The organism is uncultured Clostridium sp., assembly GCF_910588715.1.
Lineage (GTDB): Bacteria > Bacillota > Clostridia > Clostridiales > Clostridiaceae > Clostridium.
Genome location: NZ_CAJURG010000003.1, coordinates 1 through 57,671, shown reverse-complemented (window position 1 = coordinate 57,671; position 57,671 = coordinate 1). Strand labels below are relative to the sequence as shown.

Here is a 57,671-nt window from a genome sequence, read left to right as displayed (position 1 = left end):
AAGGATTCTCTATAAGGTCAAGAAAGGGAGTTGGTGTTGTTCCACCAGTTGACCCTAATAACCAAGATACTTCAATATTAACAGGTTCTATTGATATTTCTAAAATGGATATGTATCCAGAAGATGACCCTAGAATATTCTCATTAAATGGTGCATTTAATGTAGGTAATAGAGGATTAGTAGAATTTATAGAAGTATTTAAAAATGATGTTGAATACTTACACACAATTATAACAGCAACGCAAGAAAAGTCTATTCCATCACCAGGTAAAGGATCAATGATTTATTTTGATGGTTTAATAATAGCTCACTCTAATGAAGCTGAATGGAATAAGTTTAAGTCAGACCATACCAATGAAGCTATCTTAGACAGAATTGTAAAAATTGAAGTTCCTTATTGTTTAGAACTTGAAGAAGAAATTAAAATTTATGAAAAGATATTAAAGAAGAGTAATTTTAAAGCTCATATTGCACCTCATACAATTGAAGTTGCAGCAATGTTTGCTATTCTTTCAAGATTAACACCATCTGCAAAAGTTGATCCTATGACTAAGCTTAAGATTTATAATGGTGAAGATTTAGTTGAAAAGGGAACAACTAAGAAGATTGATATAACAGAGCTTAGAGAAGAGGCAGGCCCTTATGAAGGAATGAAAGGTATTAGTACAAGATTTATTATAAAATCAATCGATAATGCACTTTCAAATTCTGAATATGATTGTATAAATCCTTTAAGCATTATGGAAAGTATAATTAAGTCTATTAAGGATTTAGATATAGCTGCTGATGATAAAAAGAAATATTTAGCATTTATCCAAGATACTATTCGTAAAGAATATAATAAAATTTTAGAAAAGGAAATAACAAAAGCATTTATTCATTCATTTAGAGAACAAGCTGAAAGTCTTTTCAATAATTATATAGATAATGCAGAAGCTTTTGTTAATAAAACTAAGATTAAAGATGCTCAAACAGGTGAAGAATTAAAACCTGATGAAGAATTTATGAGAAGCATAGAAGAACAAATTGGTGTATCAGAAGCTTCAAGTAAGGGATTTAGAGCAGATGTAACATCTTATATGTTCTACTTAGTTAGAAATGGATCAAAGATAGATTATAAATCATATGAGCCATTAAAAGAAGCTATAGAAAAGAAACTTATAGCATCTGTAAGAGATTTATCAAGAATTGTTACTAAATCAAGAGTTAGAGATAAAGAACAAACAGAAAAATACAATGCAATGGTTGATGAAATGCAAAGAAACGGATATTGTCCACACTGCTGTGATGTAATTCTTAAATATGCAGCTAACAACTTGTGGAAGGATTGATAAGAATGGCTATATTTAGAGACAATACCATAAATCCGGTTGAGCATGACAGAAGTATTGAAGATAGAAGAAGACATAGGCAGTTAGTGGAAAAGTCTATTAAAGAAAATTTAGGAGACATACTATCAGAAGAAAGTATAGTAGGTGAAACTAAAAATAAGAAATTTAAAATTCCAATTAGAGGAATAAAAGAATATCAATTTGTATATGGTAGCAACAATAAAGGTGTTGCTACCGGTACAGGTGAAGAAAAGCGTGGAGATAAATTAGGATCATCTAATTCTAGTGGTAAAAAGGGAAATAAGGGTGCAGGTAATTCTGAAGGCGACGATGTATATGAAACAGAAATAACTTTAGAAGAATTGATGGATTATATAGTTGAAGATTTGGATTTACCAAATTTAGATAAAAAGAAATATTCAGAAGTAATAACAGAAAGCGCAAGCAGGAAAAGAGGATATCAAAGGCATGGTATTAATCCAAGGCTTGCTAAGAAAAAAACTGTTATGGCTAAAACAGCACGTAAGCAAGGAAAAAAACGTGCCCTTAGAGAAGCAGGTTTAGATGATGAATTAGAAAGATTCCCATTTAGAGAAGATGATATTAGATATTACAGAGTTAAAACTAAGCCTAAAAAGGAAAGTAATGCTGTAATGATTTTTATAATGGACGTATCAGGATCCATGGATAGTACAAAAAAATATTTAGCAAGATCATTTTTCTTTGTATTATCAACCTTCATAAAGAGAAAATATAACAATATTGCATTTGAGTTTATTTCTCATACAACAGTTGCAAAACAAGTTAATGAGTATGAATTTTTCCATAAGGCAGAGTCAGGGGGAACTTATATATCTAGTGGTTTGAATGTAGCATTAAAGCTAATTGAGGAAAAATATTCTCCAGATGTTTGGAATATATATCCTGTATACGCTAGTGATGGTGACAACTGGTCTGAAGATAATGAAAGAGCAATTGAATCTGTAAAGAAGCTTTGTGAAGTGAGCAATATGTTTGGTTATGCTGAGCTTTTACCATCAACTTATTCAACAACTATGTATTATAGATTTAATAAGGAAATTTCAGACAAGAAATTTGTTTCTGTTATTGTTAAGGAGAAAAAGAATTTATGGGATGCTCTTAAGCTCATGTTAAGTAAGGAGTTAAAGGAGGATGAATAATGGAGTACACACTAAAGGAATTAGAAGAGTGGAATGTAAAGATTGAAAAAAAAGCAACCGAATTTGGACTTGATTATTATCCTCAAGAGTTTGAAATAGTTGGATTTAATGAAATGTTAGCTTATGAATCCTATGTTGGTATGCCATCTAAATATCCTCATTGGAGTTATGGTAAGGCATATGAAAAAAATAAAACTTTATATTCATTAAATTTAACAGGTTTACCTTATGAGATGGTAATAAACTCAAATCCATCCCTTGCATATTTAATGAAAGAAAATACCTTGCTTTTACAAATATTAACCATGGCTCATGTTTATGGTCATAATGACTTCTTTAAAAATAATAGGCTTTTTAGAGAAGGGACTAAAGCTCATTACACTTTAGAGATGTTTAAATTAGACGCTGATATAATTAGAGGTTATATCAATGATCCAAGTATAGGATATAGTAGGGTTGAAAAGATTTTAGATGCAGCGCATGCGCTTAGATATCAAATACCAAGAGTAGTTGGTATGAAGGAATTAAGTGATGAAGAAATAAAGGCTAATTTAATAGAAGAATACAATAATAAAATTCAATGTAGAGATATATTAAATAGCGATGAAGAAATTGAGTTGCCGGACTTAAGTAAAACACCTATAGAACCTTGTGATGATATTATAGGTTTTATAATTAAATATGGGGCTTTAGAGGAATGGGAAAAAACAATTCTTAAAATAGTTAAGAGAGAAACTCAATATTTTATACCACAAATTGAAACTAAAATAATGAATGAAGGATGGGCAAGTTACTGCCATTATAATATTTTAAAGAGCTTAAATTTACCATCAGGGTTACATTTTGAGTTTATTAAGCGTCATAACGATGTTATAGCACCGGCATTAGGTGGATTAAATCCTTATTATGTTGGTTTTAAGGTATTTGAGGATATTGAAAGAAGATATGGAAGAGACAAATTATTTGAAGTTAGATATATAGAAAGAGATAATTCTTTTTTACGTAAGTATTTAACTCAAGATTTATGTAAAGATTTAGGTTTATTCCAATATGCAAAGAAGAGCTTTGAATTTGTAGTAGATGAGGTATCAGATGAAGATGGTTGGAAGGCTATAAGAGATACCATGTCAGATTCTTGTGGAGTTGGTTCTATTCCTTATATAAGAATTGTTGATTTGAATAAACGTGATGGTACTTTAACGTTAGAACATGTTTTTGATGGTAGAGAACTTGAATTACTTTATGCAAAGGAAACAATAAAGTATTTATTTGATCTTTGGGGGCATAAAGTTATATTAAATACACATACTAAAGAAGGTAGAAGTATCGAAATTGTATGTGATAATGATAGAAGAGTAACAGTAAATTAAACTTAAAGAGAAAATGATGAATTAAAAATGATTAGTAATTTGTTTACTATCATTTATGATTCATCATTTTTATCTTTTTGAATAGTTTAATATTAAGAGTATTTTAAGCTTTATTGTAAAATTAAAAATGTATAAGGAGTATAAGTAATGTTTATATCAATACCAAAAGAATTTTTTGTTCCTGTAATTTTTGGAGAAGGATTTACATTAAATGAAGAAAATAATAATTTAGAATTAGATTTAAGCATGAATAGAGAAAGTACTGGCAAAAAAAACGATAATACTAACTTAGAGGTAAATAAAGAACAAGCAGAAATTAGTAAAAGCGAAAAGGAAAAGAAGGATATTGTAAATGTTGAAGTAAGTATGGATGAAAATAAATGCAAAGATAAGGCTAATGTAGAAGAAATTATAGATAATAATAAAAAGAAAAATGAAACAAAAATATATGTATCTTCAGAAGAAATTGATCAATTTGAAAAAATTTGTGGTGATGAAGGAAAAATATTTGAAGAGATAGATTGTGAATTTATTGAAAATATTAATATAAATCTTAAGGGATGCAATAAAAATTGTGACTAATTAATTATATTGGAGGTATTTAAATGAAATATCAACAACTAATAAAAGAGTATTATGTTGATATTAATAATTTAAATCAATTATTAAAAACAATGGTAGATTCTTATAGGTTACTTATAGGGGGAGCAGCTGAGTTAAATAATATATATGAAGCAAAAAGTAGCTATGTTAAAGAAGCTGTTCATAGAGCAAATGAATTGGGAAAAATAATAGATGATGTTATTGAGCTGTTAGATGTATGTGGAGAAAGTTATTTTAAATATTGTGCTTTAGTTGGAGATTATATATTAAAGAAAAGTGATTCTAATAAAATTTTAACAGAAGTAGATAATGATTTACTTTTTCAAGACTCATCTGTTAGAGAGGAATATGAAAAATTAAAGACTTATAAGAATGAGCAAGAAAATAAATTAAATAATTAAAAGGAGCTATATCAAAGTGGAATTTTTTTCAAATAACTTTGATATAGCTTTTTTTAAAATTTTTTTAGTTGAAATCTACTTACCATTAAATAAGAACCTAATAATAATAATAATAACGGAATAATTGCGGATATATTTTTATTAATAGTAAATAAACAAAATAATGCTATAAGGCTACCTGTAACAGTAATTGGAACACCTGTAAAGACTCCATTAAATTCACTTGCATTGTATCTAGCCAATCTAAAGGCACCACATATTGGAAATGATAAAAGAGGAATTAATCCTAATATACCTAATGGGTCTAATGTGTGAAAGTCAAATAATAAAAACACTAATACAGAAGGTGCAACTCCAAATGAAACTAAATCAGCTAATGAATCAAGTTCTTTACCTAAATCACTTGTAACTTGTAAGTAACGAGCTATTCTACCATCATATCTATCAACTAATGCAGCAAGTAATATAAATATACACGCTAATGAATAGTTACTATCAAATGTAGAAAGCAATGATAATATTCCAAATGATAAATTAATAAAAGTAAAGGTGTTAGGAATACTGCTTTTTCTCATATAATCACTCCTAATTTTATCTTACATAAAAATAATTATAACATAACTTTTAAAAAAAATTAATATTTTGTACAACTAAGCATTTGAAAATATTGTAAAATAATAAAGTTTAATAAAGTGAAGAGGATATATTATAATATATATAAAGTAAATTATATATATTCTCTTTATATGTAATTAAAATATAGGTGGTAACTTAATTAAATATATATGGTATAATTTTATATAGATAATGTAGGAGGGATATTAATGAGGAAGGTAAAGTTAATTTATAACCCATATTCTGGAGAAAATGTTATTTTATCAAAATTAGATGAAATAATTAATATACATCAACAAGCGGGGCTTACAATAGTTCCATATAGAATAAGAAAAGAATGTGGAATAGAAAATGCACTCCTTGATATTAGGCCAGGTGAATATGAGTATATATTAGTGGCTGGTGGTGACGGGACTGTTGATTCAGTTGTAAACGCTATGGCTAAGCAAGGAATTGCATTACCCATAGGTATTTTACCAGTGGGTACAGCAAATGATTTTTCTAAGTTTTTAGGAATGCCATCTGATGTAGAGGCTGCTTGTAGACAAATAATTGGCTCAACAGCAACGGCAGTTGATTTGGGTAGTATTAATGATAAGTATTTTGTAAATGTTGCTAGTACAGGGCTTTTTACTGATGTATCTCAAAAAACTGATGTGAATTTAAAAAATACAATTGGAAAGCTAGCATATTATCTAAAAGGTATAGAAGAATTACCTAACTTTAGACCTTTAAAGGTAAAGATATCTTCAAAAGAAATAAATTTTGATGGAACTATGTATCTTATGTTAATTTTTAATGGAAAAACAGCAGGAAATTTTAATTTAGCAACTAGAGCTGATGCTACAGATGGAATGTTAGATGTAATAGTTTTTAAAGCTGTTCAAATATATGAATTAATTCCTTTATTTATAAAGGTGCTTAAGGGAGAACACCTAGATTCTGATAGGGTTATATATTTTAAAACAGATAATCTCCATATAGAATGTAGTGAAAATATAGTTACAGATATAGATGGAGAAAAAGGACCTGATTTTCCACTAGATATAAAATGTATAAAGGGTGGACTTAAAATTTTAGGTGTTAAATAGAAAAAAGAGAATAAATAAAATAAAAATTTAATAATTATAAATAATAGTACTTTTGTAAAGGAGATAAATAATGGTTGCCTTTATTTATTTATGCATATTATTATTTATGATTATTTTTTCATTATACTTAATTTATTTAAACTCTAGTAAATGTCCAATAAAAATAAGAAAATTTTATTTAGTAAGTCTATTAATTATAGTTGTGAGATATTTGTCATTATTATCCTTATGGTTAATACAAAGGCAAAGAGTTATTTATTCTATTAAAATATTAACACATTTAAACTTTGTAGCTATTCCACTTTTAATATTGGCAGCTATTTATATATTTTTAAGGGATGAAAAAAGAAAGTTTGATTATAACTATATTGTTATGATTATATTATTTTTAGGTTATTTTATAATAAATGTATTTTATAAGCTGGATATAAGAGTAGACACTGTATTTGGATTTATAGTAAACTATAGGGAAATTTTAATCCCAAATTTAATTTATTTAATAGTAATTTCATCATTTGTAATTATTACTATACTATTTGTTGATAAACAGTATAGCAATACTTGTGGAATGAGATTACTTTTAATATCTTTAATAATTACTGTTATAGAATTTATAATATTCCTTGGTGGATTTAGAATTTTTCCTTATCCGTTAGTTGGGGAGATGTGTATTATAGGATGTTCTTATAAAGCAATATCCACCTTTAAAATTAAAAAATAATAATTAAATTACAAATATTGTTTTTATAGTATTGCCTTTTATCAGGGTGTTAATATAATATTAATATATAATGCCCAATAAAGGGCATTTTTATTGCAATGTTTAAATAAAATCGCAATAAATAGTCATTGAAATAATGGTGGTGAGATTAAATGGAGGGTGTCCCTCAGAGTATTAATTTAAGAAAATTGAATATAAAAACTAATAGGGGGGAAACTAAAATTTAAAGCCAAACATCTCCTCTATTAATTGAGGAGGAATTTTTATGCAAAGATTATCTGTTTTTTTATTTACTAGCATATTGGGAAGAAAGATATATGATGAATTTGATGATGTGATTGGAGAATTAAAGGATATATATGTAACTACTGAGCAAGGTTATCCAAGAGTTATTGGATATAAGGTTAAAAAAGATGGAGTAACATTGCACTACGAGTTTAGAAGTATATTATTCTATAATGTTGATAATAAAGTTAAAATAATGATTCGTGGAAGTAAAGAAATACTTCCAAGAACTTATTCTTATTTATTATCAAGAAATTTATTAGATAAAAAGATTGTAGATATAAATGGAAAGCAAGTTGTTAGAGTTGATGATTTAAGAATTGCGGAAATTGCTGGTGAATATAGGGTAATTGCAGTTGAAACAGGTCCCCTTGCTAAGTTTAGAAGAATGAACTGTCAAGGGTTAGGAAAGTTTTTTTATAAAATGTTAAATAAAGATTTTGAAGATAAGGTTATTATGTGGGATGACGTTGAATCTTTAGAAATGGTCAATAAAAATTTACAAATAGCAGTTCCATATAAAAAGTTATCAACATTACATCCAGCTGACTTAGCAGATATATTAGAAAAGCTTGATGCAAGTTCAAGAAAACAAATTTTTGAATCATTAGATGAGGACTTAGCTGCAGATACTTTAGAAGAAATAGAACCAGAATACAAGAGTAGTATTATAAAGGATTTAAGTGAAGCAAAGGCTGTGGAAGTATTAGAAAATATGCCTAATGATGAAATTGCAGATATATTAGATGAATTAGATGATGATGAAAGAGAAAAAATACTTGTTAATTTAGAATCAGAGGATGCTAAGGAAGTAAAAGAGCTTCTTAAGTATGGAGATGAAACAATAGGAAGTATAATGAGTAAGGACTTTATTTCATTTAATTTAGATATTACTGTTGGAGAAATAATTGATATTTTAAGAGAAAGCAATCCTGAAGATGAAGAGTTAAATTCAATATTTATAAAAGATGAAGAAGAAAAGGTTATTGGAGTAATACAATTAAAAGATTTAATTTTAAATAATGGAAAAATAAAGGTAAAAGAAATAATGGATGAAAATATAAATATACTTAAGCATAATGAAGATATAGATAAAGCCGTTGAAATAGCAGCTAAGTATGATTTGTTATCCATACCTGTAGTTGATAATAATGATGTTTTAATAGGGGTTGTAAATACTCATGATTTAATTGATGAAGTTTTATACCCTATTTGGAAGAAGAAAAATAAGTAAAATATTTGAAATTCATTGTTGACTTTTTAGTTAATAGGCATATAATTAAAGTATAAAGTTTAGTTAAATACTCGGAATTAAAACTGTGAAAAAGTAAAGTAGTATAAAGGAAGGTTACAGAGAGAAAAGGAAGCTGAGAACTTTTCACTGATAATTTATATGAAGTGCCCTTTGGAGTTTATGCCTGAAATAATAGTAAGGTTTTACGGTGGCGCCCGTTATAGTGCTCAGGTATTATATTGTACTGTAGAAATAAGTGAAATCATTATTATGATTTAATTAGAGTGGAACCGCGAATATACTTCGTCTCTATATATTTAGAGGCGGAGTTTTTTTATACAAAAAATTTTAAATAATTAATTACTATGAGTATTTTAGGAGGGATATTTATGATTTATAATGGAGCAATTGAATTAATAGGAAAAACACCAATATTAAAGGTAAGAAATATGATAAGTGAGGATAGTGCTGATGTATATGTGAAATTAGAAAAATTTAATCTAGGTGGAAGCATAAAAGATAGGGCAGCTCTTGGGATGATTGAAAGAGCAGAAAAAGATGGGGTATTAAAAGAAGGTTCAGTAATTGTTGAGCCTACAAGTGGAAATACTGGAATTGCACTTGCAATGATAGGAAGAGTGAAGGGGTATAAAGTTATAATAGTTATGCCTGAAACTATGAGCAAGGAAAGAAGAGATTTAATTAAGGCATATGGAGCAGAATTAGTATTAACAGAAGGGGCTAAGGGAATGAGGGGAGCTATAGAAAGAGCTACTCAAATGGTAAATGAACATGGATATTTTATGCCACAACAATTTGAAAATATAGCTAATCCAGAAAAGCATTATGAAACAACAGCAGAGGAGATATATGAAGATATAAATGACTTAGATGTTTTTGTTGCTGGAGTTGGAACTGGAGGAACTATAACAGGAATAGGAAAAAAGTTAAAAGAAAAAATAAATGGTATAGAAATAGTTGCAGTTGAACCAAGTAATTCACAAGTTATAGCTGGAAATAAGCCGGGAGCACATAAGATTCAGGGAATTGGTGCTGGATTTGTGCCACAAAATTATAATGGAGAATATGTTGATAAGGTAATTGCTGTTAGTGATGATGATGCAATTAAAACAGCAGTAGATTTTTCAAAAAATGAAGGAGTATTAGTAGGAATTTCATCAGGAGCAGCTATTTATGCAGCTATGGAGATAGCTAAAAGAATTGGAAAAGGTAAAAAAGTATTAGCTATAGCTCCAGATGGAGGAGAAAAATATATTTCGATGGGAATCTATGAATAAATTTATTTAAAGGAGGATGAGTAACTTTGTTTAAAAATTTAAGATATGATTTAAGTAGAGTTATTGAAAATGACCCAGCAGCTAGAAGTAAAATTGAGGTGTTTTTGCTTTATCCTACAATTCATGCCTTAATTGCATATAGAATATCTCATTTTCTTTATACTAAAAAATTATTCTTTTTAGCAAGGCTCATTTCACAAATAGCTAGATTTATTACTGGAATAGAAATACATCCAGGAGCTAAGATTGGAAAGGGATTAGTTATAGATCATGGTATGGGAGTAGTAATTGGAGAAACAGCAGAAATTGGTGACAATGTGCTTTTATATCATGGAGTAACATTAGGTGGAACAGGGAAAGATAAGGGAAAGAGACATCCAACTGTAGGAGATAATGTTATAATAGGATCTGGTGCTAAGGTTCTTGGAGCTATATTTATTGGAAGCAACGCTAAAATAGGTGCAAATTCTGTAGTTTTAAAAGATGTTCCAGAAGGTGCTACAGCAGTTGGAATTCCTGCTAAAAATATAGTTAAGAAAAAAGAAGAAGCAAGATCAATAAGTAATGTAGAAAGTTATTGTGACAATGACAAAGAAAATTATAATGATATGGTGATTTAATTTATGTTGAAGGAAGAAATAATAAAATACTGTAATTCATTGAATCTTGATAATATTGGATTTATTAAATGTAGAAGATTCGATGAATTAGAAAATTTCTATAAAAATAGAAAAGAAAATAACTTAGAAAATGAATTTGAAGAAAGTGATATAGAAAAAAGAATAAATCCAATGTGGTATATGAAAGAGGGAAAAACTATTATTTCAATAGCTTTTCCCTATCTTTGGATAGAGAATAATATTGAAAATGGTTTTTCAAAATATACTAAGGGTTTAGATTATCATAGAGTTGTAAAAAGGTATTTAGATAAGATTTGTGATTTTATTAAATCAAGAGATGGAGAAGCTATTGCTTTTGTAGATAGCAATACATTACCAGAAAGATATATTGCATACTTAGCTAATATTGGCTTTGTTGGAAGAAATAATATGATTATAACAAATAAATATGGTTCATATGTTTTTTTAGGTGAAATAATTACTGACTTAGAATTAGAAAGTGATGAGATAAGAAAATTTCAAGAAATAAGGAAGTATAGAGAATGTGGGGAATGTATGAGGTGTTATAATAATTGCCCAACAAAATCTATTAATATAAGAAAAATAAATCCTAATATATGTTCTTCATATATCACACAAAAGAAAGAACTAACTGACATTGAAATAAAGCTCTTAAAAGATAAGATATTTGGATGTGATATATGTCAAAATGTATGTCCGTATAATAGTAAAATAAGTTTTTCTAAAATTGAAGAATTTAAGCCTTTAGAATTTATGTGTAATTTACAAAGTGATATTTATGCTGATATGAATAATAAGTTTTTTAAAGATAATATTTTAAAAACGTCTTGTGGATGGAGAGGGAAAAATGTTATTAAGAGAAATGCTATAATAAAGTTATATAATGAGGGAAAAAACATAAACGTGTTTAAGGGAGATTCACCTTATATAAATGAATACATAGAAAGATTAAAGTAAGTTAATTGTTTTAAATTACTATATAAAATATAATATTTATATTATTTAGTTAATTTAAGGGGGAATTTTGATATGATGTCTAAGACTACTGCAAATATTATAAAGCTTTTACCAGAAAGCTTAGTTATAAAGATAGCAAGAAATAAAGTAAATGGATATTTAAAAAAGTATGCAAAAATTAATTTAAGTGGGTATGAAAATATAAAAAAAGCTGAAGGGGCTAAAATATTTATTAGTAATCATTTAAGTAATTCAGATGGATTTATTATAGAAAAAATATTAAAAGATGAATATGATCCTACTTTTGTTGCAGGAATTAAGCTTTCAAATGATCCAGTTACAAACTTAGGGACTAAAATAGTTAAAAATATTGCAATAAAACCTAATAGCGCTGATAAGGAAGCCATTATGGCTATGATAAATTTATTAAGAAATGGAGAAAATCTTGTTCTTTTCCCTGAGGGGACAAGGAGTAGAACAGGTAGTATGATTGAAGGGAAAAAAGGTATATTATTAGTTGCTAGAATGAGCAAGGCAAAAATAATACCTATTTCATTATATGGAACCGAAAAACTATTACCAATTAATAAAAATGGTGATATGGCAGGGGAGAAGTGGAATGAGGCTGAAGTAAATGTAAAAATAGGAGAATATATAGAACTTCCTAAAAAGAGTAAAGATGAATCTAAGCATGAATATGATGATAGATGTCTAAATTATATAATGAAGTCAATAGCTAATGGATTACCAGAAGAATATAAAGGTGTTTATAAGGATTAACCATTAGTAGAAAATTGATATTTAAAATTTTGGAGGAAATTTAAATGAAGCAAAGGACTAAAATAATATTAGAAGAGTTAAAGAGGCTATATCCAGATGCTAAGTGTGAATTAAATTATAAAACTCCATTTCAATTATTAGTTGCAACAATTTTATCTGCGCAAACAACTGATAAGAAGGTTAATGAAGTTACTGAGGTGTTATTTAGGGATTATTCTGATGTTGATGCATTTTTAACATTATCTATAAATGAACTTGAAACAAGGATAAAACAAATAGGACTATTTAGAAATAAAGCTAAAAATATTTTAATTATGTGTAATCAGCTTAAAACTAAGTTTAATGGAGAGGTTCCTAAAACAATGGAAGAGATAACAAGCTTAGCAGGTGCTGGAAGAAAAACAGCAAATGTAGTATTATCAAATGCCTTTGGAGTTCCATCTATTGCAGTTGATACTCATGTATTTAGGGTTTCTAACAGGCTAGGACTTGCAGATTCTGATAATGTTTTAGAAGTAGAAAAGCAACTTCAAGCAGAATTACCTAAAAAGGAGTGGAGTTTAACTCACCATTTATTAATATTTCATGGCAGAAGATGTTGTATAGCCAGAAATCCTAAATGTGGGGAATGTCCGTTAACTAATAGATGCAAATATTTCAAAGAGCAAAAGTCTAAAGAAAAATAAAATTTTTAAAATTATTTAAATAAATTACTTATACAATATTATAAGTTTTAGTTTAATGTAATTAAATTAAAGATTTGAAGGTTTTATTATGATATAATTAATATAAAATTGTTTAGTTATATATTTATAATTATTAGAGTTTTAGGAGGATTTGTATGAAAGTTGGAGTAATAATGGGGGGAATTTCTTCAGAGAGAGAAATTTCACTTAAAAGTGGTAATTCAATAGTTGAAAAAATAGATAAAAATAAATATGAAGTAGTACCAGTAGTTATTGATAACAAAGAAGATATAATAAATAAAGTTAAAGATTTAGATTTTGCATTATTAGCTCTTCATGGAAAATTTGGTGAAGATGGAACTGTTCAATCAGTCCTTCAAACTTTAGATATACCTTATTCAGGATGTGGGCCTATTAGTTCAGGGGTATGTATGGATAAGGATTTTACAAAAAGAATATTAAAGGCAAATGATATTAGAACTGCAAGATGGATTAATGTTTCTTCTGTAGATGAAATAAAATATGATAAAATAGATGAAATGGGGTATCCTGTTTTTGTTAAACCAACAAATGGAGGTTCAAGTGTTGCTACTTTTAAGATAACAAAGAAAGAAGATATTAAGGCAGCAGTTGAAGAAGGTCTTAAGTGGGATACAGAAGTAATGATTGAAGAATTTGTTGAAGGTGAAGAAATAACTTGCCCAGTATTTGATGATAAAATGTGGCCTGTTATAGCAATTAGACCAAAGTCAGACTTTTTTGATTATACTCAAAAATATGCAGCTGATGGAGCTGATGAAGTAGTTATTCAATTGGAAGAAAAGATTCATAACGAAGTTGAAAAAATGGCTTTAGAAACTTATAGAGCTTTAAAGTGTCAAGTATATGCTAGAGTTGATATGATTATTGATAAAAGTGGAACTCCATATATTTTAGAAGTAAATACATTACCAGGAATGACTCCAGCAAGTCTTTTTCCTAAGAGTGCAGCAGCTATAGAAATCACTTATGCTGGTCTTTTAGATAAAATAATAGAAGCATCTTTAAAGGTTAAAAGAAATATTTAATTTAAAGTAAAAAAACTCAGTTAAATCTGAGTTTTTTTTACTTTAAATTATTTATTAACAGTATTTTTGATGTAACCATAACTATAATTTTAAATATTATATGTAGTAAGGAGAATTTTTATTGGAGGGCCTTATGCAAAATAGAAATGATAAAAGTCTTTTTGGTATAGATATTAATGAATATACACAAAATGTAGACTTTACAGTCCTTGCAAGTACTATAGATTTTTTATACCTAAGATCTTCGGGATCGGCTTCAGGTAGATTTAGAGTAGATAAGAAATTTTTAGAGTTTGCTAAAAAATCAAGAGACTTAAATATACCTGTTGGTGCATATCATTTTGGAGTACCTAGTACAAATTTAACTACTGCAGATGCACAATGTGATGATTTTATTAATATACTTCAAGAGGGGTTTGGAGAAAGAGATTATGGAGATTTATTTCCGGTTTTAGATATTGAAATTCCTACTGATAATTCAATTTCTACCTCTTCACTAATAAATTGGATAGAAAGGTTTAGAAAAAGGTTTGAAAAGAAAACAAGAAGAAGATTAATGCTTTATACTGGTGTTTTTTTTGTTGAAATGTATAATAATTTCTTTATTCCTGATAAGGGTTATCCTTTGAAAAATATGATATTATGGATAGCTCATTATACTGCAATTGCAGGAAACGCTCCTGTACCACCAGATGTAGGTGGATGGACTAGATGGAGAATATGGCAATATAGTGAAAGTGCAAAGGTTGCTGGTGTTGGAAATTTAGTTGATGCAAATTGGGGACCAGATAGCTTAGATTTATTAACTCAACCTAGAAATGTAACAGGGCTTACTGTTAATAGAAAAGGAAATGTTTTAAATGTTAGTTGGAAAAAGAATACTGACACAGATTTATTAGGATATAATATTTTTGCTAATAATTATTGGATTGGAACAGTAGATGCAGATGATATTAATTTTTCTATAAATATAAATCAATTACCTTTTACTGTTAATGGACCAATAAAGATAAGTATAGAAGCTTTTGATAGAGATGGTGAAACATCTAAGAATAGAAGCAGCTTTACTGTATAAAATAATAATATAAATTTAGAATAGCTTTATAAAAAATAAATACTTAGTATGTGTAAAGCTATTCTTTTATTTTCTAATATAATTTTGATTAAATGACATAATTTTATTAATTGTATTAAATTGAATAATAGAATATAATTAGAACGTATTGCAATTATATATAAAATTGGGAGGAGTGGAACTATGAGTAACGAACAATCAAATGATGATAAAATTAAAAAAACTATGTCTAAAAACATGAAGTTAATAATTGGTATATCAGCGGCTGTAATAGTAATTGCAGGTATAGCTTTTGCTTACTTTATGAATGTGAAAAATGAAGTTGATTCATGGGCGGATAAAATATATCCTGGGGTACAAGCTTATGGTATAGATTTAGGTGGTAAATCTAAAGAAGAAGCGATAAATATAATGAATGATCAGTTAATTTCATTAATTGGAAATAAAGTAATCAATGTAACTGTTGGTGATAAAAGTTTTGAACTTAAATATTCAGATATTAACCCTTCAGTAAGTGCTGATGAAACAGTAGAAGAAGCATTAAGTTACGGAAAAGATAAGGGAATGTTTGAAAAGAAAAAGATAATAAAAGATGGTGTTGATTATAATGTTGATACAGTATTAAGCTATGATGAAGAAAAAGTTAAGGAATTTATTAATAGTGTAAATGATCAAGTAAAAGTTGATGCTGTAGATGCAAAAATATCAGTTAATGGTGGAAGTATATCTGTTACTCCAGAAGTTATTGGAAAGCAATTAAATACTGAGGATTTATTTAATAAAATAAAAGAATGTATAGATCCAAATCCAGAAAAAATTGAAGCTGTAACTATAGAATTACAAGATTATTCACCACGAATAACTTCAGCTGATTTAAACAAAATTACAGGTATAATGTCATCTTACTCAACTACTTTTGGTACTTCAGATAAAGGAAGAGTTGAGAATTTAAGAATAGCAAGTGGCTATATTAATGGCACATTATTAATGCCAGGAGATGAATTTAGTTACAACAATACAATAGGAGAAACAACTCCAGAAAGAGGATATAAAGAAGCTAATACATATGTTGGTTCTAAAATAGTACCTGGTTATGGTGGAGGAGTATGTCAAGTATCAAGTACCCTTTATAGGGCTATTATACAAGCTAATATAAGGTCTACAGAAAGACGTAATCACTCAATGACTGTTGGATATGCAAAACCAGGATTAGATGCAACAGTTGCAGCAGGGTACATAGATTATAGATTTGTAAATACGTATGATTTTCCAATATATATTCAAGGATATTTATCTGGCAATCAAGTAGTATTTAATGTTTGGGGAAATAAAGAAGCCATGGGTGGAAAGACTTATGAGCTTGTTAATGAAATATTAGAAACTTATAATTATGGTACAGAAGAAGTAAAAGATGCTAACTTGGCTGAAGGAGCAAGAGTTGTAACATCAGCAGGTTCTAATGGATGTAAGGCTAGTGGATATTTAATTACTTATGAAAATGGTGTTCAAGTAAATAAAGAACTTATATCAACAGATGTTTACTCAAGTAGAAACCAAGTTGTTAGTGTGGGAACAAAAAAGGCGGAAAAACCAACACCAACTCCAGATAAAAATGAAGTAAATCAAGAACAAAATAAACCTACAGAAAATAAACCTGTAGAAAATAATCCAAACAATAAACCAGAAGATAATAAAGTAGAATAGGCTTAGAATTTTAATTATATTTAAGTTAACAAATTGTAAAATACTTTGACTATTAAAAAACTATATAGTATCATTGAAGGTATATAAATAATGTAAAGTAAGATGTTATAACATCTTACTTTTTATTTTGGAGGGTGAATTCATTGAATTTAAATATAGTTTTATATCAACCAGAAATACCACAAAATACTGGAAATATAGCAAGAACTTGTGTTTTAACTGACTCAACTCTTCATTTAATAAAACCTTTAGGATTTAGTATTGATGATAAAGCCGTTAGAAGATCAGGTTTAGATTATTGGAAGGATTTAAAATTAGAAGTTCATGAATCTTATGAAGATTTTATGGCTAAGTATGGAGATAGAAGAATATTTTTATCTACAACACATGGGGGAAATATATATTCAGATGAGAAATTCCAAGAGGGAGATTTTATAATGTTTGGAAGAGAATCATCAGGAGTTCCTGAAGATGTACATAATGCCCATAGAGGTATAAGAGTACCAATGGTACAAACAAGTACAAGAAGTTTAAATTTATCAAATACAGTAGCAATTATAGCATATGAGGCATTAAAACAAATAAACTTTCCAAATATGAAGTAAAAGTTAGGGGGTACTTGTATGGAAAAAATTAAGATTATTACTGATAGTACTTTAGATTTACCATCAGATATTATAAAGGAAAAAGATATTGAAGTTTTACCATTACTAATTAATTTTGGAGAAGAAAGTTATTTAGATGGACTTGAAATAAATACTAAGGAAATGTTAGATAGAATAGAAAGAGAAAATATTCTTCCGACTACAGCTCAAGTAACACCAAATAGATTTGAGGAAATATTTAAAAAATATTTAGATGAAGGATATAAAATTGTAACTTTAGTATTGTCATCAGAAATGAGTGGAACATATCAATCAGCATGTATCGCTAAAAATATGTTAGAAAGTGATGATATAGTAGTTATTGATTCTAGAAATGTAACATCAGGATTAGGTGTTTTAGTATTAAAAGCTTGTGAATTTAGAGATAATGGAGATGACATCTTTGAAATTGAAGAAAAAATTAAAAATGTAATCCCTAAAGTTAAAAGTTCATTAAGTTTTGAATCCTTAGAAAACCTAGTAAGGGGGGGAAGACTTTCAAAAGCTGCTGGTGCTATAGGAAGTGTTTTAGGATTAAGACTGATATTAGAAGTAAAAGATGGGCAAATGTCAGTAAAAGACAAGGTAAGAGGTAGTAAGAAGGCTTTAAAGAAAGTTATTTCCGATTTTGAAAATGGAAATGTAGATACTGATTCACCCATAGTATTATTAGAAATTCTAAATGAAGAAATTTACTCAGGATTAAAGAAATATCTTGAAGAAAATAATGTGAAATATATAGATGCTAAGGTTGGATGTACAGTAGGAATTCATTCAGGAACTAAGGCATGTGGAATTTTCTTTGTGGAAAAATAAATTTTAAAATAGCAAATATCAATTTTAATATTGATATTTGCTATTTTTTTACTTTATAGTATTAAATAACTCTTATTGGGAGAAAAAATGAAGCTAAATTTTGAATATATATATGAAAATAGTATAAAATATTAGAGAAAATTTAAAAAAGTGATTTTTCAATGTAGAAAATAAATAAGAAAAAAATGGTTAATTATTTAAAAAAAGTCTAATTTTATTATATAAATAATGAAAAAAATAGAAAAACAAAAAAATATTAAAAAAATTACTAGAAAGTCTTTCAAAATTTAGATATCTGTTTTATAATAATATATGTGGGACATAAAAGTCATTGCTGGGACATTTTTAGTCCAAAGGAGGATCTAGAGTGCAGGAAATATTAGAATTGCAAAGAAAGATAGTTCCTGAGCTGGTAGAAGTCCTAGAAAAACGTTACAATGTTTTAAGGACAATTTTTTATAACCAACCTATTGGAAGAAGAATGCTCGCAAGTGAACTTAATCTTGGCGAAAGAGTAGTTAGAAATGAAATTGATTTATTAAAATCACAAAACTTAATAGAAATTAACACCCCAGGTATGACGGTCACTAAAGATGGACAACATATTTTAGAAGGACTAAAAGAATTCATACATCAAATAAAGGGATTAAACGATATTGAGAAAAGTATAAAATCATTTTTAGGATTAAAGGATGTTGTTATAGTTCCAGGTAATGTGGAAGAAAATCCTGCTACTTTTAAGGAACTTGGAAAAGCAGCAGCTAACTATATAAAAAATATTATTAAAGATAATGATATAATCGCAATTACTGGAGGAAGTACAATAAAAGAAGTTGTAGAAGAGTTTCCAAAAGTAAATAATTTCTCTAATGTTCTTGTTATTCCCGCAAGAGGTGGAATGGGAAGAAAGGTTGAAAGTCAAGCAAACTATTTAGCAGCATCACTTGCTAATAAGGTTAATGGGACATATAAACTTTTGCATATTCCTGAAAATATTAGTACGGAAGTAATAGAAGGGCTTCTTAAAGAGAAACAAATAAAAGAAGTTATTGAAAATATTCACAATGCTGATATTTTAATTTACGGAATAGGAAATGCAATTCATATGGCTAAAAAACGTGGATTGTCAGAAGAATATATAAGTAAACTTGAAGGCCTCGGAGCAATAGGGGAAGCGTTTGGGTGTTATTTTAACAAAGAGTCCCAAGTTGTATTAGAAAATACCCCAATTGGAATTAATATTAATGATGCAAAAAAAATTAATACACATATTGCTGTAGCTGCTGGGAAAAATAAAGTAGAAGCTATAATTGCTACAGAAATGAATAATTCAAATGCAGTTTTAGTTACAGATGAAGCAGCAGCAAGAAAAATTGCAGATTTAATTAAAAAGTAAAGCTAAGCTTTACATGAATTAATTTGATTTAAAATTTAATTTTAAATATATAATATATCTATTTTTAGGAGGTAATTGTAATGGTAAGAGTTGCAATAAACGGTTTTGGACGTATAGGACGTCTTGCATTTAGACAAATGTTTGGAGCAGAAGGGTATGAAATAGTTGCTATCAACGATTTAACAAGCCCAAAAATGTTAGCTCATTTATTAAAATATGACTCAGCACAAGGAAGATATGCTTTATGTGATAAAGTTGTTGCTGGAGAAGATTCTATCACTGTTGATGGAAAAGAAATCAGAATTTATGCTGAAGCTGATGCTTCTAAATTACCATGGGGAGAAATTGGTGTTGACGTAGTATTAGAATGTACTGGATTCTACGTATCAAAAGCTAAATCTCAAGCTCACATTGAAGCAGGTGCTAAGAAAGTTGTTATATCAGCTCCAGCTGGAAACGACCTTCCAACAGTTGTATTCAACGTAAACCAAGATATATTAACAGCTGAAGATAACATAATTTCTGCTGCATCTTGTACTACAAACTGCTTAGCTCCAATGGCTAAAGCATTAAATGACTTTGCACCAATTCAATCTGGTATAATGTCAACAATCCACGCTTACACTGGAGACCAAATGGTATTAGATGGACCTCACAGAAAGGGTGATTTCAGAAGAGCTAGAGCTGCTGCTGCAAATATCGTTCCTAACTCAACAGGAGCTGCTAAAGCTATCGGATTAGTTATTCCAGAATTAAATGGAAAATTAATCGGTTCTGCACAAAGAGTTCCAGTTCCAACTGGTTCAACTACAATCTTAACTGCTGTAGTTAAGGGTGAAAATGTAACTAAGGAAGCTATAAACGCTGCTATGAAAGCTGCTTCTAACGAATCATTCGGTTACACTGAAGAAGAATTAGTTTCTTCTGATATCGTAGGAATTACTTACGGTTCATTATTCGATGCAACTCAAACAATGGTATCTGAAATCGGAGAAGGATTATACCAAGTTCAAGTTGTTTCATGGTATGACAACGAAAACTCATACACTAGCCAAATGATTAGAACTATTAAATACTTCGCTGAATTAGCTTAATTTTAATAGATAATTATATATGGATTTAGATGCTTATAAAAGCACTCTTATAAGATCCTAAAAAGGGTCCGGTCTCTAAGGCATACTTATAAGACCGGGCCTATTTTAAAATTAGATGAAGAATTATCAATAATATACGAGGTGAAAGAAATGAGCTTTAATAAGAAAACAATTGAAGATATTCAAGTTAACGGTAAAAGAGTTTTAGTAAGATGTGACTTTAACGTACCTTTAAAAGACGGTGTTATTACTGACGAAAATAGATTAGTAGGAGCTCTTCCAACAATCAAATACTTAGTTGAAAATGGAGCTAAAGTTATACTTTGCTCTCACTTAGGAAAAGATGCTTCTAAAACTTTAGCACCAGTTGCTGTAAGATTAAGCGAAATGTTAGGTAAAGAAGTTGTTTTCGCTAGAGATGAAGAAGTAGTTGGAGAAAATGCTAGAAAAGCTGTTTCTGATATGAAAGACGGAGACGTTGTATTATTAGAAAACACTAGATGTAGAAAAGAAGAATCTAAAAACGGAGAAGATTTATCTAAAGAATTAGCTTCTTTATGTGATATCTACGTTAATGATGCATTTGGAACTGCTCACAGAGCTCATTCATCAACTGAAGGAGTAACTAAGTTTGTAGATACAGCTGTTTGTGGATACTTAATTCAAAAAGAATTAAAATTCTTAGGAGAAGCTGTAAACAATCCTGTTAGACCTTTCGTTGCTATATTAGGGGGATCAAAGGTTTCTGATAAAATTGCTGTTATCAACAATCTTTTAGAAAAAGTTGATACAATTATCATAGGTGGAGGAATGGCTTATACATTCTTAAAAGCTCAAGGATATGAAATAGGAACTTCTTTATGTGAAGATGATAGAATGGATTACGCTAAGGAAATGATCGCTAAGGCTGAAGCTAATGGTGTTAAATTCTTATTACCAGTAGACCACAGAATTGCTGATGGATTCAAGGATGTTGAAGCTACAGTTACTGAAGATCAAAACATTCCAGCAGGATTCATGGGATTAGATATCGGACCAAAGACAGAAGCTTTATATGCTGATGCAATCAAAGATGCTAAGACTGTTATCTGGAATGGACCAATGGGAGTATTCGAATTCGAAAACTTCAACAAAGGAACAATTGCAGTTGCTAAGGCTATGGCTGATGCAGATGCTACAACAGTTATCGGTGGAGGAGACTCAGCTGCTGCTGTTAATATCTTAGGATTTGGAGATAAAATGACTCACATCTCTACAGGTGGTGGAGCTTCATTAGAATTCTTAGAAGGTAAAACTTTACCAGGAATCGCTGCTTTAAACGATAAGTAGGATTTTAATATAAGTGTGCAAAATTCTCTTATTTTTTAAGGTAGGAGAAATAGCACTTGAGGCAGGAACTGCCTTGTAAGCTTGGATAAACTTGTAGCATTTAAGCTATATTGACCAAGAAACTTTTACTTTTACAGGTGAAGAGTAGTTTACAATTAAATTATGAGGTGAATAGAATGAGAAAAGCTATTATTGCTGGAAACTGGAAAATGCACTATACTCCAGAAGAAGCTGTTAAAGTTATAAATGAATTAAAACCATTAGTTAAGGATGCTACTTGTGATGTAGTAGTTTGTCCTACTTTTGTTTGTTTAGATGCTGTATTAAAAGCTGTTGAGGGATCAAACATAAAGGTTGCAGCTCAAAACATGCACTTTGAAGAAAAAGGAGCTTTCACTGGTGAAGTTGCTCCAGGAATGTTAGAAGCTATGGGAGTTAGCTATGTTGTTTTAGGACATAGTGAAAGAAGAGAATACTTTAATGAAACTGATGAAGCTTTAAACAAGAAAGTTAAAGCTGCATTTGCTCATAACTTAACTCCAATCCTTTGTTGTGGAGAAACTTTAGAGCAAAGAGAAAATGGAACAACTAATGAAGTTGTTGGAGCTCAAATCAAAGCTGATTTAGAAGGTTTATCTCCTGAATTAGCAGAAAAAGTTGTTATAGCTTATGAACCAATCTGGGCTATCGGAACTGGTAAAACTGCTACTGATGAACAAGCTAATGAAACAATTATGGCTGTAAGAAGTGTTGTTGCTGAAATGTTTGGTCAAGAAGTTGCAAACAAAGTAAGAATCCAATATGGTGGTTCTGTTAAACCAGGAACTATAAAAGCTCAAATGGCTCAATCTGATATAGATGGTGCTTTAGTTGGTGGAGCTAGCTTAGTTGCTACTGATTTTGCTCAAATCGTAAATTACTAAAATATAAAAAAGAAATCCTCTGCTAGGGATTTCTTTTTTTATAAAATTATTTAGAATTTATATTATTATTAAGGAGTAGCTTACTTATATTAATCATATATTCATTGTAGTTATACAAGTTATTTATGGAAAGTGAAAGCTCATCTAATACATTTTTTATTGAATTTATTTCATCACATATATTTAGGGAAGAATCTTCTGAACATTTCTTTTCAATATTAACAAACTCATTAATTATTAATGATAATTTATTTTTACAATCAGTATAATTTTTAGACATTTCTGCGTTATTAAAATCCACAACATTTAAAAAATTAATTAATGTAGCATTTTGAATTAATTGGTCTCTAACTTCTTTAATTTCATCTACATTATTTTTAAAGTTGAAAAATGTTTCCAAAGCATTAACGGATTCGGATAAAGAAGAATCATCCTTATTAGAAGAATCAGATTGATTAGAGGCATTTAAAGAATTTGTAGAATTGGTAATTTTATTAAAATTCTTAGAGAATTTTTTTACTAAGAAAGGGGGAATGGCCATTAAGGCTGTAAAAATGCTACTAATCCAGCTAACAAAAGTTTTTTGGTTTCCTATAGTATGAGAAATATTATTAGTAGATTCTTCTAGGGATTCCCAGTGAGTAGAAATAAGACTACTAACAGAATGGAGAATTTTTAATTTTGCATTACTAGAATTATTAACTAATGTTTCAACATCACTAGAAATAGGATAACTTATATTGCTATTAAATATAGATTCATTTATAGATTCGTAATCTTTGATTAAATCAACAATTGTATCTTTGTCTTGAGAGGAAATAATATTGTTATCTACAAGAGAATTTAAGTTATTATGAGCATTATTTAATGAATCTTCGTAATCAGATTTATATTTAATATTACCAGTTAATATAAAAGCCTCCCCAGCATCACTCATTTCAGTTATGGTGCTTTTAAATTTATCTAATTCGGTTATGGTATTTCTTATATTATTTGAATTATTTAAAGTACTAGATACAGATGAGTAATTATAAAATAAAAATAAATTTAAGGCTATAACCAAAATTAGAGTAAGAATTATAAAATAAATAGATAGTTTTTTCATAATAAAACCGTCCTTTGTAAATTTTATAATTCATTATATGAATTTATATTTTAATGTGGTAAATTTCATATAAACCAAAAATATTAATATAATACTTAAAGTTACGGAGAAAAAATTAATAGAAAGAATGAGATATATCAGTCATTTTAAATAAGTTCAGAGCTAATGATTATTATTATCTTAAATAAGCATATATTTTTGGTGTTTTTGGGAAAAAATAAATTATCAGAAAATTTTTTGGACAAACGTTTACAAAAACCTCTCTATATTGTTTAGTAATAATAATTATAGTATAATAAACATGGTTCAATTAATGATACTAATGACGAGTGAGATTCAGGAAACTTTAATTGCATAATGAAACTCACAAAGACAAAGTTATCACTTTTTTTGAAACTAAAAAAGTATTTATATATTTGGAGGGAATTATGGCGAAGAAACCTGTAATGTTAATGATATTAGATGGATTTGGAATAGCTCCAGAAAGCGATGGAAATGCAGTTGCTGCTGCAAGCAAACCAAATTATGATAGATTAGTTGCAAACTATCCTCACTCAGAATTACAAGCAAGTGGTATGTTTGTTGGATTACCAGATGGACAAATGGGTAATTCAGAAGTTGGACACTTAAATATTGGTGCAGGAAGAATTATATATCAAGAATTAACTAGAATAACTAAAGAAATAAACGAAGGTGGATTCTTCAAAAATGAAGCTTTATTAAAAGCTATTGAAAATGCTAAAAAGGATAATTCTTCATTACACTTAATGGGATTATTATCTAATGGTGGAGTTCACTCTCATATAGATCATTTAAAGGGATTATTAAAATTAGCTAAGGAACAAGAAGTTAAGAACGTGTATGTTCACTGTTTCATGGATGGTAGAGATGTTGCTCCAGGTTCAGGTAAAGACTTCGTAGTTGAATTAGAAAAATATATGGCTGAAATTGGAGTAGGTAAAATTGCTAGTATTTCAGGAAGATACTACGCTATGGATAGAGATAACAGATGGGAAAGAGTACAATTAGCTTATGATGCAATGGTACTTGGAAAAGGTGAAACTGCTAAATCTGCTACTTCATGCATGGAAAAATCTTATGCTGATAATAAATCAGATGAATTCGTATTACCATGTGTTATTGAAGAAAATGGAGCTCCAGTTGGAACAATAAAAAATGGAGATTCAGTAGTATTCTTTAACTTTAGACCAGATAGAGCTAGAGAAATAACTAGAGCTATAAATGATAAAGAATTTACTGGATTTGAAAGAGAAACTTTAGATTTAGTATTTGTAACAATGACTCAATATGACAAGACTTTAGAAGGTGTTGAAGTTGCTTACAGACCAGAATCTATAACTAACACTTTAGGAGAATATGTTGCTTCTAAGGGATTAAACCAATTAAGAATAGCTGAAACAGAAAAGTATGCTCACGTAACATTCTTCTTCAATGGTGGTGTTGAAAAGGAAAATGAAGGTGAAGATAGAGCTCTTATTGCATCTCCAAAAGTTGCAACTTATGACTTAAAACCAGAAATGAGTGCACCAGAATTAACTGACGAATTAATAAACAGATTAGATTCAGGAAAATATGATATGGTTATATTAAACTATGCTAACCCTGATATGGTTGGACATACAGGAGTAATGGAAGCTGCTAAGGCTGCTGTTGAAGCTGTAGACACATGTTTAGGAAAAGTTGTAGATAAAGTTTTAGAATTAGATGGAACAGTATTTATAACTGCTGACCATGGAAATGCTGAAACTATGATAGATGCTGAAACCGGAAATCCATTTACAGCACACACAACTGATCCAGTTCCATTTGTATGGGTATCTAACCATACAGAAGGTAAGTCTTTAAAAGATGGTAAGCTAGCTGATATAGCACCAACAATGTTAACAGTTATGGGATTAGATGTTCCTGTTGAAATGACTGGTGAATCTTTAATTAAATAGTTTTAAAGAGAGGGGGTTGTCCCTCTCTTTTTTAGTGCATGAAGTTTAAACAGGGTATAATAATTTTTAAAATTTTTACATATAAGGGGTTATTATTATGATAGTATTTTGTTTTTAGAGCATCAAGAAATTTATTTTGTTTTATTGAATCGTAATATTTGATATTCAAAGAATTTGACATAACTATTTTTTACATATATAATCTTCTTACAACGTAAAAATATAATTATTATAAGTTGGTGGAGGATTGAGGGAAATGGGCATAAAAATAATAACGGATTCAGCATGTGATTTAAAAAGAGAATATATAGATAAAAATAATATAGGATTACTTTCATTAATATTAAATTTAGAAGGAAAAATTATAAAAGATGATTTAGGTAAATCTTTAAGTTATAAGGATTTTTATAATAAAATGAGAGAAGGAGCTACTCCTACAACATCTCAAGTAAACGCTCATGATTTTGAAGAAGAGTTTGTTAAACATATAAAAAATGGAGATTCAATAATTTATATATCAATATCATCAGGATTAAGTGGAACATTTAATAGTGCTAATATAGCAAAAAATAATTTACTTGAAGAATATCCTGAAGCAAAAATTGAATTAATTGATTCTTTAGGTGCATCAATGGGGCAAGGTTTATTAGTTTTAAAGGCTTGTGAAATGAGAGATAATGGTGCAAGTGTAGAGGAAATAGTAAATTGGATTGAAGATAATAAAAGAAGAGTAATACACCTAGTATTAGTAGATGATTTAAATCATCTAAAAAGGGGTGGACGTATATCAGGAGCTACAGCAACAATTGGGGGGCTTTTAAATATTAAGCCATCTGCATATTTAGATAATGAAGGCAAATTAGTACAAGGTGAAAAAATAAAGGGAAAGAAAAAAGCATTAAAGTTTTTGGCAAATTCAATAAAGGAAAGAGCTATAGATTCTGAAAATGAAGTGCTTTATATATGTCATGCAGATTGTAATGAAGAAGCTGAAACATTAAAAGCATTAGTAGAGGAAGAAATAAAGTTTAAAGATATTGTTCTAAATTATGCTGGAAATGCTATTGGAGCACATGCAGGGCCAGGAGCTTTAGCAGTTATATATTTAGGAAAACATAGATAAATAAAAACTATATGATGGATTTAAAAAAAATCTATCATATAGTTTTTTATTATTTTAAATTTAAATAGTGAATTTAGAGTATGGCATTAATTGCACAAATGAATACTATGGTTAGTATAATAATTAAATATTAATTGAGGTAGATATAATGGCTAGAACATATGCATATTCAGCAGACTTTGATAAGGAAGTGGAAGGTTTATTTAGAGAAGCGCAGTTATTGGGCGAGGGACATAATGGAATTGTTTATGAAGTACCAGGTAATAAAGCTATAAAAATATTTACAAATAAAAATGTTTGTAAAAGTGAAGCAGAGATATTGTATAAAGTAAAAAAATCTAAGTATTTTCCCAAGATATATAAAAATGGTGAGTATTATATATTAAGGGATATGGTAAATGGAAAAAGACTAGATGATTATATTAAAGAAAATGGTCTAGATCAACAACTTATTTATAATTTGTATAGATTAATTAATGAATTTAAGTCATTAAAATTTACAAAATTAGATGCAAGATGTAGGGATATATATGTAGACAAAAATCAAAGAATAAAGGTAATTGATCCTAAACAATGTTATAAGAGAAAGGTGGATTATCCAAGACACCTAATGAAGGGGCTTGATGGAATTGATGTTTTAGAAGAGTTTTTAAGAGGAATTTATATAATTGACAAAAGAAGAGGGGAAGAGTGGGAAAGAAAAATTAATCAATATTATGCTAGAGAATATTAATATAATTATTTTGAGAAATAAAGTTAAGATATTAATAATAAAACTTTTATTATTAATATCTTAACTTTTATTTTTTAAGGATATATTTATGAATATTATTTCTTTGGTATGCAAAAAATAAACAAGTAAGTATTAGAGGTTGGAATAAAATATTTCATTTAATGTTAAAAATAAGGAGGATATATAATGAAAAATTTTGTTGAAATTGTAGATGTTGTAGCAAGACAAATATTAGATTCTAGATGTTTCCCAACAGTAGAAGTAGAGGTATACTTAGAAGACGGAACAATGGGAAGAGCAGCAGTACCATCAGGAGCTTCAACTGGTATTTATGAAGCAGTTGAATTAAGAGATGGAAATAAAGAATATTACATGGGAAAAGGTGTTTTAAAAGCTGTTGAAAATGTTAATGATACAATAGCTGAAGAATTAATAGGATGTAATGTTTTTGATCAAACATATATTGATAAAATGTTAATAGAACTTGATGGAAGCAATAATAAAGGTAAATTAGGGGCAAATGCTATACTAGGTGTTTCTTTAGCAGTGGCACAAGCAGCAGCTAATTATTTAGGATTACCTTTATATCAATATGTAGGTGGAGTAAATGCAAAGGTATTACCAGTTCCAATGATGAACATAATAAATGGTGGTTCACATGCTGATAATTCAGTAGACCTTCAAGAATTTATGGTTATGCCAGTTGGCTTTGATAACTTTGATAAAGCAGTTCAAGCTTGTGCAGAAGTTTATCATGCATTAAAGAAAACTTTAAATGAAAAAGGATATGCAACAGGTGTTGGAGATGAGGGTGGATTTGCACCAAACTTAAAGAGTAATGAAGAAGCTATAGAAGTTATTTTAGAAGCAATTAAAAAAGCTGGTTATGAACCAGGAAAAGATATATTCATAGCTATAGATGCAGCTTCATCTGAATATTATAAAGATGGAAAATATGTATTAGAACATGAAGGAAAAACTTTAACAGCTGCTGAAATGGTTGATTTCTTTGAAGATTGGGTAAATAAATATCCTATTATCTCAATTGAAGATGGTATGGCAGAAGAGGATTGGGAAGGTTGGAAGTTACTTACTGATAGATTAGGCAAAAAAGTTCAATTAGTTGGTGATGATTTATTTGTAACTAACACTCAAAGATTAGAAGATGGAATTTATAGAGGAGTTGCTAACTCAATTCTTATTAAATTAAATCAAATTGGTACTTTAACAGAAACTTTAAATGCTATTGAAATGGCTAATAGAGCTGGATATACAGCAGTTATTTCTCATAGAAGTGGAGAAACTGAAGATACTACTATAGCTGATTTAGTTGTTGCTGTTAATGCAGGTCAAATTAAAACAGGAGCGCCTGCAAGATCTGAAAGAGTTGCTAAGTATAATCAATTAATTAGAATAGCTGAAGAACTTGATGATGTAGCAGAATATAGAGGAAAGAAAGCTTTCTTTAATATAAAAGAGTAAAATAAATAACTAAATAAAATTGGCAAACAGTAAATTAAATTTAGAATTTTAATTTATTGTTTGCCATTTGCATTTTTATATAAATAATTATTTATAAGTTTACTTAGATGTTGTTTCTCTTAAAATTAATTCTGTATCAATTGTAATATGTTCTAAAGATATGGAGTTACTACGATTTTTAGAGTTAATTTGTCTAAGTAATAATTTCATAGAAGTTTCAGCTATTTTACTAATATCTTGATTTATTGTAGTAATAGGGATTATGGATTCATATGAAATTGGAGAATTATCAAATCCGATTATTTCATATTCATCAGGAATACTTTTTTTATTACGTATAAGAATATTTAATAAAATATTCGCATGAGTATCATTGCTTAAGAATATGCCTTTTTTTATATTAGGATAATTTTTTTCCATATCCTCATAAATTTTATATATGTTTTTATATGAATCCTCGAAGGTAAATCCTAATTTATTTGAATAATATTTATACTTAATTTTATTATTTTCACAAGTATCAATAAATGCTTGTGTACGTTTATATGCAGGTATATTTTTATTACTAGCTGAATTTATATGAATTAATATATCGCATTTATTATTAATTAATAAATTAGTTGCCATTAAGGCTCCATTATAATTATCACTATTAACACTTGAAATATACTTATCTTCACGTTCTATTGAAACAATAGGAACATTTAAATTGCTAAGTGTTTTAGAATCTATAGAATGACTTAGAATTATTAAGCCTTCAATTTGATAAGACATAAGTTCATTTATATAATTCATTTCTTCATTACCATCATGATTAGCAACAAATACTAAGAATTTATAATTGTACTTAGAATATGTATTTATAATTTGATTCAATATTTGAGAATAATAATGTAAAAAAAGATCAGGAATTATAATTCCGATAATTTCACTTTTACCATTTGCTAAGCTTCTAGCAACTTTATTTTCTTTATAATCTAAAGTGATTAGTGCATCTTCAATTTTTTTTCTAGATTCTACAGTTAAAGAATCAGGATTATTAAAATATCTCGAAATAGTTGTTTTTGAAAAATTTGTAAGTTTAGCAATATCACTAAAAGTAACTTTTTTTGTCATAGGCACCTCATCAAAATTATTATAAAATAATTTGTTATTGTAGTATTATAACAAAGATATAAAAAAACATCAAAAATATAGTTTTTTAAATTATTGACTTGATTATAAGAAAATGTTATCATAAATTTAAAGTAACCGGTAACATTACCGGTTAACAAATTTTATATAAGGAGATTATTAAAATGGCAAGACCAAGAATACATTTAACAGCTCCGAGTAATTGGATAAATGATCCCAATGGATTTATTTATTATAATGGAGAATATCATTTATTTTATCAACATTTTCCTTTTGAATGTAAATGGGGAACTATGCATTGGGGACATGCTACAAGTAAAGATTTAGTAAATTGGAATCATCACAAAATAGCACTATATCCAACTAAAGAATATGATCAAAATGGATGTTTTTCAGGAACAGCTATTGTTAAGGATGAGGAATTACATTTATATTATACAGCAATAAAATATGATAGATTTAAAGACGGAAATATTCATTCTCCATATGATAATGAATCATTTGAAGCATCACAAGCGAAAATAGTATCTAGAGATGGATATACATTTAATAATTATGATGATAAAAAAATTATAATTCCAGCAATAATGGATGAAAGTTTAGGTCATAGAACACATACGAGAGATCCAAAGGTTTGGAAACATAAGGAATGCTATTCAATGATACTTGGAAGTAAGTTTAAGAAGAAAGACAATGACAAGTTTACTGGAGAAGTTTTATTTTATACAAGTAAAGATGGAGAACAATGGAGTTATAAAAATAGATTTTATGATGATTCCATAGGGGATATGTGGGAGTGCCCAGACTTATTTAATGTAGATGGAAATTATATTTTAGTAGTTTCTCCAGAAAATACAATTAATGATGGTATCAATTATGGAAATAACGCTGTATATTCTATGGTAAATTTTGATGAAGATACTTGTGAAATGAGTCTTATAAACAATCATAAGTTTTTAGATGAAGGGCTTGATTTATATGCGCCTCAAACTACTATAGATGAGTTTGGCAATAGAATTTTAATTGGCTGGATGAGAATGCCAATTGTTTGTGAAAATGAAAATTGGATAGGAATGATGAGTATCCCTAGAGTAATAAATGTAAAAAATAATGAGGTATACTTTACAGTTCCAGAATATATAGATAGTTTGTTTGACAAGAAAGTTAAATTATCTGAATTTAATGTTGAGGAAACTTATAAGTTAAAAGTAACTTTAAATGAAGAAAGTGTTTTAAATATAGGAGGATATAAGATATCAGTAAACAAAGATAAGATAGTAGCAGACAGAAGCGAAGTATTTCCTGAAATTAAAGGAATAGGAAGAGTATTTAATTCTTCTAAGCTAAATGGAAAATATGAATTAAATATCTATATTGACAATGGAATTATTGAAATATTTATTAATGATGGAAAGTATGTAATTTCAAATATTGTTTATAACCTAAAATCTAATATAGAAGCAATTAATGTAAATAATATAGAAATGTTTAAGTTATAAAATATAAGTGTTACTAGAATCTATTATTTTAGAATTATATTTTAAAATAATAGATTCTTAATTTATAAAAATAAATAGTAGATTGGAGGAAGAGGAATGTCTAATAAAAAGGTTTATGATGAAGTAGCAAAAGATATACTAAAGTGTTTAGGGGGAAAAGAAAATATAATTAGTGTTGCACATTGTGCTACAAGGTTAAGAGTTGTTTTAGCAGATGATAAACTAGTGGATGTAAAGGGTATCGAAGAAGTAGAATTAGTTAAGGGAAGCTTTAATAATGGAGGGCAGTTTCAAATAATATTAGGAACTGGAATAGTAGACGAAGTATGTAAACATTTTATTGAATTCTCTGGGGTAGCAGAGGCTAGTAAGGAAGAATTAAAACAAGCATCAGTAAAAAAAACTAATATATTTCAAAGATTTTTAAAGGCTCTTGCAGATGTTTTTGTTCCAATACTTCCTGCACTTGTAGCAGCTGGTTTATTAATGGGACTTAATAATGTGCTTACAGCTCAAGGGTTATTTATAAAGGGTGAATCATTAATAGAAGCTTATCCACAAATAACAGGTTTGGCTGAGATGGTAAATACATTTTCTAATGCAGCATTTGTATTTTTACCAGTTTTAATTGGCTTTTCAGCAACTAAGATATTTGGCGGAACTCCAGTTTTAGGAGCTGTTATAGGAGCAATAATGATTCATCCGGACTTATTAAACGGATATGATTATGGACAAGCAGTGTTGGATGGGGCAGTGCCTTATTGGAATATTTTTGGATTTGAAATAGCTAAGGTTGGATATCAAGGAACAGTACTTCCAATAATAGCATCATCATTTATTTTATCAAATATAGAAAAAAGATTACGTAAAGTAGTCCATCCAATGATAGATAATATAGTAACGCCACTTTTAACTGTATTATTAACTGCACTTTTAACTTTTACAATAGTTGGTCCTATAATGAGAACAGTAGGAGATTGGATGACAGCAGGTGTAATGTACTTATTCTTTGATTTAGGATTTGTTGGTGGAGCAATTTATGGAATAGTTTATCCATTGTTAGTTATTACAGGAATGCATCATAGTTTAGTAACTGCTGAAACACAAATATTAGCTAATATAGGAACATTAGGAGGGTCTCCAACTTTTGCAGTAGTTGCAGCATCTAATGTCGCACAGGGGGCAGCAGCTTTAGCAGTGTTTTTTATTGTAAAGAAAAATGCTAAAATGAAAAGTACAGCATCAGCAGCAGGTGTATCAGCATTATTAGGAATTACAGAACCAGCTATTTTTGGAGTTAATTTAAAATTATTATATCCATTTATAGGTGCATTAATAGGTTCAGCTATTGGTTCTGCATATACAACATTAATGAATGTATTATCATTATCACCAGGACCGGCTGGATTACCAGGAGTTATAGTAATAAGACCTGAATCAATGCTTCAATATATGATATCTATGGCAATAGCTTTTGTTAGCTCTTTTGTAGCTACAGCTATACTTGCTAAATTTTTTGCTAAAAAGGTTTAATATTTATTATTAAATAGATAAAAAGAATCTATATCAAGATAATTATGATATAGGTTCTTTTTTATTACAAAAATGTAATTTAAATTAAATATAAATCGATATAATGTATAATATTTATTAGTTAAAATTAAATTGTAAGTTTTAGGCTAAAGGGGGTATTAGCATAAAATTAGGTTAAATATTAATAAAAAATTAATAAGTTAAGAAATTTATGTAAGTAAATCTTAATATTTATTTAAATTAAATCTTAATATTTACTTGCTAAAATAAAAATATAGAAAGCAAATATTGGGGGAAATATTATGAAAGTGTTAATTTTAACGGGAAAATTTGGAATGGGGCATTATTCAGTATCCGAAGCAATAAAAGAAGAAATAAACAATAAGGATTCAAAAATAGAAGTTAAAATTGTTGATATAATAGATTATTTAATGCCATCAGCAAGTAAGGTTATTTATAAGAGCTTTAATACTTTAGTAACTAAATGGTCAAACTTATATAATTTTATAAGTATGAATAATGAAGATATTAATATAAAAACCTTTAATAGTTTTTTTATAAAGGGATTAGATAAGTTATTTTTTGAGTTTAATCCAGACATAGTCATTTCAACATTGCCAATAAGTTCTCAATATATTTCTAAATATAAATCAATAAATAAATTAAATATTCCTTTATTTACATTCATAACTGATATTTCTAGTCATAATGAATGGATTCACAAAAATACAGATTTTTATTTTGTAGGAGATATAAGCATAAAGGAAAGTTTGGTTGATAAAGGTATTGATAAAAATAAAATAATTGTTAGTGGAATTCCTGTTAAGCAAAGGTTTAAAAATAATATTATAGAGTTTAATAATAATAAATTAAAAGAAATTTTAATAATGGGTGGTGGATTAGGATTAATTTCTTTTAGTGAAAATTTATTTGAAAGATTAAATAATGAAAAGGAAATAAAAACAACAGTTATAACAGGAAATAATAAAAAGATGTTTGATGATTTAAAAAGTAAATATAAAAATATTAATGTTTTAGGATATACAGATAAGATAAATGATTATATGAAAAAAGCGGATTTAATAATATCTAAATCGGGAGGAATAACTTTGTTTGAATCAATTTATAGCGAAACTCCCATTTATGTAGTAAATCCATTTTTATTTCAAGAAGTTAAAAATGCTAAATTTATAGAAGATAAGAAAATTGGAAAAGTAATTTGGGATGAAAAGATTGATATAGCAGAAGATATTTTAGCGCTTATAAATGATGATAAAGCTATTTTAGATATGAAAATAAATATGAAAAAGGTTAAGGAAAATATAAATCAAGAAGAGATATTTAGTGTTATAAATCATTTTAATAAGGGGGCATAAGTAATGATAGTCATAGGTATATTGGGAATATTAATATTATCATATAGCATTATTCCAACTTTTTATTATAAATTTAAAGGAACGCCAATTGTTAACAATATAGATGAAAAAAAGTTTTTATCATTAACTTTTGATGATGGACCAGATAAAAAATATACGGGTGAATTATTAGATTTGCTTAAAAAGTATAACATAAAGGCAACATTTTTTGTTGTTGCTAAATTTGCAGAAGAAAACTATGAACTTATAAAGAGAATGGAAGAAGAGGGGCATACTATAGGGCTTCATTCTTTAGAACATAAAAATGCTCTTTTAAATGGACCTTTATATACAAATAAAGAATTTGAAGAAAGTTTAAAAATAATGGATAAAATAAATGTTAATATAAAGTCATTTAGACCACCATGGGGGCATTTGAATTTATTAACAATTAGAAATTTAAAAAAATTCAACTTAAATTTAGTGCTTTGGGATGTAATTATAGGGGACTGGAAGGCAGATATTACATCTGATGAAATTTCAAGAAGGTTATTATCACAATCAAAAAATAAAAGTATTATTTGTCTTCATGATGGAAGAGGTAAAAATGAAGCACCTAAAAGAACTATAGAAGCTTTAGAAAAAACAATACCTGTATGGATTGAAGAAGGATATAAATTTTTAAAGGTAGGAGAACTTTATGAGTAAGGCAATGACTTCAAAAAGTATATTTAAAAATAGTATATTATTTATAGCTTTAATTGCAATTACGTTTTTTATTTTATTTAAAGATAACAGCATAAGCAATATACTAGAATCATTAAGAAGTGTTAATATTATTTACGTATTTTTAGGAATATTATGTATGTTTTTATTTATATGCTGTGAAGGAATAAATATTAGACGTATGCTAAAATTATTTTCTTATAATATAAGTATATTTAGGGGATTAAAGTATTCCTTTGTAGGTTTTTTCTTTAGCTCAATAACACCATCAGCTTCAGGTGGGCAACCAATGCAAGTTTATTATATGAAAAAAGATGGTATTAAGTTTTCACACTCATCACTAATACTACTTATAGAACTTGCTAGTTTTCAATTTGCTACAATAACTATTGCAATTATATCTTTTATGTTAAATTATGATTTTATTGTAAATTTAAACACTGCAATTAAAGCTTTGATATTTATAGGAATAGCATCAAACTGTATTATATTTTGTTTTATATTAGTAGCTATATTTTCAAAATCGTTTATAAATAAGGTAATAGGATTATTTTTAAAAATAGTCAGCAAAATAAAGTTTATAGATGAAAATAAAATAAAACAAATAGTGGAAAAGGAAGTTAAACAATATCAAGATGGTGCAATATTTATAAGCAATAATAAAAAAACTGTAATTAAGGTAGTGTTAACAACGTTTGCTCAATTATCATTTATGTATAGCATAACATTTTGTGTATATAAGGCATTTAATTTATCTAGTTTTTCATTTTTTACTATTTTTTCTATTCAATCAATTTTATTTATTGCAGTATCAGCTATACCACTTCCAGGTGCTGTAGGCAGTAGTGAAAGCAGTTTTTTAACTTTATTTAAAACGTTATTTCCTTCAACTAGTTTAAGTTCTGCAATGTTATTAAGTAGAGGAATTAGCTTTTATTTATTTGTAATAATAAGTGGATTAATTGTATTTTTAATTAAAATATCAAGGAAAAAAGAAGATGAAAACTCTATAAGAAAATATAGTAATGATAAAAGGATAATAATATAAAAGTAATTATGTTTAATAATGGAGTTATTTGTAAATAACCTTGATATATAATTTGTATTATGTTATGATAAATTTAAGTTAAAATGCACGAAAGTACAATATGGGAGGTGTAACCGTGAAAACTTTTTTATTTGTGTTAGAAGCGGTTTTAGGATTAATAGTTGTTGTTTCAATATTAATGCAAAAAAGTAAAGCTGATGCATTAAGTGGATTAATTCAAGGTAGTAAGAGCGAAACATTCTTCACTAAGAATAAATCAAAAACTAGAGAAGCAATGTTAGTTAAAGTTACTATAATTTCAATGTTTTTATTTGCTGTAAATACAGTAGTTTTAAATATAATTTAAGTAGAATTTAGATCACTACCATAAAGTGATCTATTTTTTTATGGATTTTTAATAATTGTTTTTAGCTATAAAAAAGATGGAAATAATATAATTGTATTTTATTATATTTATTAGGAATTGAAATAGGAGTTTGGTGAATAAATTATAATAAAGATATTATAAGCACTGTGTATTGAATAAAAAAGCGTGCGTGTGGTACTATAATAAATAGTGCGTATAAGAAAATATTGGATGAGGTTAAATATAATTTAAACGGAGGAAATTACATGGGAATAAAAGAAACATTACTTAGCTTTATGAAAGAAGAAGCATATAGACCTATGGATATTCAAGAGCTTGTTATAGCTTTTGATATTAATCCAGATGAGTATAAGGCTTTTAAAAGAGCTTTAAAGGTAATGGAATTAGAAGGTTCAATAGTAAGAACTAAAAAAGATAAATATGCAGTTCCTGAAAGATTAGGATTAATAAAGGGGAAACTTCAAGCACATAAAAAGGGATTTGGATTCTTAATACCAGAAGATGAAGGGGAAAGAGACGTATTTATTCCAAGTTCATTTATTAATGGTGCAATGAATAATGATAGAGTACTTGTACAAATTACTAGGGATGATATTAATGGTAAAAAAAGAGAAGGTGAAGTTGTAGAAGTACTAGAAAGAGCAAATAATAGAATAATTGGGATATATGAAGATAGTAGAAACTTTGGATTTGTGGTTCCAGAAGATACTAGATTAAATCAAGATATATTTGTTTCAAAAAGAGATAAAAATGGAGCAAAACATGGTGATGTAGTTATTGTAGAAGTAACTAAGTGGCCAGAAAAAAGAAGAAGTCCAGAAGGAATAGTTAAAGAAGTTTTAGGTAAAAAAGGAGAAAAGGGACTAGACATTTTAACTATAATTAAAAAGCATGGTCTTCCAGAGGAATTTCCACCAAAGGTTTTAGCTTTTGCAGATGGTATTTCTGAAGAAATAGAAGAAAAGGAAATAAAGAGAAGAAAAGATATTAGAAATCTTAGAATGGTTACTATAGATGGAGAAGATGCCAAGGATCTTGATGATGCTGTTTCTATAGAAAGATTGGATAATGATAAATATAGATTAGGAGTTCATATTGCAGATGTTACACATTATGTAAGAGAAAAGAATCCATTAGATAAGGAAGCATTAAAAAGAGGAACATCAGTTTATTTAATAGATAGAGTTATACCAATGCTTCCAAAGAAGCTTTCAAACGGTATATGCTCATTAAATCCAAAGGTTGATAGATTAGCATTAAGTTGCTTTATGACTATTGATAATAAGGGAAAAGTTTGTGACCATGAAATAGCTGAAACTGTTATTAGAACATCTGAAAGAATGACTTATACAGATGTAACTAAAATATTAAAAGATAATGATGAAGAACTTATTAAGAAATATGATTACTTAGTTGATGATTTTAAAATAATGGAAGAGCTTTGCTTAATTCTTAGAGAAAAGAGAATGAAAAGAGGAGCTATAGACTTTGATTTTGAGGAATCAAAAATAATATTAAATGAAAATGGTAAACCAATTGATATAAAGCCATATGAAAGAGAAATAGCAAATAGAATAATAGAAGAGTTTATGCTTGTTTGTAATGAAACTATTGCTGAGCATATGTTCTGGACTAACTTACCTTTTGTATATAGAGTTCATGAAAATCCGGATGAAGAAAAGTTAGAAAAGTTTAGAGACTTTATTTATAACTTAGGATATACAATGAAGGTGTCTCAAGATATACATCCAAGAATGCTTCAAGAAGTATTACAAAAAGTAAAGGGCAAAAAAGAAGAAACTGTAGTTAGTACACTTTTATTAAGAAGTATGATGAAAGCAAAATATACACCAGAATGTTCATCACATTTTGGGTTAGCTTCAACTTATTATTGTCATTTTACATCACCAATTAGAAGATATCCAGATTTACAAATCCATAGAATAATAAAGGAATATTTAAATGGTAAAATTAATGATAAGAGAGCAACTAAACTTGCACCAATAGTTGATATAGCTGCTAAACAATCATCAGAGATGGAAAGGCTTGCAGAAGAAGCAGAAAGAGAAGTAGATGATTTAAAGAAAGCAGAGTACATGATGGATAGAATTGGGGAAGAGTTTGAAGGTATTATTTCTTCAGTTACATCATTTGGCATATTTGTTGAACTTCCAAATACTATAGAAGGGTTAGTTCATATAACGGATTTAGATGATGATTATTATGTATATGATGAAAAACATTTAATGCTTTTAGGTCAAAGAACTAAAAAGATTTATAGATTAGGTGATTCTGTAAAAGTTAAATGTTCTAAGGTTGATATTGATAATAGAGAAATATTCTTTGACATATTAAGTGGAGAACAAGATTTAGAAGAAATAATGCCAAGTGAGGAAACAGCTTCAATAATTGCTGAAGTTAAAAAAGAGTTTGGAACTAAAAAGGAAACTAAGGAAGCTACGAAAAGCTTTGAAGTAGAAGAGGAATTTAACGAGTAATTTAGATATATTGTGATTTTAAAAGGTTCTTGTTATAATTAAGAAAAACACGTAAATAAAAAAGTGGGTGAGAATATGGCAAGAGTTAAGAATAGTAATTCTTTAGCTGAAAATAGAAAAGCTCGTCATGATTATTTTGTTGAAGAAACAATGGAGGCGGGAATTGAATTAGTAGGAACAGAAGTTAAATCTATAAGAGGTGGTAAGTGCAATTTAAAAGATTGTTATGCTGATATAAAAAATGGAGAAATATTTATTTTAAATATGCACATTAGTCCATATGAACAAGGAAATATATTTAATGTTGATCCATTAAGAGAAAGAAAACTTTTGCTTCATAAAGAGCAAATCGGTAGATTAGCAGGATTAGTATCTAGAGATGGATATACTTTAGTTCCGTTATCTCTATATTTAAAGAATGGAAGAGTAAAAGTTGCTCTTGGAATTTGCAAAGGTAAGAAGAATTACGATAAGAGAGATTCAATGTTAGAAAAGGCTCATAAGAGAGATATTGAGCGTCAAATGAAGGAAAGAAACCGTTATTAGTTTTTAAAAAGGCAAATTTAAAATGGAAAATTATTTTAACTTAATTCTCCATTTATAATTTGTCTTTTTTTATTAATAAGAAAGCTTTATGTTTCTTTCTCTCCAACCTAAATCAAAAGGCATATTTGAAATATTAAATGAATTACTATCTATTAAAGGATAACCATTTGAATCAAAACCTGATATTATAGCTTTATGGTCTGTAAAAAATGTTTTATCAAATCTAATTACGTCATCTTCTTTATAGTTATTTGATGTTTCATAATTAGGATTTATTTTTTTAGTGTAAGGCAAAAATGTTTCAGATAATGTAAAATTATATTGTTCTAAGTCATCATTAAATATATCAGAATAATAATCTTTTTCTATATAAAAATAATGCTCCGAATTATTATTGCTAGTATAAAGAGTTAATATATGAGGTATTGACAAAGTAAATTTATTTACAGCAACTTGCTTATTATGAATGTAGTTAAAGGTATAATGCTCATCTAAATCAACAATTATTTTATCTTCATTTCTAATAATCTTATTTATAATTATTAAAGAATTTATTGATGTAAAAATTACCGCTCTTTCTAAGGCCCAATCACGCAAATAAGAAATTCTTTTAAATTCGTATCCTAAAGAATATCTACCATTTGCTAAGGATGTACCATAGTAATCATAAAGTTTATGAACATCGCCACTTAAAAAACCATTATTTCTTGTCTTAAAAGCAGAAGTTATAAATGTATGTAATTCATCTTCGTAAGGATCTAAAGAATTTTCGGGTATTTTTCCTTTGTTAAAATTACCAACACTGGTACTAAGGTTAACATTATTTAATAGATTACTTTTAGAAACATAATGGATTGGAGGAATTTTATTTATACAATAAAAAAAATAAGAAAATAAGCTTATTGTTAATATAAAATAAGTTGTTGTAAATATAATGCTTTTTATGTCTAGTTTAGATTTATTACTTTTGTAATTTTGAGACATAATGTCACTCCTTTAAGAAAAACTATAAAATGACTAAATTTGTATATTGTTATAAATAATAAATTCAAAACAAGTTATATTTTAGAAAAGGTACTATATATAGTATTATCTATTTTAAAAGAATTATTTACCAAAGTTATGATAATAGTTGTTTTAGTATATAAAAATATAAATATTAATATTACAATAAATTAAGCTAAAAGCCACTTTATATTTGTAGGCTTTGGAAAAAAGCATTAATATTTAAGTAGAAGAATTTTTAGATTTTAAAATATTGATAGGTAACTATGAAAATATTAAAAAAATGATAAAATTAAATAAATAATCTATAAAAAATGGAGGATATATAGGCCTATGGCATTAAATATAATTGATATAGCTAAATTAGCAGGAGTATCAAAATCTACTGTTTCTAGATATTTAAACAATGGATATGTTAGTGATGAAACAAGAGGGAAAATTAAAAAGGTACTTGACGAAACAGGATTTACACCTCAAAGACAAGCAAAGGGTATGAGAAGTAAAAAAACAAATTTAATAGGAGTAATAGTTCCTAAAATAAGTAGTGAGACTCCATCAAGAGTAGTTGAAGGAATTACAGAAATTTTATCTCCAAAAGGATATGATATTTTGATAGCAAACACAAATTTATCTATAGAAAAGGAAATAGAATATCTTAATATATTTAAATCGAATCAAGTTGATGGAATAATATTTATGGCAACTAAGATGACAGATAATCATATAGATATTATAAAAAGATTAGAAGTTCCTATAGTTATTGTTGCACAAGATATTGAAAATTTTCCATCTGTATATTTTGATGAATTTAAAGCAGTAGAAGATATAGTAAATTATTTAATTAAAAAAGGTCATGAAAAGTTTGGTTATATTGGAGTTTACGAAGAAGATAAGGCAGTTGGACTTTATAGAAAACAAGCATTTATAGAAACATTAAAAAATAATAATATAGATATAAATTACGCTAATATTAAACTTGGTGATTTTAATGAAGATAGTGGATATATATTAGCCAAGGAAATAATGGAGGGGGAAGAACATCCAACAGCGATTATTGCTGTAACTGATAGTTTAGCATTAGGAGTAATAGAATATTTAAAAGAAAATAATTATAAGATTCCAGGGGATATAGCAGTAGTAGGAATGGGAGATTCAAAAATTTCTAGAGTTATAACTCCAAAACTTACAACAGTACATTATCATTATAAAACTGCTGGAAGAAAATCAGCAGAAATAATTTTGAATGAACTTAATGGAAATATGGAAAAAAATAAAAACATAACAAATAAGGTAAAGTTAAATTGTTTACTTATTGAAAGAGAGAGTGTATAGTTTTAAGTTAGTAATAAAACTTATATAAATTAAAAATTAAATGATTATATTTATTGTTAAATCTCTTTGTGGTTTTAAGCATAAAGAGATTATTTAATTTAAGAAAAATATCGTCTATTAAAATAAATATAATTTTATAAAAAAGTTATGGACTAAGATTATATAAGTGATATAATGTTTACATAGAAAGAATTAAAAATTTTTTAAGTTGTGAGGGAACGTTCCCTTAAGTGGTTGTTAGGAGGATAAGATATGAAAAAGGTAATTTCAATAGGGGAAGCATTAATAGATTTTATTCCACATGAAAAAGGTGTGGCATTAATGAATGTAAATAACTTTTCTAAGGTAGCAGGTGGAGCACCACTTAATGTTGCAGCAGCTGTTTCAAAGTTAGGTGGTAAATCACAAATGATTACGAAGCTTGGTGTAGATGGATTTGGAGATCATATTTTAGATGAAGTTATATCTTTAGGCGTTGATGTTTCAAAGGTTTTAAGAACTAAGGAAGCAAATACTGCATTAGCATTTGTATCGTTAAAAGATGATGGAGAAAGAGATTTTTCGTTTTATAGAAATCCAAGTGCAGATATGTTATTAAATGAATCAGAAATAGAAGAGGAAATTTTTAAAGAAGGTGGAATATTACATTTTTGTTCTGTAAGTTTAATAGATGCACCAATAAAGGGAGCACATAAAAAGGCTATAGAATTTGCTAAAAAGAATAAGTGTTTAATAAGCTTTGATCCAAATGTTAGATTACCACTATGGGAAACTAAGGAATCTTGTAGAGAAGCAATTTTAGAATTTTTACCATTTGCAAATATAGTAAAAATAAGTGATGAAGAATTAGAGTTTATTACTGGAATTGCTGATGAGTCTAAAGCATTAGAGTTTTTATTACAAGGTGATGTTGAAGTTGTAATTTATACAAAAGGCACTGAAGGTGCAGAGTTTATAACTAAGGAAAGAAAGATATTTTCTCCATCATTTAAAGTACAGGCTCAAGATACAACAGGAGCTGGAGATTCGTTTATAGGATCATTTTTATATCAAGTTGCTGAAGGGGATAATACTTTAGAAAGCTTGGTTAATTTACCAAAAGAAAATATAAAAGAAATGTTAAGTTTTTCAAATGCAACAGCAGCCTTAACAGTTTGTAAAAAAGGAGCGATAGGTGCTTTACCAACAAAAGAAGAAGTTTTAGCTTTAATTCAAGGGAGATAATTATGTTAAAGGTTGATTTTGATAAACAAATAAACGAATATATAAATAAAAATTTAGAAGCTGTTAAAATTGATAAATGGAGAAATAAATATCATATAATGGCTCCTATAGGATGGATAAATGACCCTAATGGATTATGTGAATTTAATGGAAAATATCATTGCTATTATCAATATTCACCATTAACTCCAATGGGAGGATTAAAATTTTGGGGACATTCAGTATCTAATGATTTAGTTAATTGGGAAGATAAAGGGGTAGCTCTTTATCCAGATATAGATGAAGATAGGGATGGAGTATATTCAGGGTCAGCTTTTGTTAAAAATGATACTATATATTTTTTCTACACAGGCAATGTAAAGTATGAAGGAGAATATGATTATATATTAACTGGAAGAGAACAAAATGTTATTTTAGTAACTAGCAAAGATGGCATAAACTTTTCAGAAAAGAGAGTAGTTTTAAAAAATTCAGACTTCCCTAAAGATATGTCTCTTCATGTTAGAGATCCTAAGGTTTGGGAAGAAGATGGAGTTTATTATATGGTACTAGGTGCTAGAACAACTGATAATAAAGGGTGTATCTTATTGTATAAGTCAAATAATCTTTATAATTGGGAGTTTGTTTCAGTACCAGCTGGAAAGCAAGATAATATGGGATATATGTGGGAGTGTCCAGATATATTTAAATTAGACAATAATGATATACTTATGTTTTCACCACAAGGGATAGATTCAAAAGGATATAAATACAATAATATATATCAATGTGGATATGCAAAGGGTAAGTTTAATGATGATAAAAAAGAATTTAAATTTGATGAATTTATTGAAATAGATAGAGGCTTTGATTTTTATGCTCCACAAACTTTCGAAGATTCTAAAGGAAGAAGAATTGTTATAGGATGGATGGGAGTTCCTGATGCAATAGAGCATAAAAATCCAACTATAAATAATTTTTGGCAACATCAATTAACAATTCCAAGGGAATTAGTTTTAAAAAATAATAAGCTATATCAACTACCAATTGATGAATTAAAAAAATTAAGAATTGGAAATTCAATTAAAAAGGATGTTGATTTAAATAAAGGTTCTATTTTAGATATATTTGAAAGTAATACTTTTGAATTAAATATTGATTTTAGAGAATCTAATAAATTTGAAATTATACTAAGAGAAGATTGTAAGCTTTCATTTAGTGATAATGTATTTAAATTAGAACTTGGAAAATCAGGATATGGAAGAGATATGAGAGCTGTAGAAATTGATTATATTTATTCGATTAAAATATTTTCAGATAATTCTTCTTTAGAAATATTTTTAAACAATGGGGAAGAAGTATTCAGTACTAGAATTTACAATGATTCTGTTGATAGTTCTTTAATATTAAAGGGAAATGGAATTGCTACAGTGGAAAAGTGGAATTATTAAATTAGCTTTTTTATAAGCACCACAAATTAAAAGCTAAAATTAATGTATAAATATTTTGTCTTTACGAAATTAGAATTTGTAAAATAAAATTAATTGTTGATAGTAAAATTTTAATATGTATAATTGAAATAAGGGAATTCTAAAATGTTTAAACTTTTATCACCGTAGAAGTTTGTTTGGGGATTTTTTTAACATTTTCAACAATACTGAATAATATATACTAAGTATATATTAAAGATGGTAAGGCTTATGATGGCATAGGTCTTATCATTTTTTGTTTATATAAATATTTACAATTATTAAATTTTTAATAATTCATTAATATAGTTAAGTTGACAGTTGAAATTGTATGTTTTATAATAAATTTATAATATTAATAATTAATTGAAAATTGAATAGGTAAAGCGTTTATGACCTATTATCCTAACATGGGGGCGTTTTGGCTTCGACGGGGGTAAGATGGGTTTGATAAGCGGGCCGAGGCAAGCATGTCACCTCGATAATAAAGTATGCATTAAATATAAACGCAGAAGACAATTTTGCATTAGCAGCTTAATATAGCTTGCTCATCAGTCCAGGATGCCTACGTCTTGGGTAGCTGGTGTCATTAAAGTAGGGAACGAAGTCTAGCAAAGCTTTGAGCTAGAGGGGTATTTATGAAGCTAGGGAATTAGGAGTTTGTTTGTGAGCGAACTAAGGACCGAATTTTTAGTCACAAACTACGCTCGTAGAAAGTCAGGCTGGTCTGCTTTCGGACACGGGTTCGACACCCGTCGCCTCCACCATGAAACCTTTGATAATGTATATTGCATTATTGAAGGTTATTTATTTTTATTGAAGATATTTAAATGTGTTACAAATAATGAGAAAATAGTATTGGTTAAGTTATTTAAATTATTATCTCTATTTCTATAAGTCAAATATTGAACTATAATAAGAGATAATTAGGTATATGAATTACTTTAATAAGATAATATAATTAAAATAAAATGGTGTATGGAGGTTTTGCATAATGACATTAAAAGAATTGGCAATAAAAATTTTAAATGAATCAGAAGCTCCTATGTCTGCAGAAGAATTATGGAATTATGCAGTAAAAAAAGGATATGATTCATTAGTTAATGTTAATGGAAGAACACCATGGCAAACTATAAGTGCTCAAATTTATGTTGACATGAAAGATAAAGATAATAGTAGGTTTATTAAAGTAGGTAGAAGACCAATAAGGTTTTTTCTAAATAATTTATATGAAAGTAAGCATGTAGATAAATGTGCAATTGCTGGTCAAAAAATTATGAAAAATAAATTAAAGTATTCAGAAAGAGATTTACATAAGTTATTAACTTACTATGCATACAATTATATGAGAATACATACTAGAACTATATATCATGAAAAGTCAAAACGGAAAGATAAGGGGGCAAATGAATGGCTTCATCCAGATTTGGTTGGGTTTTATTTTCCATTAAGAGATTGGAATAAACAAGTGCTAGAGTTAAGTAATAATATAGGAAGTACACCAATACGAATTTATTCGTTTGAAATGAAGAAAGAGTTAGACTTTATTAATATAAGATCAGCGTTTTTTCAGACTGTGTCAAACTCAAGCTGGGCAAATGAAAGTTATTTAGTAGCTGCCAATATATCAGGTGATTCAGATTTCTTAGATGAGTTGAAAAGATTATCAGCATCTTTTGGTATAGGTGTAATAAGATTAGATGTAAATAAACCAGATGATAGCACTATAATTTATCCAGCTAGATATAAGACTGAATTAGATTGGGATACAGTAAATAAGTTAATTGAAGAAAATAATGATTTTAAGGAATTTATTAGTGATATAAATGCATGTATTAAATCAAATAGAATATATGATACAGCTTATGATGAAATATATGATGTTGACGGTTTAATTAGGTTTTTCTCTAGTGCTGATAAATAGGAATTCTACATAAAAATAATTCATTAAAATTAATATAAATATTTAGTTGATTAAAGATTATAATGTAATAAATATATAGAAATAAAGGTGATATTATGAAAGAGGTAACAGCAGCAATAATTATAGATAATAATAAAATATTAATAGCTCAAAGAGGAAAAAATGAGAATTTAGCTGGAAAATGGGAGTTTCCAGGTGGAAAAATAGAAATAGATGAAACACCACAACAATGCTTAAAGCGTGAAATTAGAGAGGAATTAGAAGTAGACATAGTGGTAGGGAATTATTTAGGTGAAAGTATATGTACATATTCAAATAGTAAAATAAAATTAATAGCTTATTTTGCAACTATATTAAGTGGTGATATAAAATTATCAGTACATGATAAGGTTGAGTGGATAACAATTAGTGAATTTGATGAGTATGAATTTGCACCGGCTGACATTCCGTTTATTGCAAAATTAAAGGAGATATTTTAATATGTTTAATCCAAAACTTGAATTAGGAAAGGCTATAACAAATGATGAATTAAGAGCTACTTTTGTATGTGGAAATATGGGAGGAATGAGAAGATCCAAAACTACAAATACATTAGTAATTATTTCAGACCATACAAAAGGATTATATGAAGATAAGTGGTTTGGGGACACCCTTCATTATATAGGTATGGGAAAAAAGGGAGATCAAGATATTAATGCAGCTCAAAATAGAACTTTAAATGAATCAAATATTAATGGAGTTGATGTATTTCTTTTTGAAGTTTTTGAAAGAAAAAAGTATATTTATAGAGGTCAAGTTAAATTATCTGAAACTCCTTATCAAGAAAAACAAAAAGATGAAGATGGTATATTGAGAACTGTATGGGTATTTCCAGTAAAAGTTGTAGATAATGATGGATCAATTATTTAGAGATATAGTTGTGAAATAAATAATAAAGGTTAAATATTAAGTTTAGATACTTATCTTTCGGTATGTAAAAAAACAGTAGAAATTATAATTTCTACTGTTTTTAATATATTACACTAAATTTTCCATACCTTCTACATCATAATTTTTAGGTAATTTTATTATAAAGGTTGTACCTTTTCCAAATTCACTTGAAACACTAATTTCTCCACCATGAAGTTCAACTAGTCCTTTGGTAATAGTAAGACCTAAACCACTACCCTTAGAAAATTCTCTCTTAGAACTTACAACCTGACTAAATCTATCAAAGATACTATCAAGTTTTTCAGGTGGTACACCGATACCAGTATCACTTATTTCTATAGTTAATATATCATCAGAATCAATCATATTAACAAGAATTTGACCATGATTATCTGTAAACTTTATAGCATTACCAACAATATTTACAATACATCTTTCAATGGCAGCAGGATCAAACTTCATAATGCAATCTTCTGTATTTGTATCAACAATAAGGTCTATTTCCTTTTCTTCAGTTAAACTCTTTAATGATAAGGCAGCTTCTTCAACTACATAAATAATATCTTTTTCTTCAATAAGCAGATTATAAATCCCTTCATTCATTTTAGAAGAATCAATTAAATCATTAATAATATTTAAAAGTCGCTTTAAATTATTATCATTTATCTTCATATACCTTGATAAATCATCAGAAGAAATGTTACCTGTATTATTAAGTTTAACTATTAATTGCTGAGTTGCTCCTATAACATTTAAAGGAGTTCTAAGTTCATGAGACATATTAATTAAATAATTATTCTTACGTTTTTCTAATTCAATATTTTTTTGAAGAAGTTCATTTTTTTCGTTAATTTCCTTAGCTAGTTGTCTATTTTTTAGAGTAATAACATTTTTTAATTGTGCTATTTTAAGCAAAATATATACTATAATTACAAGCAATAATGCAAAATAAATAAACTTAGAAAATTTATTTCTCCAAAACGGTGGTTTTACTTGAAAAGAAAAATTCTTAATTTCGCTAGTATTTCCATTAAAGTTTCTAGCAATAAAATCTATACTATATTTTTTATCACTTAATTCTGAAAATGTAATTTTATTGCCGTTTACTGGTGCCCAACTAGAGTTATTTATACGATAATAAAAATTAACATTGTTCATATTACCATAAATGTTTGTGAATAAATTTATAGTAATGTAATTTTCTTTATAATTTATAGAAATATTACTTAAATCATTTATCTTTTTTCCGTTTATAGAAACTGAATCTAAGTGTAGTTTAGGAGAAGATATATTTTTTTCTATGGCAGTTGGATTTATTACATATATACCATTAATAGATCCAAATATATATTCTCCACCTTTAGTTTCTAAATATGAATTTACGGAAAACTCTATATTGTTTAAATATTTCTTTACATTTATTAACTGTTCATCTCTAAACTCTAAGCAATTTATTCCTGAATTTGTATTTATCCATATTTTATCGTTAAATGGAATAATGCTATAAATTGTATTATTAGAAAGTCCATTTTCAATAGAATATATTTTAAATTCGTCAGTTAATCTATTGTATTTATTTAAAGCACTTTCAGTACCAAACCATAGATTACCTTTATCATCCTCAGAAATTGATAAAATAGTATTATCAGATATGCTATTTTTAGATTCATCATACTTGAATAGTTTTACGGCGTTATTATTAGGATTGAAGTGAATTAAACCTTCTTTATTTGCTCCACCAAGCCAATAAGTATTTTGTGAATCTTTGAAAATAGGACCACCTAAGCTAATATTTATGTTATTTTCAGAAAGTAAATCATTAATAGTTTTTACACTAAAGTCATTTAAATTAATAATATCGAAACCACCAATAGTTCCAATCCACAAATAATCTCCATCTACATATAATGTATGGCAATATTTATTTTGTAGTAAATTTTTAACCTCTAAGGTTTCTCTATCAATAATATTTAACCCAAAGGAAGAGGTAGCAAAAATATATTTTTCATTACCCTTAATGTCCCAAATTATATCAGAGTTTAGTTTATTTTCAGTTTCAGTACTTAATTGAGTAACGATATTATTTTTTCTATCCCATATACTTATTCCACTTCCATAAACTCCAAGCCATAACTTTTCATCAATATCTTCATAGGTACCAACAATAATATTATTTTTTACGCTTGGGTTTATGATGAAGTCATCATAATGACTAATTCCTAAATCACAATCTGTTGTACTTATTCCAGCAAATGTACCTATCCATAAAAGTCCATTAGAATCTTTAGTAATATATGAAATGCTATTACCAATTATAGAATATTCATCATATGAATTGTTTGTAAAATGTTTTTGTGAGCCATTTTTGTTAAATATGTACAATCCGTTGGTTGAGCCAACGTAAGTTCCAGTATCATCATTATAAATATAATTAATAGTAGGGGAAGGGCTATTATCATCATTAGTAGATAATTTATAACCTTTATTCATTTCTCCAGTATTAATGTTATATGTATACATACCATCAAATTCACTTCCTAAGTATATTATATCTTCATATAATGATATAGCTGTGAATCTATTATTCTCCACTAAGGATTTAATTAATGTATATTCATTGTTTTTAATATCATATTTTATTAAATGATTTGTTGAAATCATATAAACTTCATTATCATTATAAAATTCTACGGAAAATATCTTTGAATATGAAAGTTCAAAGTCTTCTTTGCTTAAAGAAATAAAGGTATTGTTACTATCATTGTATAGGTTTAATCCATTTGACGTAGCAATTAGAATATCACCATTATTATTAATTTTGATATCCAAAACTTTATTTGATGAAAGTGAACTATTGCTTGTACTATAATTAGTTATTTCATCAGTTTTTAAGTTGATTTTACTTAAACCATCAAGGGTTCCTACCCATAAATTATTATTTTTATCTTCATTTAAACAGATAATTTGGCTATCAATAATATTCCGCTTCTCCCTAAAACCCTTATTATAAATTTCGAATTCGTATCCATTATATCTGTTTAGTCCATTTTTTGTACCAATCCAAATATAATCTGAACTATCTTGATATATACAATTTATTGAGGTTTGTGATAATCCATCTGATGCTGTTAGATTATAAAATATAAGCTCAGATGCATTAGCTGGTGAGGGAATATTTATGCATATTAACAGTAATGTGATAAATAATAGTATTTTATTAATATTTCTATTCATAAATATATAATCCTCCTAAAGATATTAAATTAAGTATTATTTTATATTTCTAGTATTAAATAGTCAATTACTAGTAAGTTAATTGTTGCTTTTATAGCTTTAAAGGTATTTATATGATAGTATTTTATAGAGTTAATATTGAAAAATATTCTAAGAGCTTTAAAGAGTTATATATAAATGATTAAGTAATAAATATATGGATAAAATAATTAATAGTATATTTTATATTTTTTAAATAAATAGTGTAAATTTTAGAAGATAGAATTATTATATTACTATTTTTAATAGAAAATATAAAATTTATAAACGATATTAAAATGAATTTTATATTTTTAAAAATAAAGTTAATTAATTAAAGGCATAAAAATTTATTTTAATTTAAAAAATAGTTTAATTAAATTTTAAATTATATATTTATTTAATTTTTATAAGTATATTTATAAAAAAATAAAGTTTTATGATATTATATAGTGGAAAGACATTTTTGAATTATTACTATAGGATGAAGATTATTAGTAAAGGAGTTATGTAATGAAAATAGCAATATGTGAAGATCAGGTTATACAAATTAATTTACTTAATAATAAGATTAAAAAGTGGTCTGAAGAGAAAGGGGTAAAGGTATCAATAGATAATTTCAAGAGTGCAGAATCTTTTCTGTTTAAATGGGAGGATTATGATAAGTATGACATTATATTTTTAGATATAAAGTTAAGTCAAATGTCAGGACTTGAATTATCAAATTTAATTAGAGAAAAAAATAAAAGTGTTAAGATTGTTTTTGTAACAGGAATATTTAAATATGCATTACATGGATATAAAGTAGGAGCATTGCATTATTTAATCAAACCTATAAATACAGAAGATTTATATTTCTGTTTAGATAAAACACAAGAGGAAATAAATAAAAAAGAAAAACTTGGAATGATTGTTTTAGAAACACCTAAAAAAAGCATAAAATTAAGTTATAATGATATACATTATTGCATAATGTTTTCACCTTATATAGATATTCATACTGATTTAGAGAAGATAACTGTTAGAAAAAAGATAAGCGAGATAGAAAGCATGTTGCCAGATGAGCATTTTATTAGATGTCATAGATCTTATATAGTAAATATAAAGTATATTAAGTCTATAGAAAAATGTAATTTAGTATTAGAAAATGGAGTTAAAATACCTATAAGTCGTGGAAAGTTTAAAGAATTAAATGAAGTTTTTATAAATTATATTTGTGAAGGTGGTGCTAATGTAATTAATGGGTAGCGTACATATAATCGAAATGATAAGTGATATTATAAATTCAGTTATGACAGTATATTTTTTTAATAGGACTTTAGCGCCCAAAAATGAAAAATATGAAAAAGTATATTCACTAATTACGATTATATTTTATACATTAATGCAAATAATTATTCAAAATGAAATGTTAACAGGAATTAGATATAATAAAAAATTTACATTTATTATATTTTGTTATATTTTGTTAATTATATATCCCCTATTTTTAAGAGATGGTAGGATTTCTGAAAAGATATTTTTATCATTATTTTATGTTAATATTATTATAATAATAGCCTTTAGCATTTTTATAACTATTTCAATGACATTGGGTTTAGAATTTAATGAAGTATTAATTTATGTTAATGATAGAAGGGTTTTGGTAACAACAATTAATAGATTTATCAAAATTTTAGTAATTTTTATTTTCTTTAATAAAATGAAATTTATAAAGTACATAAAAAGTAAATTTTTATACATATTAGGAATAATTTTAATTTTAAATTTAATATTAAATGTAATTATACAAAAAAAATTAATTAGGAGTTTAGATATAATAAATTCTGATATTATTTATATTGTGTTTAGTTTTAGTGCTATACAAATATTATTAATAATAATGGTAAACTTAATTTTTAATCAAGCTGAGAAAAGAATTATGCTTGAAATGAGCTTAGAAGATAAATTAAGTAATAAAGAAGTAATGGATATGTACATTAAGATGATGGGATGGAAACATGATTTTAAAAACCACATCAGTACGATTAAGGGTTTATTAGAGCTAGGAACTGAAAAAGAAGTTATTTCATATATAGATGAAATGAATGAAAGAATAAATGATATAGACAATAAAATATACACTGATAATGTTTTAATAAATTCTATATTAGTAAATAAATTAAAAGTTACAAAAAAATATGATATAAAAATAGATTTAAATATTAGGATTAACAAAAAGATAAATATTTCAAATATAGATATATGTATTATTTTGGGGAACTTACTTGATAATTCAATTGAAGCCTGTATTATTACTGAGGGATATAAATATATAGATTTAAATATAATTTCAGAAAATAATAGATTCATAATAAAAATAAGTAATACAACTAATGGGAAGTTAAAATATATAGATGGTAAGTTTTTATCTACAAAGAATAAGGGAATACATGGTATTGGACTTAATCAAGTTGATGAAGTAGTAAAAAAATATAATGGATATATAAATAGAAAGCATGAAAATAATATATTTACCACATATTTAATGATACAAAATAATTAGATATAAAAATATTAGATATAGATGCAATATGAATATAAAAATATACATTTAGCGACAATTTAAAACAAAAAATAAAGCAAATCAATTAAAATATTTAATGATTATTATTACCTAACTGAATGTATTTTAAAAATGTGAGGTTAAGAGAGAAGATGAAACTTAAGACTTTAATATTAATTATTTTCTTTAATATATTAATTACACTGCAACCAAATGCAGAAATTTTAATTAGAAATAACTTTGAAAAAGTGTCTATCGATGAGGGACTTTCTAATAACTATGTAACATGTATATTTCAAGATAGTAAGGGGTATATATGGATAGGAACTGAAGATGGTCTCAATCGGTATGATGGAAAAACAATAAAAATATATAATTGTAATAGTAAGAATAATAATTCTTTAAGTTCGACTTATATAACAGATTTAACAGAAGACTATTTGGGGAATATATGGATAGGAACTGATGATGGATTAGATATCTTATTAACAGATACTGATACTGTTATAAGTATGAATGATTTAGAAGATGGATGGAATTTAAAGATAAATGCATTATTAAGAAGTAGTTATGATAAAAATATTATTTGGGTGGGAACAGAAAATGGTTTAATGAAAATAGATGTGAAAAGTAAAACTATAGATAAATTATACCATATTGAAGATGATGAAAATTCTCTTACTAGTTCTTCTGTAACTTGTTTAGAGGAAGGTAAAGATAATAGCTTATGGGTTGGAACAAAGTTAGGAATGAATATAGTAGATAAAAATCTCAATGTATATAGTTCAAGTTTTAGAGATAAATTATTTATAACTGATTTAGTAGAAGACTCTTACGGAAATATTTTTATTATATCTAAAGACATTATACTTTTATATAATATAGGTGAAGATAAAAGACATTTGTTATATATGCTTAATAGTGAAGGGGTTAGAAGATATAATATAACAGAAAATAAATTAGAGGATATTTTTATTCTTAAAGATAATAAAGTGAATTTTTATAAAAATATAGTTTTTGTTGAAAAAAAAGATGGAGTTTGGCTATCAAGTACTCAGGGAGCAATTCGTTATTCAAGAAATAAAGGAACAATTAATTTATTTACAAGAGATTCAAGCATTGAAAATTCTATATCAAGCAATATAATAACATGTTTTTATGAAGATAAAAACGGAGTAGTATGGATTGGAACAGATAAGGGAGTTAATATATTAAATAGTAATGCAGTATTTAATTATATTAATAAAGAGGAATTTAAAAATGTAGTATCTATGATAGAACAAGACGAATATATTTGGATAGCGACTAAGTTTAAAGGTATATACATATATAATAAAAATAATGGTAAATTAGTAAATAAATTATATGAAGAGGATAAATTTACTTTTAGTGATAGGTATATAAAAAGATTATTTAAGATTAATGATAAATATATAATTATATCTACTAATAAAGAAATAATATGCCTTAATATAAAAAATGATGGCTATGAAAATGCTGAGATTTATAATTACTATTCTGATGAGCTAAATTATATGTATAATGATGGAGATAAGGTATGGATAGCCAATACAGAAGGATTTTATAGTTATGATATAGAAAAAAGTAAAAAAACGTATTATAATGAAGAAATTAAAGCGTTTGGAATAAATCCAACGCACATAAAAGTTATATTGCCCGATAGTAAAGATAAAAATATTATTTGGTTAGGTGGAAGTAATACTGGATTAGTTAAATATGATAAGCAAGAAGGTATTATAGATGTATATGTAAATGAGCCTTCAAATAAAAACTCATTAATTAGCAATTATATAACTTGTATGAAGTTTGATGATAATGATGATCTATGGATAGGTAGCAATATTGGACTTAGTAAGTTTGAAACAAAAACAAAGAAGTTTACTACTTACACTACATCAGAGGGATTAACTAATAACTTTATAAATTCAATTTTAATCGATAATAATGGTGATATTTGGACAAGTACTAACAAGGGCTTAAATAGGTTCAAAATAAAAGATAATAGATTTACAAATTACAGTAAAATGGATGGGTTGTATGGATATCAATTTAATCTAGACTCAAGTTTAAAACTTAGTGATGGAACTATTTTATTTGGTAGTACTGAGGGGCTTACGTATTTTAATACAAATGATTTAGTAGAGCACACTCAGAATAAAGATAAGGTAGTCATTGGAGAGATTTTTGTAGGCAAAGATAAGGTTATTTATGATGGAAATGAGTTAGTTTTAAAATATAATTATAAGAATCTACATATAAACTATTTTTTACCTAATTATACTGGTATAAATAATGTAACTTATGATTATATGTTACAGGGAATTGATAATGAATGGACATTTATTGATTCTAAAAATAACTTAGAGTTAAAATCATTAGAGCCAGGAAAATATACTTTAAAAATAAGAGCTAGGAACGGAAATGGTGAATTAACTGAGGAGACAAGCATAAATATAAGAATTAAAAATCCTATTTGGAAGACCCCTTTAGCTTATATAATATATTTTGTTGTATTATTAATATTTTTTATTTATGTATTTAATTATGTTAAGATATTAAGACATTTAGTAGATAAAAAGACTAGGAATTTAAAAAATCAATTGGAGGAAAATAATAGGTTAAGTCAAAAGTTAATAGAATATGAAAAGTTTAAAAATAATTATTTTGTTAACTTATCCCATGAGCTTAGAACACCAATAAATGTAGTAAATTCCACTATTCAATTAATAAACTTATTAAATTCAAATGAGGGAATAACACAGGAAAAGCTTAATAGTTATATGGGTATAATAAGTAGAAGTTGCAATAATTTATTGAAAATAATAAATGATATTATAGATAGCTCTAAGATAGAAAGTGGAAAATATAAAATTAATAAGAAAAATAACGATATAGTATGTTTAGTTGAAGAAGCTTCTCTTACAATGAGCAAGTTTATTGAGGAAAAGGGATTACAACTTATAATAGATCCTGATATGGAAGAAAAGGTTATCTCATGTGATGAAATTGAAATAGAAAGATGTGTAATTAACTTATTAGGTAATGCAGTTAAGTTTACTCCAGAAGGTGGAGAAATTAGGGTATTAATTAAAGAAGTTAATGATAATATTGAGATAACAATAGAGGATACTGGAGTTGGAATAGCTAAGGAAGACCAAGAATTTATATTTAAAAGATTTGAACAAGCAGATGGTGCAGAAGTTACGAAGGTTAGTAGTAGTGGTATTGGGCTTACACTTGTTAAATATATAGTAGAGCTTCATGGTGGATATATCAGACTTGAAAGTGAAGTTAATAAAGGTAGCAAGTTTATTATAGGACTTCCTGATACTATAGAAGTTTCAGAGGAAGATAAACAATAAAATTATATTTAGAAGTTGATATAGATAGTTTATTTTATCTATATCAACTTCTTTTTTAATAGAATTATATTAATAATTTATAGTAATATTTTGATATTAAAGAGTAGATATTTAGATTATAATATTCAGTATGAAAAATAATAACTCTAAAATAAAAGAGGCTTTTAACTGTTAAAAATAATCTATAATAATCTATAAAAATATATATTTATTTATGATATAATCTTATTGAGGTGATAAATTGTGAAATATTACTCAATAGGAGAATTTGCAAAC

48 protein-coding genes, 1 other RNA gene and 1 other annotated feature (1 of these 50 running past the window's edge) are annotated in these 57,671 nt (G+C 27.1%); of the genes, 44 read left to right on the top strand and 5 right to left on the bottom strand.

Annotation, left to right across the window (positions count from 1 at the left end; translation table 11 throughout):
- The 5 genes from QZ321_RS06765 to QZ321_RS06745 all read left to right on the top strand — a co-directional run.
- Nucleotides 1–1,331: the 3' portion of a PrkA family serine protein kinase gene (locus QZ321_RS06765; protein WP_291740857.1), read on the top strand. The gene continues 592 nt to the left of window position 1, outside the view; only the last 1,331 of its 1,923 coding nucleotides appear in the window; its start codon lies beyond the left edge, outside the window; the stop codon is at nucleotides 1,329–1,331.
- A 5-nt stretch (nucleotides 1,332–1,336) separates the two neighbouring features.
- Nucleotides 1,337–2,512: a sporulation protein YhbH gene (gene yhbH, locus QZ321_RS06760; protein WP_291740856.1), complete on the top strand. Its 1,176-nt coding sequence runs from the start codon at nucleotides 1,337–1,339 to the stop codon at nucleotides 2,510–2,512.
- Nucleotides 2,512–3,882 carry a SpoVR family protein gene (locus QZ321_RS06755; protein WP_291746455.1) on the top strand — a complete coding sequence of 457 codons (1,371 nt, stop codon included), beginning with the start codon at nucleotides 2,512–2,514 and terminating at the stop codon, nucleotides 3,880–3,882. The genes yhbH and QZ321_RS06755 overlap by 1 nt, the downstream gene beginning before the upstream one ends.
- 147 nt (nucleotides 3,883–4,029) lie before the next feature.
- On the top strand, nucleotides 4,030–4,464 hold the full coding sequence (locus tag QZ321_RS06750) for a hypothetical protein (protein ID WP_291746452.1): 435 nt from the start codon (nucleotides 4,030–4,032) through the stop codon (nucleotides 4,462–4,464).
- 23 nt (nucleotides 4,465–4,487) lie between these two features.
- Nucleotides 4,488–4,886, top strand: coding sequence for a hypothetical protein (locus QZ321_RS06745; RefSeq protein WP_291740849.1), 399 nt, complete (start codon nucleotides 4,488–4,490; stop codon nucleotides 4,884–4,886).
- 53 nt (nucleotides 4,887–4,939) lie between these two features.
- On the opposite strand, the gene pssA is transcribed toward QZ321_RS06745, so the two are convergent.
- The gene (pssA, locus tag QZ321_RS06740; protein ID WP_291740847.1) at nucleotides 4,940–5,461 is read right to left on the bottom strand and encodes a CDP-diacylglycerol--serine O-phosphatidyltransferase; all 522 of its coding nucleotides are present in this window, start codon (nucleotides 5,459–5,461) and stop codon (nucleotides 4,940–4,942) included.
- Nucleotides 5,462–5,710: 249 nt separating this feature from the next.
- Here pssA and QZ321_RS06735 point away from each other — a divergent pair, with 249 nt between their 5' ends.
- From QZ321_RS06735 to tpiA, 17 genes are all read left to right on the top strand, one after another.
- On the top strand, nucleotides 5,711–6,592 hold the full coding sequence (locus tag QZ321_RS06735; RefSeq protein ID WP_291746450.1) for a YegS/Rv2252/BmrU family lipid kinase: 882 nt from the start codon (nucleotides 5,711–5,713) through the stop codon (nucleotides 6,590–6,592).
- A gap of 211 nt (nucleotides 6,593–6,803) precedes the next feature.
- Nucleotides 6,804–7,313 (top strand): hypothetical protein, encoded by a 510-nt coding sequence (locus tag QZ321_RS06730; RefSeq protein WP_294196445.1) that lies wholly within the window; start codon nucleotides 6,804–6,806, stop codon nucleotides 7,311–7,313.
- A 265-nt stretch (nucleotides 7,314–7,578) separates the two neighbouring features.
- On the top strand, nucleotides 7,579–8,832 hold the full coding sequence (locus QZ321_RS06725) for a CBS domain-containing protein (RefSeq protein WP_291746444.1): 1,254 nt from the start codon (nucleotides 7,579–7,581) through the stop codon (nucleotides 8,830–8,832).
- Between the two features lie 76 nt (nucleotides 8,833–8,908).
- Nucleotides 8,909–9,146, top strand: a binding site (T-box leader).
- Nucleotides 9,147–9,221: 75 nt separating this feature from the next.
- Entirely contained in the window at nucleotides 9,222–10,130 is a 909-nt protein-coding gene (gene cysK, locus QZ321_RS06720; RefSeq protein ID WP_291746441.1) for a cysteine synthase A, read from the top strand.
- Between the two features lie 26 nt (nucleotides 10,131–10,156).
- Nucleotides 10,157–10,750 (top strand): serine O-acetyltransferase EpsC, encoded by a 594-nt coding sequence (epsC, locus tag QZ321_RS06715; RefSeq protein ID WP_291742810.1) that lies wholly within the window; start codon nucleotides 10,157–10,159, stop codon nucleotides 10,748–10,750.
- A gap of 3 nt (nucleotides 10,751–10,753) precedes the next feature.
- Nucleotides 10,754–11,728: a tRNA epoxyqueuosine(34) reductase QueG gene (queG, locus tag QZ321_RS06710; RefSeq protein WP_291746438.1), complete on the top strand. Its 975-nt coding sequence runs from the start codon at nucleotides 10,754–10,756 to the stop codon at nucleotides 11,726–11,728.
- 72 nt (nucleotides 11,729–11,800) lie between these two features.
- On the top strand, nucleotides 11,801–12,508 hold the full coding sequence (locus QZ321_RS06705; RefSeq protein WP_291746435.1) for a lysophospholipid acyltransferase family protein: 708 nt from the start codon (nucleotides 11,801–11,803) through the stop codon (nucleotides 12,506–12,508).
- A gap of 44 nt (nucleotides 12,509–12,552) precedes the next feature.
- The gene (gene nth, locus QZ321_RS06700; protein WP_291746431.1) at nucleotides 12,553–13,194 is read left to right on the top strand and encodes an endonuclease III; all 642 of its coding nucleotides are present in this window, start codon (nucleotides 12,553–12,555) and stop codon (nucleotides 13,192–13,194) included.
- Between the two features lie 155 nt (nucleotides 13,195–13,349).
- The gene (locus QZ321_RS06695) at nucleotides 13,350–14,261 is read left to right on the top strand and encodes a D-alanine--D-alanine ligase (protein WP_291746428.1); all 912 of its coding nucleotides are present in this window, start codon (nucleotides 13,350–13,352) and stop codon (nucleotides 14,259–14,261) included.
- Nucleotides 14,262–14,394: 133 nt separating this feature from the next.
- The gene (locus QZ321_RS06690) at nucleotides 14,395–15,336 is read left to right on the top strand and encodes a glycoside hydrolase family 25 protein (protein ID WP_291742822.1); all 942 of its coding nucleotides are present in this window, start codon (nucleotides 14,395–14,397) and stop codon (nucleotides 15,334–15,336) included.
- A gap of 183 nt (nucleotides 15,337–15,519) precedes the next feature.
- A complete protein-coding gene (locus QZ321_RS06685) occupies nucleotides 15,520–17,040 on the top strand; it encodes a VanW family protein (RefSeq protein WP_291746426.1) in 1,521 nt (506 codons plus the stop codon).
- Between the two features lie 143 nt (nucleotides 17,041–17,183).
- Nucleotides 17,184–17,645, top strand: coding sequence for a tRNA (cytidine(34)-2'-O)-methyltransferase (locus QZ321_RS06680; protein ID WP_291740056.1), 462 nt, complete (start codon nucleotides 17,184–17,186; stop codon nucleotides 17,643–17,645).
- 18 nt (nucleotides 17,646–17,663) lie between these two features.
- Nucleotides 17,664–18,500, top strand: coding sequence for a DegV family protein (locus tag QZ321_RS06675; protein WP_291740057.1), 837 nt, complete (start codon nucleotides 17,664–17,666; stop codon nucleotides 18,498–18,500).
- A 367-nt stretch (nucleotides 18,501–18,867) separates the two neighbouring features.
- Nucleotides 18,868–19,896 (top strand): sugar-binding domain-containing protein, encoded by a 1,029-nt coding sequence (locus QZ321_RS06670; protein ID WP_291740059.1) that lies wholly within the window; start codon nucleotides 18,868–18,870, stop codon nucleotides 19,894–19,896.
- Between the two features lie 80 nt (nucleotides 19,897–19,976).
- A complete protein-coding gene (gene gap, locus QZ321_RS06665; protein ID WP_291746423.1) occupies nucleotides 19,977–20,990 on the top strand; it encodes a type I glyceraldehyde-3-phosphate dehydrogenase in 1,014 nt (337 codons plus the stop codon).
- A 150-nt stretch (nucleotides 20,991–21,140) separates the two neighbouring features.
- The gene (locus QZ321_RS06660; protein ID WP_291740064.1) at nucleotides 21,141–22,319 is read left to right on the top strand and encodes a phosphoglycerate kinase; all 1,179 of its coding nucleotides are present in this window, start codon (nucleotides 21,141–21,143) and stop codon (nucleotides 22,317–22,319) included.
- 176 nt (nucleotides 22,320–22,495) lie between these two features.
- Nucleotides 22,496–23,242, top strand: a complete 747-nt coding sequence (tpiA, locus tag QZ321_RS06655; protein WP_042398442.1) for a triose-phosphate isomerase — start codon at nucleotides 22,496–22,498, stop codon at nucleotides 23,240–23,242.
- Between the two features lie 46 nt (nucleotides 23,243–23,288).
- Here tpiA and QZ321_RS06650 read toward each other — a convergent pair whose 3' ends face one another.
- Entirely contained in the window at nucleotides 23,289–24,347 is a 1,059-nt protein-coding gene (locus tag QZ321_RS06650) for a hypothetical protein (protein WP_291740069.1), read from the bottom strand.
- Nucleotides 24,348–24,775: 428 nt separating this feature from the next.
- Between QZ321_RS06650 and gpmI the strand changes: the two genes are divergently transcribed.
- The 4 genes from gpmI (at nucleotide 24,776) to eno (ending at nucleotide 29,646) form a co-directional block, all read left to right on the top strand.
- Complete coding sequence (gpmI, locus tag QZ321_RS06645) at nucleotides 24,776–26,308, top strand: 2,3-bisphosphoglycerate-independent phosphoglycerate mutase (RefSeq protein ID WP_291746421.1); 1,533 nt, start codon at nucleotides 24,776–24,778, stop codon at nucleotides 26,306–26,308.
- 256 nt (nucleotides 26,309–26,564) lie between these two features.
- Nucleotides 26,565–27,431 (top strand): DegV family protein, encoded by an 867-nt coding sequence (locus tag QZ321_RS06640; protein ID WP_291740072.1) that lies wholly within the window; start codon nucleotides 26,565–26,567, stop codon nucleotides 27,429–27,431.
- 148 nt (nucleotides 27,432–27,579) lie between these two features.
- On the top strand, nucleotides 27,580–28,164 hold the full coding sequence (locus tag QZ321_RS06635) for a protein kinase (protein ID WP_291740073.1): 585 nt from the start codon (nucleotides 27,580–27,582) through the stop codon (nucleotides 28,162–28,164).
- A 186-nt stretch (nucleotides 28,165–28,350) separates the two neighbouring features.
- Nucleotides 28,351–29,646: a phosphopyruvate hydratase gene (eno, locus tag QZ321_RS06630; RefSeq protein ID WP_291740075.1), complete on the top strand. Its 1,296-nt coding sequence runs from the start codon at nucleotides 28,351–28,353 to the stop codon at nucleotides 29,644–29,646.
- Between the two features lie 99 nt (nucleotides 29,647–29,745).
- Here eno and QZ321_RS06625 read toward each other — a convergent pair whose 3' ends face one another.
- Nucleotides 29,746–30,762 (bottom strand): LacI family DNA-binding transcriptional regulator, encoded by a 1,017-nt coding sequence (locus QZ321_RS06625; protein WP_291746418.1) that lies wholly within the window; start codon nucleotides 30,760–30,762, stop codon nucleotides 29,746–29,748.
- 182 nt (nucleotides 30,763–30,944) lie between these two features.
- Here QZ321_RS06625 and QZ321_RS06620 point away from each other — a divergent pair, with 182 nt between their 5' ends.
- The 8 genes from QZ321_RS06620 (at nucleotide 30,945) to smpB (ending at nucleotide 40,352) form a co-directional block, all read left to right on the top strand.
- On the top strand, nucleotides 30,945–32,279 hold the full coding sequence (locus QZ321_RS06620) for a glycoside hydrolase family 32 protein (RefSeq protein WP_291746416.1): 1,335 nt from the start codon (nucleotides 30,945–30,947) through the stop codon (nucleotides 32,277–32,279).
- 96 nt (nucleotides 32,280–32,375) lie between these two features.
- Complete coding sequence (locus tag QZ321_RS06615) at nucleotides 32,376–33,812, top strand: sucrose-specific PTS transporter subunit IIBC (protein WP_291746413.1); 1,437 nt, start codon at nucleotides 32,376–32,378, stop codon at nucleotides 33,810–33,812.
- A 302-nt stretch (nucleotides 33,813–34,114) separates the two neighbouring features.
- The gene (locus tag QZ321_RS06610) at nucleotides 34,115–35,188 is read left to right on the top strand and encodes a glycosyltransferase (protein ID WP_294196437.1); all 1,074 of its coding nucleotides are present in this window, start codon (nucleotides 34,115–34,117) and stop codon (nucleotides 35,186–35,188) included.
- A gap of 3 nt (nucleotides 35,189–35,191) precedes the next feature.
- On the top strand, nucleotides 35,192–35,875 hold the full coding sequence (locus tag QZ321_RS06605; RefSeq protein WP_291740083.1) for a polysaccharide deacetylase family protein: 684 nt from the start codon (nucleotides 35,192–35,194) through the stop codon (nucleotides 35,873–35,875).
- Entirely contained in the window at nucleotides 35,868–36,941 is a 1,074-nt protein-coding gene (locus tag QZ321_RS06600) for a lysylphosphatidylglycerol synthase transmembrane domain-containing protein (RefSeq protein WP_291740086.1), read from the top strand. Before QZ321_RS06605 ends, QZ321_RS06600 begins: the two co-directional genes overlap by 8 nt.
- 115 nt (nucleotides 36,942–37,056) lie before the next feature.
- Nucleotides 37,057–37,287: a preprotein translocase subunit SecG gene (gene secG / locus QZ321_RS06595; protein WP_291740088.1), complete on the top strand. Its 231-nt coding sequence runs from the start codon at nucleotides 37,057–37,059 to the stop codon at nucleotides 37,285–37,287.
- 266 nt (nucleotides 37,288–37,553) lie between these two features.
- Nucleotides 37,554–39,806: a ribonuclease R gene (rnr, locus tag QZ321_RS06590; RefSeq protein ID WP_291746408.1), complete on the top strand. Its 2,253-nt coding sequence runs from the start codon at nucleotides 37,554–37,556 to the stop codon at nucleotides 39,804–39,806.
- 75 nt (nucleotides 39,807–39,881) lie between these two features.
- Nucleotides 39,882–40,352: an SsrA-binding protein SmpB gene (smpB, locus tag QZ321_RS06585; RefSeq protein ID WP_291740092.1), complete on the top strand. Its 471-nt coding sequence runs from the start codon at nucleotides 39,882–39,884 to the stop codon at nucleotides 40,350–40,352.
- Nucleotides 40,353–40,424: 72 nt separating this feature from the next.
- On the opposite strand, the gene QZ321_RS06580 is transcribed toward smpB, so the two are convergent.
- Nucleotides 40,425–41,336, bottom strand: a complete 912-nt coding sequence (locus QZ321_RS06580) for an amidase domain-containing protein (RefSeq protein WP_291746406.1) — start codon at nucleotides 41,334–41,336, stop codon at nucleotides 40,425–40,427.
- A gap of 354 nt (nucleotides 41,337–41,690) precedes the next feature.
- On the opposite strand from QZ321_RS06580, the gene QZ321_RS06575 reads away from it, so the two are divergent.
- From QZ321_RS06575 to QZ321_RS06545, 7 genes are all read left to right on the top strand, one after another.
- Nucleotides 41,691–42,689, top strand: coding sequence for a LacI family DNA-binding transcriptional regulator (locus QZ321_RS06575; RefSeq protein WP_291746403.1), 999 nt, complete (start codon nucleotides 41,691–41,693; stop codon nucleotides 42,687–42,689).
- 252 nt (nucleotides 42,690–42,941) lie between these two features.
- Nucleotides 42,942–43,913, top strand: a complete 972-nt coding sequence (locus QZ321_RS06570) for a carbohydrate kinase (protein ID WP_291746400.1) — start codon at nucleotides 42,942–42,944, stop codon at nucleotides 43,911–43,913.
- A 2-nt stretch (nucleotides 43,914–43,915) separates the two neighbouring features.
- Nucleotides 43,916–45,343 (top strand): glycoside hydrolase family 32 protein, encoded by a 1,428-nt coding sequence (locus QZ321_RS06565; protein ID WP_291746398.1) that lies wholly within the window; start codon nucleotides 43,916–43,918, stop codon nucleotides 45,341–45,343.
- A 430-nt stretch (nucleotides 45,344–45,773) separates the two neighbouring features.
- Nucleotides 45,774–46,128: a transfer-messenger RNA gene (ssrA, locus tag QZ321_RS06560) on the top strand.
- A 227-nt stretch (nucleotides 46,129–46,355) separates the two neighbouring features.
- Complete coding sequence (locus QZ321_RS06555) at nucleotides 46,356–47,285, top strand: HTH domain-containing protein (protein WP_291740102.1); 930 nt, start codon at nucleotides 46,356–46,358, stop codon at nucleotides 47,283–47,285.
- Nucleotides 47,286–47,380: 95 nt separating this feature from the next.
- Nucleotides 47,381–47,764: a (deoxy)nucleoside triphosphate pyrophosphohydrolase gene (locus QZ321_RS06550; RefSeq protein WP_291740104.1), complete on the top strand. Its 384-nt coding sequence runs from the start codon at nucleotides 47,381–47,383 to the stop codon at nucleotides 47,762–47,764.
- 1 nt (nucleotide 47,765) lies between these two features.
- Nucleotides 47,766–48,194, top strand: coding sequence for an HNH endonuclease (locus QZ321_RS06545; RefSeq protein WP_291740105.1), 429 nt, complete (start codon nucleotides 47,766–47,768; stop codon nucleotides 48,192–48,194).
- 108 nt (nucleotides 48,195–48,302) lie between these two features.
- On the opposite strand, the gene QZ321_RS06540 is transcribed toward QZ321_RS06545, so the two are convergent.
- Complete coding sequence (locus tag QZ321_RS06540) at nucleotides 48,303–51,449, bottom strand: ATP-binding protein (RefSeq protein WP_291746395.1); 3,147 nt, start codon at nucleotides 51,447–51,449, stop codon at nucleotides 48,303–48,305.
- Nucleotides 51,450–51,980: 531 nt separating this feature from the next.
- Between QZ321_RS06540 and QZ321_RS06535 the strand changes: the two genes are divergently transcribed.
- The 3 genes from QZ321_RS06535 (at nucleotide 51,981) to QZ321_RS06525 (ending at nucleotide 57,395) form a co-directional block, all read left to right on the top strand.
- Nucleotides 51,981–52,715, top strand: coding sequence for a LytTR family DNA-binding domain-containing protein (locus tag QZ321_RS06535; RefSeq protein WP_291746392.1), 735 nt, complete (start codon nucleotides 51,981–51,983; stop codon nucleotides 52,713–52,715).
- Complete coding sequence (locus QZ321_RS06530; protein WP_291742180.1) at nucleotides 52,708–54,012, top strand: GHKL domain-containing protein; 1,305 nt, start codon at nucleotides 52,708–52,710, stop codon at nucleotides 54,010–54,012. The genes QZ321_RS06535 and QZ321_RS06530 overlap by 8 nt, the downstream gene beginning before the upstream one ends.
- 152 nt (nucleotides 54,013–54,164) lie before the next feature.
- On the top strand, nucleotides 54,165–57,395 hold the full coding sequence (locus tag QZ321_RS06525; protein ID WP_291746389.1) for a sensor histidine kinase: 3,231 nt from the start codon (nucleotides 54,165–54,167) through the stop codon (nucleotides 57,393–57,395).
- Nucleotides 57,396–57,671: the final 276 nt, after the last annotated feature.

Coding starts and splice junctions, on each gene's coding strand:
- nth (WP_291746431.1), top strand. CDS start 12,553: ATGAAGCAAAGGACTAAAATAATATTAGAAGAGTTAAAGAGGCTATAT.
- pssA (WP_291740847.1), bottom strand. CDS start 5,461: ATGAGAAAAAGCAGTATTCCTAACACCTTTACTTTTATTAATTTATCA.
- QZ321_RS06525 (WP_291746389.1), top strand. CDS start 54,165: ATGAAACTTAAGACTTTAATATTAATTATTTTCTTTAATATATTAATT.
- QZ321_RS06695 (WP_291746428.1), top strand. CDS start 13,350: ATGAAAGTTGGAGTAATAATGGGGGGAATTTCTTCAGAGAGAGAAATT.
- QZ321_RS06610 (WP_294196437.1), top strand. CDS start 34,115: ATGAAAGTGTTAATTTTAACGGGAAAATTTGGAATGGGGCATTATTCA.
- QZ321_RS06575 (WP_291746403.1), top strand. CDS start 41,691: ATGGCATTAAATATAATTGATATAGCTAAATTAGCAGGAGTATCAAAA.
- QZ321_RS06605 (WP_291740083.1), top strand. CDS start 35,192: ATGATAGTCATAGGTATATTGGGAATATTAATATTATCATATAGCATT.
- QZ321_RS06535 (WP_291746392.1), top strand. CDS start 51,981: ATGAAAATAGCAATATGTGAAGATCAGGTTATACAAATTAATTTACTT.
- tpiA (WP_042398442.1), top strand. CDS start 22,496: ATGAGAAAAGCTATTATTGCTGGAAACTGGAAAATGCACTATACTCCA.
- QZ321_RS06625 (WP_291746418.1), bottom strand. CDS start 30,762: ATGACAAAAAAAGTTACTTTTAGTGATATTGCTAAACTTACAAATTTT.
- QZ321_RS06565 (WP_291746398.1), top strand. CDS start 43,916: ATGTTAAAGGTTGATTTTGATAAACAAATAAACGAATATATAAATAAA.
- QZ321_RS06660 (WP_291740064.1), top strand. CDS start 21,141: ATGAGCTTTAATAAGAAAACAATTGAAGATATTCAAGTTAACGGTAAA.
- QZ321_RS06675 (WP_291740057.1), top strand. CDS start 17,664: ATGGAAAAAATTAAGATTATTACTGATAGTACTTTAGATTTACCATCA.
- yhbH (WP_291740856.1), top strand. CDS start 1,337: ATGGCTATATTTAGAGACAATACCATAAATCCGGTTGAGCATGACAGA.
- QZ321_RS06540 (WP_291746395.1), bottom strand. CDS start 51,449: ATGAATAGAAATATTAATAAAATACTATTATTTATCACATTACTGTTA.
- smpB (WP_291740092.1), top strand. CDS start 39,882: ATGGCAAGAGTTAAGAATAGTAATTCTTTAGCTGAAAATAGAAAAGCT.
- QZ321_RS06735 (WP_291746450.1), top strand. CDS start 5,711: ATGAGGAAGGTAAAGTTAATTTATAACCCATATTCTGGAGAAAATGTT.
- QZ321_RS06555 (WP_291740102.1), top strand. CDS start 46,356: ATGACATTAAAAGAATTGGCAATAAAAATTTTAAATGAATCAGAAGCT.
- gpmI (WP_291746421.1), top strand. CDS start 24,776: ATGGCGAAGAAACCTGTAATGTTAATGATATTAGATGGATTTGGAATA.
- QZ321_RS06690 (WP_291742822.1), top strand. CDS start 14,395: ATGCAAAATAGAAATGATAAAAGTCTTTTTGGTATAGATATTAATGAA.
- QZ321_RS06570 (WP_291746400.1), top strand. CDS start 42,942: ATGAAAAAGGTAATTTCAATAGGGGAAGCATTAATAGATTTTATTCCA.
- rnr (WP_291746408.1), top strand. CDS start 37,554: ATGGGAATAAAAGAAACATTACTTAGCTTTATGAAAGAAGAAGCATAT.
- queG (WP_291746438.1), top strand. CDS start 10,754: ATGTTGAAGGAAGAAATAATAAAATACTGTAATTCATTGAATCTTGAT.
- QZ321_RS06620 (WP_291746416.1), top strand. CDS start 30,945: ATGGCAAGACCAAGAATACATTTAACAGCTCCGAGTAATTGGATAAAT.
- gap (WP_291746423.1), top strand. CDS start 19,977: ATGGTAAGAGTTGCAATAAACGGTTTTGGACGTATAGGACGTCTTGCA.
- QZ321_RS06580 (WP_291746406.1), bottom strand. CDS start 41,336: ATGTCTCAAAATTACAAAAGTAATAAATCTAAACTAGACATAAAAAGC.
- eno (WP_291740075.1), top strand. CDS start 28,351: ATGAAAAATTTTGTTGAAATTGTAGATGTTGTAGCAAGACAAATATTA.
- QZ321_RS06640 (WP_291740072.1), top strand. CDS start 26,565: ATGGGCATAAAAATAATAACGGATTCAGCATGTGATTTAAAAAGAGAA.
- QZ321_RS06635 (WP_291740073.1), top strand. CDS start 27,580: ATGGCTAGAACATATGCATATTCAGCAGACTTTGATAAGGAAGTGGAA.
- QZ321_RS06550 (WP_291740104.1), top strand. CDS start 47,381: ATGAAAGAGGTAACAGCAGCAATAATTATAGATAATAATAAAATATTA.
- QZ321_RS06705 (WP_291746435.1), top strand. CDS start 11,801: ATGATGTCTAAGACTACTGCAAATATTATAAAGCTTTTACCAGAAAGC.
- QZ321_RS06600 (WP_291740086.1), top strand. CDS start 35,868: ATGAGTAAGGCAATGACTTCAAAAAGTATATTTAAAAATAGTATATTA.
- QZ321_RS06530 (WP_291742180.1), top strand. CDS start 52,708: ATGGGTAGCGTACATATAATCGAAATGATAAGTGATATTATAAATTCA.
- cysK (WP_291746441.1), top strand. CDS start 9,222: ATGATTTATAATGGAGCAATTGAATTAATAGGAAAAACACCAATATTA.
- QZ321_RS06750 (WP_291746452.1), top strand. CDS start 4,030: ATGTTTATATCAATACCAAAAGAATTTTTTGTTCCTGTAATTTTTGGA.
- QZ321_RS06745 (WP_291740849.1), top strand. CDS start 4,488: ATGAAATATCAACAACTAATAAAAGAGTATTATGTTGATATTAATAAT.
- QZ321_RS06685 (WP_291746426.1), top strand. CDS start 15,520: ATGAGTAACGAACAATCAAATGATGATAAAATTAAAAAAACTATGTCT.
- QZ321_RS06725 (WP_291746444.1), top strand. CDS start 7,579: ATGCAAAGATTATCTGTTTTTTTATTTACTAGCATATTGGGAAGAAAG.
- QZ321_RS06545 (WP_291740105.1), top strand. CDS start 47,766: ATGTTTAATCCAAAACTTGAATTAGGAAAGGCTATAACAAATGATGAA.
- QZ321_RS06615 (WP_291746413.1), top strand. CDS start 32,376: ATGTCTAATAAAAAGGTTTATGATGAAGTAGCAAAAGATATACTAAAG.
- QZ321_RS06755 (WP_291746455.1), top strand. CDS start 2,512: ATGGAGTACACACTAAAGGAATTAGAAGAGTGGAATGTAAAGATTGAA.
- QZ321_RS06650 (WP_291740069.1), bottom strand. CDS start 24,347: ATGAAAAAACTATCTATTTATTTTATAATTCTTACTCTAATTTTGGTT.